At 67.8% G+C, this 57,265-nt stretch carries 52 protein-coding genes and 2 pseudogenes; 34 read left to right on the forward strand and 20 right to left on the reverse strand.

Annotated features, from left to right (window positions below; genetic code table 11):
- Together BN976_RS26275 and BN976_RS26280 are read left to right on the forward strand one after the other, a co-directional pair.
- Positions 1-352, forward strand: a pseudogene (locus BN976_RS26275) (hypothetical protein); the annotation flags it as partial.
- A gap of 108 nt (positions 353-460) precedes the next feature.
- Entirely contained in the window at positions 461-946 is a 486-nt protein-coding gene (locus BN976_RS26280; RefSeq protein WP_036375423.1) for a hypothetical protein, read from the forward strand.
- 6 nt (positions 947-952) lie between these two features.
- Here BN976_RS26280 and BN976_RS26285 read toward each other — a convergent pair whose 3' ends face one another.
- On the reverse strand, positions 953-1,813 hold the full coding sequence (locus tag BN976_RS26285) for an enoyl-CoA hydratase ChsH3 (protein WP_011782379.1): 861 nt from the start codon (positions 1,811-1,813) through the stop codon (positions 953-955).
- 5 nt (positions 1,814-1,818) lie between these two features.
- Entirely contained in the window at positions 1,819-3,501 is a 1,683-nt protein-coding gene (kstD, locus tag BN976_RS26290) for a 3-oxosteroid 1-dehydrogenase (protein ID WP_036375596.1), read from the reverse strand.
- A gap of 72 nt (positions 3,502-3,573) precedes the next feature.
- Between kstD and BN976_RS26295 the strand changes: the two genes are divergently transcribed.
- From BN976_RS26295 to BN976_RS26320, 6 genes are all read left to right on the forward strand, one after another.
- The gene (locus BN976_RS26295) at positions 3,574-4,359 is read left to right on the forward strand and encodes a 2-keto-4-pentenoate hydratase (protein WP_011782377.1); all 786 of its coding nucleotides are present in this window, start codon (positions 3,574-3,576) and stop codon (positions 4,357-4,359) included.
- Positions 4,360-4,368: 9 nt separating this feature from the next.
- Positions 4,369-5,289 (forward strand): acetaldehyde dehydrogenase (acetylating), encoded by a 921-nt coding sequence (locus BN976_RS26300; protein WP_011782376.1) that lies wholly within the window; start codon positions 4,369-4,371, stop codon positions 5,287-5,289.
- On the forward strand, positions 5,286-6,338 hold the full coding sequence (dmpG, locus tag BN976_RS26305) for a 4-hydroxy-2-oxovalerate aldolase (RefSeq protein WP_011782375.1): 1,053 nt from the start codon (positions 5,286-5,288) through the stop codon (positions 6,336-6,338). The genes BN976_RS26300 and dmpG overlap by 4 nt, the downstream gene beginning before the upstream one ends.
- 30 nt (positions 6,339-6,368) lie before the next feature.
- Positions 6,369-8,483 carry a RecQ family ATP-dependent DNA helicase gene (locus BN976_RS26310; protein WP_011782374.1) on the forward strand — a complete coding sequence of 705 codons (2,115 nt, stop codon included), beginning with the start codon at positions 6,369-6,371 and terminating at the stop codon, positions 8,481-8,483.
- Positions 8,484-8,654: 171 nt separating this feature from the next.
- Complete coding sequence (locus tag BN976_RS26315; protein WP_011782373.1) at positions 8,655-9,047, forward strand: heme-binding protein; 393 nt, start codon at positions 8,655-8,657, stop codon at positions 9,045-9,047.
- A 347-nt stretch (positions 9,048-9,394) separates the two neighbouring features.
- Entirely contained in the window at positions 9,395-10,216 is an 822-nt protein-coding gene (locus BN976_RS26320) for a hypothetical protein (protein WP_158498043.1), read from the forward strand.
- On the opposite strand, the gene BN976_RS26325 is transcribed toward BN976_RS26320, so the two are convergent.
- Positions 10,213-11,163, reverse strand: a complete 951-nt coding sequence (locus BN976_RS26325; protein ID WP_011782371.1) for an IclR family transcriptional regulator — start codon at positions 11,161-11,163, stop codon at positions 10,213-10,215. The two genes, BN976_RS26320 and BN976_RS26325, sit on opposite strands and share 4 nt — an antisense overlap.
- Before the next feature lie 85 nt (positions 11,164-11,248).
- On the opposite strand from BN976_RS26325, the gene BN976_RS26330 reads away from it, so the two are divergent.
- From BN976_RS26330 to BN976_RS26340, 3 genes are read left to right on the forward strand one after another with little or no spacing between them, the layout of a single operon-like run.
- Positions 11,249-12,376, forward strand: coding sequence for a hypothetical protein (locus BN976_RS26330; RefSeq protein WP_036375430.1), 1,128 nt, complete (start codon positions 11,249-11,251; stop codon positions 12,374-12,376).
- Between the two features lies 1 nt (position 12,377).
- A complete protein-coding gene (locus tag BN976_RS26335) occupies positions 12,378-13,163 on the forward strand; it encodes an SDR family oxidoreductase (protein ID WP_011782369.1) in 786 nt (261 codons plus the stop codon).
- The gene (locus BN976_RS26340) at positions 13,160-14,305 is read left to right on the forward strand and encodes a sulfotransferase family protein (protein WP_036375433.1); all 1,146 of its coding nucleotides are present in this window, start codon (positions 13,160-13,162) and stop codon (positions 14,303-14,305) included. The genes BN976_RS26335 and BN976_RS26340 overlap by 4 nt, the downstream gene beginning before the upstream one ends.
- 69 nt (positions 14,306-14,374) lie before the next feature.
- Here the strand turns inward: BN976_RS26340 and BN976_RS26345 are convergent, their stop codons facing one another.
- Both BN976_RS26345 and BN976_RS26350 read right to left on the reverse strand, forming a co-directional pair.
- Positions 14,375-14,833 carry a hypothetical protein gene (locus BN976_RS26345; protein WP_036375436.1) on the reverse strand — a complete coding sequence of 153 codons (459 nt, stop codon included), beginning with the start codon at positions 14,831-14,833 and terminating at the stop codon, positions 14,375-14,377.
- A gap of 31 nt (positions 14,834-14,864) precedes the next feature.
- On the reverse strand, positions 14,865-16,019 hold the full coding sequence (locus BN976_RS26350) for a 3-ketosteroid-9-alpha-monooxygenase, oxygenase component (RefSeq protein ID WP_011782366.1): 1,155 nt from the start codon (positions 16,017-16,019) through the stop codon (positions 14,865-14,867).
- Positions 16,020-16,197: 178 nt separating this feature from the next.
- On the opposite strand from BN976_RS26350, the gene BN976_RS26355 reads away from it, so the two are divergent.
- Together BN976_RS26355 and BN976_RS26360 are read left to right on the forward strand one after the other, a co-directional pair.
- On the forward strand, positions 16,198-17,424 hold the full coding sequence (locus tag BN976_RS26355) for an MFS transporter (RefSeq protein ID WP_036375440.1): 1,227 nt from the start codon (positions 16,198-16,200) through the stop codon (positions 17,422-17,424).
- A gap of 4 nt (positions 17,425-17,428) precedes the next feature.
- Complete coding sequence (locus BN976_RS26360; RefSeq protein ID WP_036375444.1) at positions 17,429-18,022, forward strand: TetR/AcrR family transcriptional regulator; 594 nt, start codon at positions 17,429-17,431, stop codon at positions 18,020-18,022.
- Between the two features lie 11 nt (positions 18,023-18,033).
- Here the strand turns inward: BN976_RS26360 and BN976_RS26365 are convergent, their stop codons facing one another.
- Genes BN976_RS26365 through BN976_RS26375 form a run of 3 tightly spaced genes read right to left on the reverse strand, consistent with a single transcriptional unit; the run spans position 18,034 to position 21,272 of the window.
- Positions 18,034-19,209 carry a thiolase family protein gene (locus tag BN976_RS26365; protein ID WP_011782363.1) on the reverse strand — a complete coding sequence of 392 codons (1,176 nt, stop codon included), beginning with the start codon at positions 19,207-19,209 and terminating at the stop codon, positions 18,034-18,036.
- The gene (locus tag BN976_RS26370) at positions 19,209-20,267 is read right to left on the reverse strand and encodes a thiolase family protein (RefSeq protein WP_036375447.1); all 1,059 of its coding nucleotides are present in this window, start codon (positions 20,265-20,267) and stop codon (positions 19,209-19,211) included. The genes BN976_RS26365 and BN976_RS26370 overlap by 1 nt, the downstream gene beginning before the upstream one ends.
- A 12-nt stretch (positions 20,268-20,279) precedes the next feature.
- Positions 20,280-21,272, reverse strand: coding sequence for a Zn-ribbon domain-containing OB-fold protein (locus BN976_RS26375; RefSeq protein WP_011782361.1), 993 nt, complete (start codon positions 21,270-21,272; stop codon positions 20,280-20,282).
- 96 nt (positions 21,273-21,368) lie between these two features.
- On the opposite strand from BN976_RS26375, the gene BN976_RS26380 reads away from it, so the two are divergent.
- The 3 genes from BN976_RS26380 (at position 21,369) to BN976_RS26390 (ending at position 24,402) form a co-directional block, all read left to right on the forward strand.
- Positions 21,369-22,400 (forward strand): LLM class F420-dependent oxidoreductase, encoded by a 1,032-nt coding sequence (locus BN976_RS26380; RefSeq protein WP_011782360.1) that lies wholly within the window; start codon positions 21,369-21,371, stop codon positions 22,398-22,400.
- A gap of 104 nt (positions 22,401-22,504) precedes the next feature.
- A complete protein-coding gene (locus BN976_RS26385) occupies positions 22,505-23,197 on the forward strand; it encodes an acetoacetate decarboxylase family protein (protein WP_049778271.1) in 693 nt (230 codons plus the stop codon).
- Positions 23,194-24,402 (forward strand): cytochrome P450, encoded by a 1,209-nt coding sequence (locus tag BN976_RS26390; RefSeq protein ID WP_011782358.1) that lies wholly within the window; start codon positions 23,194-23,196, stop codon positions 24,400-24,402. Before BN976_RS26385 ends, BN976_RS26390 begins: the two co-directional genes overlap by 4 nt.
- A 69-nt stretch (positions 24,403-24,471) precedes the next feature.
- Here the strand turns inward: BN976_RS26390 and BN976_RS26395 are convergent, their stop codons facing one another.
- Positions 24,472-25,272: a crotonase/enoyl-CoA hydratase family protein gene (locus BN976_RS26395; RefSeq protein ID WP_011782357.1), complete on the reverse strand. Its 801-nt coding sequence runs from the start codon at positions 25,270-25,272 to the stop codon at positions 24,472-24,474.
- A gap of 68 nt (positions 25,273-25,340) precedes the next feature.
- Here BN976_RS26395 and BN976_RS26400 point away from each other — a divergent pair, with 68 nt between their 5' ends.
- From BN976_RS26400 to BN976_RS26410, 3 genes are read left to right on the forward strand one after another with little or no spacing between them, the layout of a single operon-like run.
- Entirely contained in the window at positions 25,341-26,990 is a 1,650-nt protein-coding gene (locus BN976_RS26400; protein ID WP_011782356.1) for a medium/long-chain-fatty-acid--CoA/3-oxocholest-4-en-26-oate--CoA ligase, read from the forward strand.
- Positions 26,991-28,112 (forward strand): NAD(P)H-dependent flavin oxidoreductase, encoded by a 1,122-nt coding sequence (locus BN976_RS26405; RefSeq protein ID WP_011782355.1) that lies wholly within the window; start codon positions 26,991-26,993, stop codon positions 28,110-28,112. It begins immediately after the preceding gene.
- A gap of 37 nt (positions 28,113-28,149) precedes the next feature.
- Entirely contained in the window at positions 28,150-29,709 is a 1,560-nt protein-coding gene (locus tag BN976_RS26410) for an acetolactate synthase large subunit (RefSeq protein ID WP_036375450.1), read from the forward strand.
- Between the two features lie 56 nt (positions 29,710-29,765).
- Here the strand turns inward: BN976_RS26410 and lpqN are convergent, their stop codons facing one another.
- The 7 genes from lpqN to BN976_RS26445 all read right to left on the reverse strand — a co-directional run bounded on the left by lpqN (position 29,766) and on the right by BN976_RS26445 (position 38,740).
- Positions 29,766-30,503: an envelope biogenesis lipoprotein LpqN gene (lpqN, locus tag BN976_RS26415; protein WP_011782353.1), complete on the reverse strand. Its 738-nt coding sequence runs from the start codon at positions 30,501-30,503 to the stop codon at positions 29,766-29,768.
- An 84-nt stretch (positions 30,504-30,587) separates the two neighbouring features.
- Complete coding sequence (locus BN976_RS26420; protein ID WP_036375454.1) at positions 30,588-31,718, reverse strand: 3-ketosteroid-9-alpha-monooxygenase, oxygenase component; 1,131 nt, start codon at positions 31,716-31,718, stop codon at positions 30,588-30,590.
- The gene (locus BN976_RS26425) at positions 31,715-33,268 is read right to left on the reverse strand and encodes an FAD-binding protein (protein WP_199559014.1); all 1,554 of its coding nucleotides are present in this window, start codon (positions 33,266-33,268) and stop codon (positions 31,715-31,717) included. Before BN976_RS26425 ends, BN976_RS26420 begins: the two co-directional genes overlap by 4 nt.
- Positions 33,255-34,919 carry a steroid-22-oyl-CoA synthetase gene (locus tag BN976_RS26430; RefSeq protein WP_036375461.1) on the reverse strand — a complete coding sequence of 555 codons (1,665 nt, stop codon included), beginning with the start codon at positions 34,917-34,919 and terminating at the stop codon, positions 33,255-33,257. The genes BN976_RS26425 and BN976_RS26430 overlap by 14 nt, the downstream gene beginning before the upstream one ends.
- A complete protein-coding gene (gene fadD17 / locus BN976_RS26435; protein WP_011782349.1) occupies positions 34,916-36,427 on the reverse strand; it encodes a long-chain-fatty-acid--CoA ligase FadD17 in 1,512 nt (503 codons plus the stop codon). The genes BN976_RS26430 and fadD17 overlap by 4 nt, the downstream gene beginning before the upstream one ends.
- Positions 36,428-36,440: 13 nt before the next feature.
- Positions 36,441-37,550 carry an acyl-CoA dehydrogenase family protein gene (locus tag BN976_RS26440; RefSeq protein ID WP_036375464.1) on the reverse strand — a complete coding sequence of 370 codons (1,110 nt, stop codon included), beginning with the start codon at positions 37,548-37,550 and terminating at the stop codon, positions 36,441-36,443.
- Positions 37,551-37,558: 8 nt separating this feature from the next.
- Complete coding sequence (locus tag BN976_RS26445) at positions 37,559-38,740, reverse strand: acyl-CoA dehydrogenase family protein (RefSeq protein ID WP_011782347.1); 1,182 nt, start codon at positions 38,738-38,740, stop codon at positions 37,559-37,561.
- A 135-nt stretch (positions 38,741-38,875) separates the two neighbouring features.
- Here BN976_RS26445 and BN976_RS26450 point away from each other — a divergent pair, with 135 nt between their 5' ends.
- The 12 genes and pseudogenes from BN976_RS26450 to BN976_RS26505 all read left to right on the forward strand — a co-directional run bounded on the left by BN976_RS26450 (position 38,876) and on the right by BN976_RS26505 (position 49,310).
- On the forward strand, positions 38,876-39,067 hold the full coding sequence (locus BN976_RS26450) for a ferredoxin (RefSeq protein ID WP_036375467.1): 192 nt from the start codon (positions 38,876-38,878) through the stop codon (positions 39,065-39,067).
- Between the two features lie 13 nt (positions 39,068-39,080).
- A complete protein-coding gene (locus BN976_RS26455; RefSeq protein WP_011782346.1) occupies positions 39,081-40,004 on the forward strand; it encodes a 3-oxoacyl-ACP reductase in 924 nt (307 codons plus the stop codon).
- A gap of 270 nt (positions 40,005-40,274) precedes the next feature.
- Entirely contained in the window at positions 40,275-41,039 is a 765-nt protein-coding gene (locus BN976_RS26460) for an MlaE family ABC transporter permease (protein WP_036375472.1), read from the forward strand.
- The gene (locus tag BN976_RS26465; RefSeq protein ID WP_011782344.1) at positions 41,036-41,878 is read left to right on the forward strand and encodes an MlaE family ABC transporter permease; all 843 of its coding nucleotides are present in this window, start codon (positions 41,036-41,038) and stop codon (positions 41,876-41,878) included. The genes BN976_RS26460 and BN976_RS26465 overlap by 4 nt, the downstream gene beginning before the upstream one ends.
- A gap of 12 nt (positions 41,879-41,890) precedes the next feature.
- Positions 41,891-43,093 (forward strand): MCE family protein, encoded by a 1,203-nt coding sequence (locus tag BN976_RS26470; protein WP_011782343.1) that lies wholly within the window; start codon positions 41,891-41,893, stop codon positions 43,091-43,093.
- Positions 43,093-44,118, forward strand: a complete 1,026-nt coding sequence (locus tag BN976_RS26475) for an MCE family protein (protein ID WP_372923729.1) — start codon at positions 43,093-43,095, stop codon at positions 44,116-44,118. The genes BN976_RS26470 and BN976_RS26475 overlap by 1 nt, the downstream gene beginning before the upstream one ends.
- A complete protein-coding gene (locus tag BN976_RS26480; RefSeq protein WP_036375602.1) occupies positions 44,111-45,169 on the forward strand; it encodes a virulence factor Mce family protein in 1,059 nt (352 codons plus the stop codon). The genes BN976_RS26475 and BN976_RS26480 overlap by 8 nt, the downstream gene beginning before the upstream one ends.
- Positions 45,166-46,323, forward strand: a complete 1,158-nt coding sequence (locus BN976_RS26485; protein WP_235622131.1) for an MCE family protein — start codon at positions 45,166-45,168, stop codon at positions 46,321-46,323. The genes BN976_RS26480 and BN976_RS26485 overlap by 4 nt, the downstream gene beginning before the upstream one ends.
- Positions 46,281-47,120: pseudogene (locus tag BN976_RS26490) on the forward strand (mammalian cell entry protein); the annotation flags it as partial. The gene BN976_RS26485 and the pseudogene BN976_RS26490, both read left to right, overlap by 43 nt.
- A 3-nt stretch (positions 47,121-47,123) precedes the next feature.
- Positions 47,124-47,801: an Rv1363c family protein gene (locus tag BN976_RS26495; RefSeq protein ID WP_011782337.1), complete on the forward strand. Its 678-nt coding sequence runs from the start codon at positions 47,124-47,126 to the stop codon at positions 47,799-47,801.
- A complete protein-coding gene (locus BN976_RS26500) occupies positions 47,801-48,295 on the forward strand; it encodes a nuclear transport factor 2 family protein (protein WP_011782336.1) in 495 nt (164 codons plus the stop codon). The genes BN976_RS26495 and BN976_RS26500 overlap by 1 nt, the downstream gene beginning before the upstream one ends.
- 16 nt (positions 48,296-48,311) lie before the next feature.
- Positions 48,312-49,310, forward strand: a complete 999-nt coding sequence (locus BN976_RS26505; protein WP_036375481.1) for an NAD-dependent epimerase/dehydratase family protein — start codon at positions 48,312-48,314, stop codon at positions 49,308-49,310.
- Positions 49,311-49,314: 4 nt separating this feature from the next.
- Here the strand turns inward: BN976_RS26505 and BN976_RS26510 are convergent, their stop codons facing one another.
- The 3 genes from BN976_RS26510 to BN976_RS34080 all read right to left on the reverse strand — a co-directional run bounded on the left by BN976_RS26510 (position 49,315) and on the right by BN976_RS34080 (position 51,870).
- Positions 49,315-50,160 carry an SDR family oxidoreductase gene (locus BN976_RS26510; RefSeq protein ID WP_011782334.1) on the reverse strand — a complete coding sequence of 282 codons (846 nt, stop codon included), beginning with the start codon at positions 50,158-50,160 and terminating at the stop codon, positions 49,315-49,317.
- A 70-nt stretch (positions 50,161-50,230) separates the two neighbouring features.
- Positions 50,231-51,706: an alpha,alpha-trehalose-phosphate synthase (UDP-forming) gene (locus tag BN976_RS26515; RefSeq protein WP_036375485.1), complete on the reverse strand. Its 1,476-nt coding sequence runs from the start codon at positions 51,704-51,706 to the stop codon at positions 50,231-50,233.
- Positions 51,706-51,870: a hypothetical protein gene (locus tag BN976_RS34080; protein WP_011782332.1), complete on the reverse strand. Its 165-nt coding sequence runs from the start codon at positions 51,868-51,870 to the stop codon at positions 51,706-51,708. Before BN976_RS34080 ends, BN976_RS26515 begins: the two co-directional genes overlap by 1 nt.
- Before the next feature lie 67 nt (positions 51,871-51,937).
- Here BN976_RS34080 and BN976_RS26520 point away from each other — a divergent pair, with 67 nt between their 5' ends.
- Together BN976_RS26520 and BN976_RS26525 are read left to right on the forward strand one after the other, a co-directional pair.
- Positions 51,938-52,834, forward strand: coding sequence for an enoyl-CoA hydratase (locus BN976_RS26520; RefSeq protein ID WP_199559015.1), 897 nt, complete (start codon positions 51,938-51,940; stop codon positions 52,832-52,834).
- A gap of 54 nt (positions 52,835-52,888) precedes the next feature.
- Positions 52,889-53,731, forward strand: a complete 843-nt coding sequence (locus tag BN976_RS26525) for an SDR family oxidoreductase (protein ID WP_011782330.1) — start codon at positions 52,889-52,891, stop codon at positions 53,729-53,731.
- An 11-nt stretch (positions 53,732-53,742) separates the two neighbouring features.
- On the opposite strand, the gene BN976_RS26530 is transcribed toward BN976_RS26525, so the two are convergent.
- The gene (locus BN976_RS26530; protein ID WP_036375488.1) at positions 53,743-55,503 is read right to left on the reverse strand and encodes an HNH endonuclease signature motif containing protein; all 1,761 of its coding nucleotides are present in this window, start codon (positions 55,501-55,503) and stop codon (positions 53,743-53,745) included.
- 313 nt (positions 55,504-55,816) lie between these two features.
- Here BN976_RS26530 and BN976_RS26535 point away from each other — a divergent pair, with 313 nt between their 5' ends.
- Positions 55,817-57,223 carry an IS1380 family transposase gene (locus BN976_RS26535; protein ID WP_036367445.1) on the forward strand — a complete coding sequence of 469 codons (1,407 nt, stop codon included), beginning with the start codon at positions 55,817-55,819 and terminating at the stop codon, positions 57,221-57,223.
- Positions 57,224-57,265: the final 42 nt, after the last annotated feature.

Below are 57,265 nucleotides of genomic sequence, written 5' to 3' on the forward strand. Positions count from 1 at the left end.
GGGCACCGGTGGCGACGGCGGTGACGGCGGTGACGCGGTCAGCGAGGACGGCAACGCGACCGGCGGAAAGGGCGGCGACGGCGGTTCGGTCGATCTGACCGGCGGCGGCGGCGGTGCCGGTGGCGAGGGCGGTGACGCCGACGGTGACGAGAAGGCCACCGGCGGCAGCGGTGGCTCGGGCGGCACCGGAGGCCTCGGCGGTGACGGGGGAGCCGGCGGTGACGGTGGCGACGCCGTGGCCGACGACGAGGGCGGCGCGACCGCGGGCAGCGGTGGTGACGGCGGCTTCGGCGGCACTGACGGTGACGACGGATCGGCCAGCGACGGCGCCGACGCGCCGGCAACCGACTGATAAACACACTTCTGCGGGCGCCGAATCCTCTTGTGGGGGCGGCGCCCGCAGTCGTGTCGTCAAAGTTCTTGCCGAAGAATGGCTTTGATGTGGCGTTATGATCGCCCAATGCCGGATTTCGGAAACGCGTCCACTCGCACGAACCAACTCGTCATCGCAGCCCTGGTTGTCGCCGTCGCGGCACTGGGCGTGGCGGTCTGGGCGTTGATCAGCTCGCCCTCGTCGAGCGAGACCTCCTCGGCGACCGCAGACCAGTCCACCGATCCCAAGACGCGCGTGTGCAGCGCGTTCGAATTGGTGCGCGGAGCGGTGTCGCTGCAGACCAACGCCAATCTCGGGGAGGACCCGGTCGCCGTGCAGGCGGTGGCGGCCAATGCCCGGCTGGCCACGCTCGGCGGCGGGCAGTTTCTGCTGTCCCGGCTCGACGGCGACGTGCCCGACGATCTCGCCGGCGCGGTGCGGACCTTCGCCAACAACCTCGAGTACATCGGGATGAGCCAGCTCGCCGGCGCACCCGGAGACGACCCGACTCAGGCGAATCGGATGAACGACGCGCAGGCGGCGTCCACGAAAATCACCGAGCTCTGCAAGTAGGTCGGATCAGGCCGGGACGAACTCGACGCCTGCCAGTGCGACCGCGTTGTCGCGTTCCGGTGTGGTGACCGTGGCGGAGTAGCCGCCGTCTTCCTTCCAGACGTTCACCCGCAGCGTCTCGCCGGGGAAAACCACGCCCGCCATCCGGGCGCCGTAGGACTTCAGCCCCGAGACGTCGCCGTCGAGCAGGTTGTCCACCAACGCCTTGCAGGTCATGCCGTAGGTGCACAGCCCGTGCAGGATCGGGCGCGGAAAGCCGGCGGCGGCAGCGAAATCCGGATCGGAGTGCAACGGGTTTCGGTCCCCGCACATCCGGTAGAGCAGCGCCTGCTGCGGCGACGTCGGGACGGTGATCTCGAGATCGGGCGCACGGTCGGGAGCCGCAGAAGATCCGGACGGGCCACGATCACCGCCGAAACCGCCCTCCCCACGGGCGAAGATGGACCGCTTCTGCGTCCACAGCAGCGTGCCGTCGGGATCCTTGACCGTCGTCTCCGACCAGATGACCGCGGCCTTGCCCTTGTCCCAGATCTCGGTGAACCGGGTGACCGCGATGCCGGTGCCCGACGCCGGGATGGGGCCCGGCACCGTGACGGCCTCGCTGGCGTGCAGAACCTTGCTCAGCTCGATGTCGATCCCCGGGAACTTCACCGCCGGCGGCGCGGTCATGTGGAAACTCTGCGCGACGTTGCCGAACGTCGGTAGCACCTGCGGGGTGTCGTCGACGAGATAGCGCAGCTCCGCCCTGTCCATCGGGTCCATGCCTGCACCCAGGCCAAGGTGGTAGAGCTGGATGTCGCTACTGGTCCAGGCGAATTCGACAGGATCCAGCTCGGCGCCGATGGCCTCGTCGAGATTGATGGGCACGCCTTCTAATCCTTCCGTGCAATGTCCAGTGCAGCCAGGTAGCCGAACGTCATCGCCGGCCCGATGGTGCCGCCGGGTCCGGGGTAGGTGTGACCCATCACCGGGGCGCTGGCATTACCCGCAGCATAGAGGCCCTCGATGATGGAACCGTCGTCGCGCAACGCCCGGCCCTGCACGTCGGTGACGATGCCGCCCTTCGTGCCGAGATCGCCCGGCACCATCTTGGCGGCGTAGAACGGTCCCTGGCTGATCTCGCCGAGGTTCGGGTTCGGCTTGTTGGTCGGGTCGCCGTAGTACCGGTCGTAGGCGCTCTCGCCGCGCTTGAAATCCTCGTCGACGCCGGAGCGCGCGAAACCGTTGAAGCGCTGCACCGTCGTCTTGAACGCGTCGACGGGCAGACCCGTCTTGGCCGCCAACTCCTCCAGGGTGTCGGCCTTGACGATGACGCCGGACTCCAGCCACTTCTTCGGAATGCGTTGTCCCGGCTGCAGTCCCGCGAAGATGTAGCGGTCGCGGTAGCGCTGGTCGAACACCAGCCAGGCCGGGATGTTCTCACCGGGGCCCGGGCCCTGGCCGTACTGCCCGCCGTACATGTGATGGCACGCCTCGACGTACGGCATCGACTCGTTCATGAACCGCTTGCCCGCCATGTTGACGATGATCGAGCCCGGGGAGTTGCGCTCCGACAGCGCGAACCACGGGGCGTCCACCAGAGGCACGGTCGGCCCCCACCACGCGTCCTCCATCACATCGAGTGCGGCACCCAGCTTCTCGGCGGCCAGGATCCCGTCACCGGTGTTGGCCTTGGCCCCGACGGTCCACTCGGTGGTGATCGGTGCGCGCTGGTACTTCACCCGCATCTGCTCGTTGTGTTCGAAGCCGCCGCTGCCCAGGATCACCCCTCGACGAGCCCGGATCAATTGCGGCTCAGCACTTTCCGAAGCCGTGGTGTCACGTACATAGATGCCGCGGACCACGCCGTCCTCGACGTAGAGGTCCGTCATCGCGGTGTTGAGGCGCACCGGGACGCCGGCCTCGCGCAGGCCGATGCGCAGCGGGGCGATCAGTGCGCGGCCCATGCCCACCAGGTTCTTGCCCGTGGTGTTCGCCCACACCGACCGGATACCGACCCTGAGGCTGCGCAACACCCCGCGGGGATGGCGCTTGAGCTGATTGAGTCGCACGTAGTCCTGCTGCATGACGACCATGTTCATGGGCACCTTGCCGTACGGCGGTTCCAGGCCGGGCAGATCCTCGCCGAGCTTCTTGGCGTCGAACGGCTTCGGTTCCACGGAGCGGCCGGTGGCCTTGCCGCCCGGGGTCTCGGGGTAGTAGTCGGAGTAGCCGGGCACCCAGCACAGCTTCAGCGGCGAGTGCTTGAGCACGAATGACAGCATCTCCGGACCGCGCTGCAGATAGGTGTCGATCTTCTCTGCGGGCACCACGTCGCCGATGATCGCGTGCAGGTAGGTGCGGGCCGCGTCGGCCGTATCTTTGACGCCGTCGCGCTTGAGAACTTCGTTGTTCGGAATCCAGACACCGCCACCTGACCGCGCAGTGGAACCACCGTAGTGCGGGGCCTTCTCAACGACTATCGTCGAGAGGCCCTGGTGGGCGGCGGTGAGGGCGGCGACCATACCGGCGGCGCCGCTACCGACCACGACGACGTCATACTCCTGCTCCGTCATGTAGAACACGTTATAGAATTGCCCGGCCGACTAACAACTGTGCCGGTCGAAGAAACGAGGGGACTTCACTTTATGTTGTCCGTTGAGGTGCGCGAGAAGCTCGCCGCAGACCTGGCCGAGGCCGAGCGCAGTCGGGTGCCGATCTCGCCGTTGACCGATGGTCAACCCGGGATCGACGTGGTGGACGCCTACGAGATCCAGCTGATCAACATCCGTCAGCGGGTGGCGGAGGGCGCCCGGGTGATCGGGCACAAGGTGGGCCTGTCGTCGGAGGCTATGCAGAAGATGATGAACGTCGACGAGCCCGACTACGGGCATCTGCTCGACGAGATGCAGGTCTTCGAGAACGTCGCGGTCAAATCGGCGAACTACCTGTATCCGCGGGTGGAGGTCGAGGTGGGCTTCATCCTGTCCGACGATCTGCCCGGCGCCGGCTGCACCGAGGACGATGTGCTGGCCGCGACGGCGGCGTTCGCGCCTGCCATCGAGCTGATCGACACCCGGATCACCAACTGGCAGATCAAGTTGTGCGACACCATCGCCGACAACGCGAGCTCGGCCGGCTGGGTGCTCGGAGAGGCGCGGGTGTCGCCCAAGGACGTGGATATCAAGAACATCGACGCGGTACTGACCAACAACGGAGAGGTCGTCGCCGAGGGGCGCAGTGATGCGGTGCTGGGAAATCCGGTGACCGCGGTGGCGTGGCTGGCGCGCAAGGTGGAGAGTTTCGGTGTCCGGCTCAAGGCCGGCGACATCGTGTTGCCGGGCTCGTGCACGCGTGCGATAGATGCACCTGCGGGCAGCCATTTCGTGGCCGACTTCACCGGGTTAGGTTCAGTACGACTGGATTTCGAATAGGAGCCGGGTATGGCTGACAAAAAGTCTGTGGCGATCGTGGGGTCGGGCAACATCAGCACCGACCTGCTGTACAAACTGTTGCGTTCGGAGTGGCTGGAGCCGCGCTGGATGATCGGCATCGATCCCGAGAGCGAGGGGTTGGCGCGGGCGCGCAAGCTCGGTCTGGAGACCTCGCACGAGGGCGTGGACTGGCTGTTGGCCCAGAGCGAGTTGCCTGACATGGTGTTCGAGGCCACCAGCGCCTATGTGCACAAGGCCGCCGCTCCGCGCTACGCCGAGGCGGGCATCCGGGCGATCGACCTCACCCCGGCCGCGGTCGGGCCCGGCGTGATCCCGCCGGCCAATCTGCGTGCGCACCTGGACGCACCCAACGTCAACATGGTGACCTGTGGCGGCCAGGCCACGATCCCGATGGTGTACGCGGTGTCGCGCGTCGTGGAGGTGCCCTACGCCGAGATCGTGGCGTCGGTGTCGTCGGCGTCGGCCGGCCCGGGGACGCGGGCCAACATCGACGAGTTCACCAAGACCACCAGCGCCGGGGTGCAGAACATCGGTGGCGCCCAGCGGGGCAAGGCGATCATCATCCTGAACCCGGCCGAGCCGCCGATGATCATGCGCGACACCATCTTCTGCGCGATCCCCGAGCACGCGGACCATGCCGCGATCACCCAGTCGATCAAGGACGTGGTGGCCGAGGTGCAGACCTATGTTCCGGGTTACCGGCTGCTCAACGAGCCGCAGTTCGACGAGCCGTCGGTGGTCAACGGCGGCAACCATGTCGTGACGGTCTTCGTCGAAGTGGAGGGTGCGGGCGACTATCTGCCGCCGTACGCTGGAAACCTGGACATCATGACCGCGGCAGCGACGAAGGTCGGCGAAGAGATCGCGAAGGAATCTCTCGCCGCTACCGCTGGAGGAGCACAGGCATGAGCACCGACGAGATCTACTTCAATCCCATCTGGGACGTCCGGATGACCGACACCTCGCTGCGCGACGGGTCGCACCACAAACGCCACCAGTTCACCAAGGACGAGGTACAGGCGATCGTCGCCGCGCTGGACGCGGCGGGGGTGCCGGTCATCGAGGTGACCCACGGCGACGGACTGGGCGGATCGAGCTTCAACTACGGGTTCTCCAAGACCCCCGAGCAGGAGCTGATCAAGCTGGCCGCCGAGACGGCCAAGGAATCCAAGATCGCCTTTCTGATGCTGCCCGGGGTGGGCACCAAGGAAGACATCAAGGAAGCTCAGAGCAACGGCGGGTCGATCTGCCGGATCGCCACCCACTGCACCGAGGCCGATGTCTCCATCCAGCACTTCGGCCTGGCCCGTGAACTCGGCCTGGAGACCGTGGGCTTCCTGATGATGAGCCACACCATCCCGCCGGAGAAGCTGGCCAAGCAGGCCCGCATCATGGCCGACGCCGGCTGCCAGTGCGTCTACGTCGTCGACTCCGCCGGCGCGCTGGTCCTGGAGGGCGTAGCCGACCGGGTGGCGGCGCTGGTCGCCGAGTTGGGGTCGGATGCTCAAGTTGGGTTCCATGGCCACGAGAACCTGGGTCTGGGGGTGGCGAACTCGATCGAGGCCGTCCGCGCCGGGGCCAAGCAGATCGACGGCTCGTGCCGCCGCTTCGGCGCCGGTGCAGGCAACGCGCCGGTGGAGGCGCTCATCGGGGTGTTCGACAAGATCGGCGTCAAGACCGGCATCGATTTCTTCGACATCGCCGACGCCGCCGAGGAGGTCGTGGCGCCTGCGATGCCGGCCGAATGCCTGCTCGACCGCAATGCGCTGATCATGGGCTACTCCGGGGTGTACTCCAGCTTCCTCAAGCACGCCATCCGCCAGTCCGAGCGCTACGGGGTGCCCGCGCACCAACTGCTGCACCGCGCCGGGCAGCGCAAGCTCATCGGCGGCCAGGAAGACCAGCTCATCGACATCGCGCTGGAGATCAAGCGCGAACAGGAGACTGCGAAGTCCTGACGCGTCGGACCCGCCGGGCACGATGGCCGCATGACGACGAGAGCTGACGCGCAGGCGATCCTCGAGCAACTGGCGGGCCCCGGGGCCGTCTTGCGCGATGACCAGTGGACGGCGATCGAAGCTCTGGTCGTGCACCGGCGCCGCGCCCTCGTCGTGCAACGCACCGGGTGGGGCAAGTCGGCGGTGTACTTCATCTCCGCCAAGCTGCTGCGCGCGGCCGGCCACGGACCGACGGTCATCGTGTCGCCGCTGCTGGCGTTGATGCGCAACCAGGTCGCTGCCGCCGACCGGGCCGGTGTGCACGCCGCCACCATCAACTCCAGCAACGTGACCGACTGGGCCGAGATCCATGACCGGGTCCGCTCCGGCGACCTCGACGTGCTGCTGGTGAGCCCGGAGCGGCTGAACAATCCTGACTTTCGCGATCAGGTGCTGCCGTCGCTCGCCCACGACGCGGGTCTGGTGGTGGTGGACGAGGCGCACTGTGTGTCGGACTGGGGGCACGATTTCCGGCCCGACTACCGGCGCATCCGCACGCTGCTGGCAGACCTGGGCGCCGACGTCCCGGTGCTGGCCACCACCGCCACCGCCAACGACCGGGTGGTCGCCGACGTCGCCGCGCAGTTGGGCGTGGGCGACTTCGGACGCGAGGATCAGGACGGCGGAAGCGACACGCTGGTGCTGCGGGGCGGCCTGGACCGCGAGTCGCTGCGGCTGTCGGTGGTCAACGCCGGGAACCCGGCGCAACGTGCGGCGTGGCTTGTCGCCCAACTGGATTCGCTGCCGGGCAGCGGCATCGTCTACACCCTGACAGTGGCGCAGGCGCACGACGTGGCGTCCCTGCTCGCCGAGCAGGGACACAAGGTCGCCGCCTACACCGGGGCCACCGAGGCTTCCGAACGTGAACAACTCGAGTCCGACCTGCTGGACAACCGGGTCAAGGCGCTCATCGCCACGTCCGCGCTCGGCATGGGCTTCGACAAGCCCGATCTGGGTTTCGTGGTACACCTGGGCGCACCTTCATCGCCGATCGCCTACTACCAGCAGGTCGGTCGTGCGGGACGCTCCACGGCCAGCGCGGAGGTGATCCTGCTGCCCGGGCGGGAGGATCAGGAGGTGTGGCGGTACTTCGCGTCCGTCGCATTTCCGTCGGAATCCATGGTGCGCAACGTGATTGGAGCACTCGAAACCGACCGCCCGCAGTCTACGGCCGCGCTGGAGCCGCTCGTCGACCTCAACCGGTCACGGCTGGAGATGGTGCTCAAGGTGCTCGACGTTGACGGCGCGGTGCGGCGCGTCAAGGGCGGCTGGGTCGCCACCGGCCGGCCCTGGGCATACGACGAACAGCGCTACCGCACGCTCGACGAGGCCCGCAGGCGCGAACAGCAGGCCATGCTCGACTACCAGTCCACCGACGGCTGCCGGATGGCCTTCCTGCGCCGTCAGCTCGACGATCCCGAACTCGGCGCCGACGAGCGGTGCGGCCGCTGCGACAACTGCGCGGGATCGAGTTATTCCGCCGACGTCGACGCGGCGGTCGCCGAGGACTCCCGACAGCGGCTCATGCGGCCGGGGGTGGAGATCTCGCCGCGTAAACAGTGGCCGTCGGGGCTCGCCAAGCTGGGTGTCGATCTCAGCGGCCGCATCACCGACGGACCGGCACCCGGACGTGTCATCGGCCGGCTCACCGACCTGGGCTGGGGCGCCCGGCTGCGCACACTGCTCGAGCAGGACGACGCGGAGGTGCCCGACGACGTGGTCCAGGCCGCGGTCAAGGTGCTGGCGGCGTGGGACTGGCAGGTACGGCCGACCGCGGTCATGGCGCTGGACTCGGACACCCACCCGCTGCTGACCTCTTCGCTGGCCCGCAGGCTGGCCGAACTGGGGCGCCTCACCGACCTCGGTGTTCTGCGCTACACGCCGGAGCGGCGGCCGGTAACCGCGGCGAACTCCGCCTACCGCGTCGCCGCGTTGCGCGGCGCCTGGGAGTCGCCCGATCCCGATGCGATCAGCGCGGCCGGGGGCCCGGTGCTGCTGGTTGACGCCATGACCGACACCGGATGGACGCTGACGATGGCCGCGCGGGTGGTGCGCTCCGCGGGTGCGCCCGCGGTGCTGCCGTTCGCGTTGGCGGCCACCTCGTAGAGAAAAATCCGGATCGGAGTTCATCGGGGCCGACCTGCGATGATCCGGCCGCCGAGGACCCGCCCGAACCGGGCCGGTGTTTGGCCCCGGCGCCCTCTGGATAGGCCTGTGGTGCGACCGAATGGTCGTAGATCCCGAAGATGATCCCCGAATACTGAGGAGTGATCTCTTATGAACGCGTCCGTCACGACTGTGCGCCGCGGCCTGTTCGGCATGTTCGCCGGTGGCCTGCTTGCCTTCGGTTCGGCGGCGATCGTCGCGCCGGTGGCCAATTCACAGCCCGCCCCGGACTGCTCGGCCAGCAATGTGGCCGGAACCGTGAGCTCCGTCGCGGCATCCGAGGGTGCCTACCTGGCGGCCAATCCGCAGACCGACCAGGCGCTGTCGGCGATTGCGACCCAGCCGGAGCCTGAGTCCCAGGCCGCCTACGGGGCGTTCTTCGCGCAGAACCCACAGGTGGAAGACCAGCTGCAGGCGATCCACCAGCCGGTGTCGGCGCTGAAGAACCAGTGTGGCGTAGAGGTGACACCGACACCGATCTCGGCTGCCCTGACTGACGCCTGAATCAGTTGACAACCATCATCGGTATCAGAGCTCACCGCGTCGGCTCCGGCCGGCGCGGTGAGTGCTTCTCGGGCCCGGTAGTCGCAGAGTCCACAGCTCTGAGATTTTTGCAGTAGCGGTCTACTGCATTCATGGGTCGGCGTTCGATCAATGATTCCTTGAATGACCATGCAGGAGAGGAATCCGCCATGTTGAACGCAGGCCCGCTCAACCGAGAATCACTGACAACCGCCTGCGCGTTCGCGACCGCGGGCGTCCTGGTGTGCGGTTGCGTGGCCCCATCGATGGAGTCACGAAGCGTGCGGTCGGAAGTTCGTGTCGTCCAGTTGGCGTCGCGTTCGGCGACCGTGGCGGATCCGCTGGGCGGGCTCGTCGAATCCCTTCCCGACGCTGTCGGTGTGGACGCCGACGTTGTCGCCGCGGCCCTACGGCTGCCTACCGTCGATCCAGCGGACGTCTCCGCCGCCGTCCCGCCGGTCCTGGCTTCGTTGTCAACCGATGAGATCACGGAAGTGACCGAAGCAAGCGTCGGTGGCCCGATGATTGCGACGCGCTTGATAAGTCTGTTGTTGCAGCCCCTTGTCTGGTTGGTGCAGGTGCTTCCGGACCCCCTCAAGCCGATCGCCGGCGGCTTCCTCTTCATGGCGACGTTTGTCGGTGGCGTTGTCGGGGCCGCGATCGACGCGGTGGTGGATCCGATCCTGAGGCTCTTCGGATTCGGAGCCTTGGCGGCTGCTCCGCTCGCTGCCGTGGAAGCGGTCGCGGGCGATCCTGCGGCCGACGATTCTGTGGTCGTGGCGGCGGAACCCGAAAACGCCACCTCCCAAACGATTACGGTGGTCGATGCAGAGTCGACGGAAGTCGCTGAAGGCGTGGAGGTCGCCGGCCTCGACGAGGCCGAGACCGAGGACGCGTCAACGCAATCGGAGTCTCCGCTGCAGGAGGAGGTCCCGTCGGATGCGGTGCACTCGGCTGATGATCTGACCGAGTCTGGTCTGACAGATCTGGATTCGACCGAGATCGACATCTCGGACGACCAGGCTGACGCCCAAGCGGCGCAACAGGAGTCCGAGGTGACCGCCGGCGACGACGGATCATCAGAAGCTGGGCGGGCGGCCGAAGACTCAACACCGTCGCCGGAGCCTTCCGGCGACGTCGCTGATTCCTAGTGGTCCCGGTCTGGCCCTTTCCCGACTGTGTGCGGCCAGCTTGTCGGTCGAGCGCCACCCAGTTGTGCCGTCACCGCATCTGCGGTGCCGATCAAGGCCTTGGCGCGCTCACGGATCTCGTTGTCCGTCAACGCCTTACCGATGTGCATCGAGGCCACCATCACCTGGCGGCCATAGTGATCGAAGACGGGTGCGGAGATCACGCTGATGTCATGCCGCTTGCGGCCGGGCTTCTCGTCGGGCAGGTACACCCGTTCGCCGATGTCGGAGACCAACTCGCCGAGCAGCGCCCGCAGCTCGTCGGGCAGGGTGCTCGACATCCCTGCCATGAGCGAATACAGCCGGCGGCCCCCGGGGGTGAGCCGCTCGACGAGGTAGCCGTCGGCGCGACATCGTCGGATCACCCGGTGCAGCCGGTCGGGATCGGTGCGTGAAGGGTGCAACGGCACCGTCGGCTCCATGGCCAGCCAATCGCGCACGGCTTCGTCGTCCCACAGCACGAACATCAGTCCGACCGGTGGGGCGAACGGGTAGCTCTGACCCACCTCGACGCCGGGTCGGGCGCCGACGGGAGCCACCAGGTCCAGCAGCGTGATGCGGTCGTCGACCACGGCAGACAGCGCGGCGGTGGCGCCGAACCGGGTCGACAGGCGGCGCAACTGTTCGCGCGCAGCCGGGCTGACCCGCATCGACTCCTGGGCCTTGTGTCCCAGAGTGATCAACGAGGGGCCCAGCCGGTAGGTCTTGTCTGCGGGGTCGCGCACCAGGTATCCCGCGTCGCGCAGTGACGTGACGATGCCCAGACAGGTCGGCTTGGTCAGATCGACCCGGCGGGCCAGCTCGGACACCCCGAAGCGCTCCTGCGGGTGGCGGGCCAGGAAGTCGAGGACCCGCACCACCCGGTCAGTCGGTGGTGAGGCGCGTCCCGGTGCCGGCGGTTCGGACATGGCAGCAGACTACCAACCGTTCCATATATGGAACGGTGTGGTCGATATATTGACTCCGGATAGAACGCGTTCTAGTTTTGGGGCTGTGTTCACGCAGCCGCTGGCCGAGGCCATCGCCGAGGCCGAGAAACTCGTCGCCGCCGCCCCGTTCATCGAATCCGAGGCGGACCTGCTCGAGGGGCTGCAGTATCTGGCCGGCTGCGTCGCGGCGTGCACGCACGTCGCGTTCGACTACGACCGCGACCACCCCTTCCTGCACAGCGGCACCGGCCCGTTTACCAAGATGGGTCTCGACAACCCCGACACCATGTACTTCGGCACCCGTGTGCAGCCCGGCCACGAGTACGTGGTCACCGGCAGGCGCGGCACCACCACCGACGTCAGCTTCCAGCTTCTCGGCGGCGAATACACCGACGAGGTGGTCCCGGACAGCGAGACGGCGTTCGACGACCGCAAGCTCGACATCGCCGCCGACGGCACCTTCGAATGGCGGTTCACCCCCAAGGTGCCGTCCCAGCTCGTCATCCGCGAGGTCTACAACGACTGGTCCGCCCAGCGCGGCACCTTCGCGATCGCGCGCACCGACACCGCGGGCACCGCACCGCCGCCGCTGACGCGCGAGCTCATCGAGAAGCGCTACGCCGTCGCCGGGAAGCAGCTGGTGCAGCGCGTCAAGACGTGGTTGCAGTTTCCTCAGTGGTTCTACAACGACACCCAGCCGAACTCGATGGTGGCGCCCCGGCTCACCCCCGGCGGGCTGGCCACCCAGTACTCGTCGGCGGGACAGTTCGATCTCGCCGAGGATCAGGCGCTGATCATCACGCTTCCGGTCACCGACGCGCCCTACCTCGGGTTCCAGCTGGGCAGCCTCTGGTACATCTCGCTGGACTACATCAACCACCAGACGTCGTTGAACGGCACTCAGGCGCAGGCGGACCCGGACGGCATGATCCGTATCGTCGTCGCCGACCGCAATCCCGGCGTGACGAACTGGGTGGAGACACTCGGGCACCGCAAGGGCTTCCTGCAGTTCCGCTGGCAGCGGGTGTCGCGTGAGCTGACGCCCGCCGACGGGCCGACCGTGGAGCTGGTCGACATCGACAAGGTCGCCGCGGCACTGCCGTACTACGAATTCAACACGATCTCGGAACAGGACTGGCGGGCGCGGATAGCGCTGCGCCAGAAGCAGATCGGCGAAAGAATGGTGGGTTGAGATGGCCTTCGGGCTTCTGCGGGACAAAGTTGTCGTCATCAGCGGTGTCGGGCCGGCGCTCGGCACCACACTGGCACGGCGCTGCGCCGAGGAAGGCGCCGACCTGGTGCTCGCCGCGCGAACCGTCGAGCGACTCGACGACGTCGCCCGGCAGATCACCGACCTCGGTCGGCGGGCGGTGTCGGTGGGCACGGACATCACCGACGAGGCGCAGGTGAACAACCTGGTCGACGAGTCGCTCAAGGCGTACGGCAAGGTCGACGTGTTGATCAACAACGCCTTCCGGGTGCCGTCGATGAAGCCGTTCGCCGACACCACGTTCGAGCACATGCGCGACGCGATCGAGCTGACGGTGTTCGGCGCGCTGCGCATGGTGCAGGCCTTCAGCCCGGCGCTGGCCGAGGCCAACGGCGCGGTCGTGAACGTCAACTCGATGGTGGTCCGGCACTCCCAGGCCAAGTACGGCGCCTACAAGATGGCCAAGTCGGCGCTGCTGGCGATGTCGCAGACGCTTGCCACCGAGTTGGGGGAGCAGGGTATCCGGGTGAATTCGGTGCTGCCCGGCTATATCTGGGGCGGAACACTGGAGTCCTACTTCACCCACCAGGCCGGTAAGTACGGCACCACCGTCGAGGAGATCTACAAGGCCACCGCGGCGGCGTCGGACCTCAAGCGGCTGCCCACCGAGGACGAGGTGGCCTCGGCCATCCTGTTCATGGCCAGCGATCTGTCAAGCGGAATCACCGGCCAGGCCCTCGACGTCAACTGCGGGGAGTTCAAGGCGTGACCCCCCGCACCGACGTCGGCACCGTCGAGGACCTGCACGCCTCGGCCGTGAAGGCCTGCGGCCTCGATGATTTCGGCTCTGACGACGACAACTACCGTGAGGCGCTCGGCGTCCTTCTCGAGTCCTACCGGCGTGATGCCGATCTGACCGAGCTCGGCAGCAAGATGCAGAGGTTCTTCGTCCGCAACGCACTGGTCGCCCGGTTGGTCTCCGAGGCGGCGTTCAAGCAGTACCCCGAACACGCCGACGTGGCGATCGAGCGGCCGATCTTCGTCACCGGGCTGCCACGCACCGGGACGACGGCCGTACACCGCCTGCTGGCCGCCGACCCCCGCCATCAGGGTCTTGAGCTGTGGTTGGCGGAGTTCCCGCAGCCCCGCCCGCCACGCGAAACCTGGTCGCAGAACCCGGTTTTCCAGGCACTCGACGCGCAGTTCACCAAGGCCCACGAGGAGAACCCGGATTACACCGGTCTGCATTTCATGACGGCAGACGAGGTGGAGGAGTGCTGGCAGCTGCTGCGGCAGTCGCTGCACTCGGTGTCCTACGAGACGCTGGCCCATGTGCCCACGTACTCGCAATGGCTGGCGCGCCAGGACTGGACGAAGTCGTATCAGCGGCACCGGCGCAACCTGCAGCTGATCGGGCTCAACGACCGCGAGAAGCGTTGGGTGCTCAAGAATCCCAGCCACCTGTTCGCGCTGGACGCGCTGATGGCGACCTACCCGGACGCCCTGGTGGTGCAGTGCCACCGGCCGGCCGAGACCATCATGGCCTCGATGTGCTCACTGGCCCAGCACACCACCGAGGGCTGGTCGAACACGTTCGTCGGCGACGTCATCGGCGCCGACTCGATGGAGACCTGGTCGCGTGGGCTCGAACTGTTCAATGCCGAACGCGCCAAACATGATCCGGCCCAGTTCTACGACCTGGACTACTTCGCGCTGATCAAGGATCCGATCGGTGCGGTCGGGGACATCTACCGCTCTTTCGGTATCGACTTCCCTGATGCCGCGCGCGCGGCGATGACCGCGACCCACGAGGAGAGCAAGAAGGGTCCCCGTGCCCCGAAGCACACCTATTCGCTGAGCGATTACGGCCTGACCGACGAACAGGTCAAGGAGCGCTTCAAGGGACTCTAGACGGCTCGCCGTCGTGGACTCTAGACGGCTCGCCGTCGTGGCCTCTAGACGGCTCGGCCGTCGTGGTCTCTAACCGTCGCCCGGCGACGGCGCGCTGGAGTACTCCTCCAGGCAACCCTCGGCGACCGCATGTCTGATGCTGTCGGTCAGGCGCGGGCACGAGCGTTCGCGGGCGGGGTCGCCGCCGACTTCCCGGATCTCGGCGAAGTGGGCGCACCGTTGGGTCGCGTCGCTGGTCCACTGCACCGATGTGTGCGCCGGTCCGAGCTTCTTGACCTGCACCGACACGTGGCAGAAGCGGCAATCCACCGATGCCAGCCCGGCCGTCAGATAGCGCTCGCGGTCCCGCCGCGTGCCCTCCCGCACGGCCGCCGCCCGATCCGGGTCGGACGCGAAATCCGGGGCCTTGCGCCATGATCCGGGCCCGTCGCCCGCCGGAGTGTGGCCGTGTTCGTGCTCCTCGTCGTCGTGCCCGTGCAGTAGCAGCATCGACTTGGCGAGGCGGTCCACATCCGGTGCGTCGCTCATGCGCGATCCGCTCCGCTTCTCGCTGGCCGGCTCATGTCGACTGCGTCTCGGTTTCCCTGGCCTTCAGGTTCTCCTCGACCTCGACGTTCCACTTCTGCACCGCAGCCGTGGTGTCGACTTCCATCTCGAACCGGTCGGTCATCTCGGGCGTCACGTCGGCGACATCGACGTAGAACTGCTGATACCAGCGCCGCATCTGGTAGACCGCGCCGTCTTCCTCCACCAGCAGCGGATTGTCGATGCGGGTCTTGTGCTTCCAGATCTCGACGTCCTGCATGAAGCCTTTGCTCACGCCGTCGGTGAACGCGTCGGCCAGCTTCTGGGTGGTGCCGTCGTCGAGGCCCTTGGGCTTCTCCACGATGACGCCCCACTGCAGCACGAAGGAATCCTGGGTCACCGGGTAGTGGCAGTTGATCAGGATCGATTCGGCCTTGAAGTCGCCGTACTTGTTGTGCAGCCAGTTGATCATGAACGACGGCCCGAAGTAGCTGGCCTCGGAGTCCAGGGAGGCTTCCCCGTAGGCGGTGCCCATGTCGTTGACGTCGGGCCGGCCCACGTTGTGCAGGTACTGGCTGGCGATGTGACCTTCGAAGACGTTCTTGAAGTAGGTCGGCAGCCCGAAGTGGATGTAGAAGAAGTGCGCCATGTCGGTGACGTTGTCGATGATCTCGCGGCAGTTGGAGCCCTCGATGAGCAGCGTGTTCCACTTCCAGTCGGTCCACTCACCGCTGGACCACTCCGGGATCTCCGGGATGCGGACCTCCGGCTGGGGTGGATTGCCCTCGTGGTCGTGCCACACGAACAGCAGGCCGCCGCGCACGTCGGTGTGCCAGGCCCGTGTGCGGGCCAGGCGCGGAGTGCGCTTTGCGTAGGGGACCAGCTTGCACTTGCCGTCGCCGCCCCAGCGCCAGTCGTGGAACGGGCAGGCGACCTCGTCGCCCTTGATCTCGCCCTGGGCCAGGTTGCCGCCCATGTGCCTGCAGTAGCCGTCGAGAACGTTGAGCTCACCCTGCGAGTCGGCGAAGACCACCAGCATGGTGCCGAAGATCTCGATGCCGTGCGGTTTCCCGTCCAGGAAGTTCTTCACCGGACCCAGGCAGTGCCAACCCCTGGCGTACCGGTCGGGCAGCGCTCCGGTGTCGATCTCGCGAATATGTGCGGTTCCCGCAGATGCCTCGGTGCTCACCTCTGGGCCTCCCCAATCTCGGCTTCTAACTAGAACACGTTACAGTTTTGCCTCCCGCCGGGCAATCCGTCGCCGCTCACCTGCGCGAAATGTTGCCTTCGCCACCTCTGTGGCGGGGATACCCACTTGTTGGCGCCTATATAGTGGACACAATGTCCAGTATTTTGAGGTCGGTCCGGTGACGGTCGTCGCGGTCGCGGCGGCGACCACCCGCCCGAGTGGTCGCAGCGCCCGCCGTTGGCTCGCGGTTGCCGCGGCGACCTTCGCCATCGCGTGGGGCGGAAACGAGTTCACCCCGCTGCTGGTGATGTATCGGACCCAGGACGGCTTCTCCGCGCTGACCGTCGATCTGCTGTTGTTCGCCTACGTGCTCGGCATCGTGCCTGCGCTGCTCATCGGTGGGCCGCTGTCCGACCGCTTCGGTCGCCGGCCGCTGATGTTGCCCGCGCCGGTGCTCGCCGCCGTCGGGTCGGCGATCCTGGCGCTCGGCGCGCAGTCGGCGCCGGCGCTGGGAGTCGGACGGGTGTTCAGCGGCGTCGCCCTCGGCCTCGCGATGGCCGTCGGCGGCAGTTGGATCAAGGAGCTGTCCAGCCCGCCCTGGGAGGACGGTGACGCGGGCGCCCGTCGCGCCGCGATGAGTCTGACCGCCGGGTTCGGGCTGGGCGCCGGCACCGCAGGTGTGCTCGCCGAATGGGGTCCGGCGCCGACGGTTCTTCCCTACGCGGTCAACATCGCGATGGCGCTCGCCGCGGCGGCGCTTATGCGCGCCGCGCCCGAGACACGCACCCGCCACGACTCGGGCCGACCGTGGTGGACGGACCTCGCGGTTCCGGGTGCGTCGCACCGCCGCTTCCTCTTCGTGGTCGTCCCCGTCGCTCCGTGGGTGTTCGGCGCGGGAGCGACGGCCTATGCGGTGCTGCCCGCATTGATGGCCGGGCGGGTGTCGTCGGCGCCCATCGCGTTCTCGGCGCTGATGTGCCTCGTCGCGCTCGGCGTCGGGTTCACCGTCCAGCAGTTGGGCCGCCACCTGGGCGCCGGTGGGCGCCGCGGAGTGGTCACCGCGCTGGGGCTGCTGGTCGTCGGGATGCTGCTGGCCGGCTGGGCGGCGGCGGTGTTGACGGTGTGGGCGGCACTGGTGGCGGCGGCGGTGCTCGGTGCCGGCTACGGGATGGCGCTGTTGGCGGGCCTGCAGGAGATCCAGCGCATCGCCGGCCCCGACGACCTCGCCGGTCTGACCGCGGTGTTCTACAGCCTCAGCTACCTGGGCTTCGCGGTGCCTGCGGTGCTGGCGTTCGCGGTGCGATCGTTCAGCTATCCGGCGATGTTCGGCTTCGGGGCGTTCGCCGCGGCGGTGTGTCTGCTCGTCGCGGTGCTGGGATCCCGGCGGACGGCCGCAATAAGCTGAGCCGGTGGTGGAAGCTGGATCGGCGGCCCGCCGCGGCCGCCCACGCAGCGAGGCCGCCCGCAGCGCCGTGCTGACCGCCGCCGCCGAACTGGCTCTCGAAGGTGGACCCGCCGCCGCGACGGTCGAGGCGATCGCCAAACGCGCGCACGTCAGCCGCACCACGATCTACAAGTGGTGGCCGTCGGCGGCCTCGATCGTGCTGGAAGGTCTGCTCGACGCGGTCCGCGCGTCCATCACGCGTCCGTCGGGCAGTACCTCGGTGCAGGCTCTCGTGCACCATGTCAGCTCGCTGAACGCGATCCTGGCCGATCCCGCGGTGGGGCCACTGCTGCGCAATGTCATCGCCGCGTCGACGTCGGATCCGGCGATCGAGCGGGCCGTCCTCGACCAGTGGATCGCCCCGCGCCGGGCAGCGGTGGCCGTGACATTGCGCGAGGCCGTCGATCGCGGGGAACTACCGGGCGACGTCGACATCGAGGTGGCCGTCGACGCGTTGGTGTCCCCGCCGTACTACCGGTTGGTGCTGGGGATGCCGCCATTGGCCGCCGAGGCGGTGGATCGGCTCGTCGACACGGTGTGGAGCGGCTGCCGGCACTAGCGCCGAACAGGTCACGCGGGCTTGTCTGCGCTGACCACCCACATCGAGAAGTACTGCGCCCCGCCGCCGTACGCGTGGCCCAGAGCCTTTCGAGCCCCGGGGACCTGGTGCTCGCCTGCCTTGCCCATGACCTGGATAGCGGACTCGGCGAAGCGGATCATCCCGGAGGCGCCGATCGGGTTGGACGACAGCACGCCACCCGACGGATTGAAGGGAATGCGGCCGCCGATCGCGGTCTCACCCGCCTCGGTGAGCTTCCAGCCCCCGCCCTCGGGCGCAAACCCGAGGCTTTCCAACCACATCGGCTCGTACCACGAGAACGGCACGTACACCTCGGCCACGTCGATCTCGTCGATGGGGCTGGTGATCCCGGCCGACTTCCACAGCGCCGCCGCGGCGTCGCGGCTGGCCTGCGGGTTGACCTGGTCACGGCCGGCGTAGGCGAGCGGTTCGGTGCGCAGCGCGGTGGCGTGGATCCATGCCACCGGATGTCCTTCGGCGACACGGGCATCCGCGCTGGCCTCGTCGCCGATCACCATCGCCGCGGCGCCGTCCGAGGACGGGCACGTCTCGTCGTAGCGGATGGGGTCCCACAGCATCGGCGACTCCATCACCTTCTCCAGCGTGATGTCGGGCTGGTGCAGGTGGGCGAGCGGGTTCTTGGCGCCGTTGAGGCGGTCCTTGACGGCCACCATCGCGCCGATGTGGGTCGGCGCCCCCGAGCGGCGGATGTAGGCGCGCACGTGCGGGGCGAAGTAGCCGCCCGCGCCCGCCCCGACGGGCTTGGTGAACGGCACCGGAATGCTCAGCGCCCACATGGCATTGGACTCGGACTGCTTCTCCCACGCCATCGTCAGCACGCGCCGGTACTTGCCGGACTGCACCAGGCTGGCGGCCACGATCGCGGTCGACCCGCCTACCGAGCCCGCCGTGTGGACTCGGATCAGCGGCTTGCCGGTGGCGCCGGTCGCGTCGGCCATGAACAGCTCGGGCATCATCACGCCCTCGAAGAAGTCCGGCGCCTTGCCGACGACGACGGCGTCGATGTCGGCGAGCGTGACGCCGGCGTCCTCGAGGGCCCGGTCGATCGCCTCGCGCACGAGGCCGTTCATCGACACGTCCTTGCGCTTGGCGACGTACTTCGTCTGTCCGGTGCCCAGCACTGCGGCCAGCTTCTTGGATGCCATCAGGACTGTCCCTCCAAAACCGCGACCAGATTCTGTTGCAGCGCAGGCCCGCTCGTCGCGTGGGCCAGCACGCGCGAGGCGTTGCCGTCGAAGATGTGCCTGGCCGCGAATCCGATGCGTTCCAGGCCCGCCGAGAACATCGGGTTGGCCGCCAGCGCCCCGCCGGACGGGTTGATCCTCGTGCTGTCGGGCAGCCCGATGGCCTCCTTGAGGATCAGCTGCTGATGGCTGAACGGTGCATACAGCTCGGCGATCTCGATCGAGGCGGTGTCCCCGCCGGTGGCCGCCTGCGCGGACGCCGCCGTGGACGGCGACGTCGTCAGATCGCGGGCCCCCAGCACCGGGGTCTCGATGCGGTGCTCGAACCCGGTGATCCAGGCCGGGCGCTCCCGCATCTCGCGGGCGCGGTCGCCGGATGCCAGCACGATCGCCGACGCGCCGTCGGTGATCGGCGCGATGTCGTGGCGGCGCAGCGGATCTGCGAAGTACGGGCGCTCCAGCAGTTCCTCGATGCTGTTGCCCGGCTCCAGGGAATCCACTCGCGGTGCGGCGGCCTGCGCGTCGAGCGCGACCTGAGCCATCTGCTCGGCGGTCCACTTGCCGGTGTCCAGCCCGAACCGGGCCTGCAGGCCGGCCATGCTCACCGAATCCGGCCACAGCGGCGCCACGGTGTACGGATCGGTCTGCAGTGCCAGGACCCGGCGCAGGGTGCCGGCCGAGGACTTGCCGAATCCGTACACCAGCGCGGTCTCCACCTCGCCGGTGAGGATCTTGATGTAGGCCTCGTACAGCGCCCACGCCGCGTCCATCTCGACGTGCGACTCGTTGATCGGCGGCACCGCGCCGATCGAGTCGATCGCGGAGATGAACGAGAACGCCCGGCCGGCAAGGTAATCGGAGGAACCGGAGCACCAGAACCCGATGTCGGACATGGTGATGCCGAGGTCGGCGTAGATGGAGGCGAAGCACGGCATCAACATTTCGACGCCGTTGGTGGTGCCGTCGGTGCGGCGCACGTGCGGTGCGTGCGCGAACCCGACTACTGCAACATCATTCATTGAAATCCCTTGTCAGAGGTGATGCTTGTAGGTGTCGTAGTCGGCGTCGGGTTCGCCCGTCGGCCGGAAGTACTCGATGTTGTCGATGCCCAGACCCCACTGGTCCTCGGGCTTCCACACCGCCTGCACACGCATGCCCATCCGGACCTTGTCGGCGTCGATGTCGGACACCAGGTGCAGCACCGGGATGTCGGCGCCGTCGAGCAGCACGTACGCCGCGACGTAGGGCGGCTTGATGCGCTGCCCGGCGAACGGGATGTTGATGATCGCGAAGGTTGTGACGGTGCCCTTGTCGGACAGCTCGACGTACTCGTCGAGCTGCACACCCGTGGCCGGATCCGCCTCGCGGGCAGGGAAGTACACCTTTCCGTCGGCGCCCGTGCGGTTGCCGAGCAGCTTGCCCTGCTCCAGTGCGCGCAGGAACGCGCTCTCCGGACGTGATGCGGTGTGCTGGATCTCGATCGACGTGGGCACCACGATCATCGTCACCGGATCGAGGCCTTCGGGCGCCGGAGGGACATCCTCGGGCTGGTCGCCGAGGGCGAAATAGGCGATGTCGGTGACCGCGCCGACGGGTTCGTCCACCCAGTGCGCGTGCACCCTCGTGCCGGTGCTGATGGCGTCCGACGAGCCGGCGTCGACCGCGTGCAGCAGCGGGGTGTCTGCGCCGTCGAGCTTGATCAGCGCCCAGGCGAACGGACGGTCCAGCGGCTGTCCCTCGAGCGGTTCGGGTTGCCACGTCCACGACTGCACGGTGCCGACACTGGCCACCGGTACGATCTCGCTCAGTTGCTCCCAGGTGACGGGGTCGTACTCGGCGGGCGGGACATGTACCTTGCCGTCCGATCCACGAACTCCGACGATGCGCCGCTCCCTCAGGGCGGTGAAGAACTCACCGAGGAGCGGTCCTACTGAACGGGTGTAGTCGAATGCGAGCTTCAGCGGCGCGGAAAGCGGCGGCTCATGGGGATCGATCTGCACCGGGCTGCTTTGGCTGGTGGTCACGGCATCGAGTAGAACAGGTTCTAGGAATGGTTTCAAGGAGCGGGCCTGGCGGCCCGGAAGGACGGGTGCCGTGAAGCAGCGGGAGGGGTGGCGGGAATGAAGCTAGGTCTGCAACTCGGTTATTGGGGGGCGCAGGCGCCGACCAACCACGCCGAGCTCGTCGCCACCGCCGAGGAGGTGGGCTTCGACACGGTGTTCACCGCGGAGGCGTGGGGCTCGGACGCCTACACCCCGTTGGCGTGGTGGGGACGCGAGACCACGCGGATGCGGCTGGGCACGTCGGTGATCCAGCTGTCGGCACGTACCCCGACCGCGTGCGCGATGGCGGCGCTGACGCTGGACCATCTGTCGGGCGGACGGCACATCCTGGGTCTCGGCGTCTCCGGCCCGCAGGTGGTCGAGGGCTGGTACGGCGCGAAGTTCCCCAAGCCTCTGGCCCGCACCCGCGAGTACATCGACATCCTGCGCCAGGTGTGGGCCCGCGAGGCCCCGGTGCACAGCGACGGGCCGCACTATCCGTTGCCGTTGACCGGTGAGGGCACCACCGGCCTCGGCAAGAACCTCAAGCCGATCACGCATCCGCTGCGGGCGGACATCCCGGTGATGCTCGGCGCCGAGGGTCCCAAGAACGTCGCGTTGGCTGCCGAGATCTGCGACGGATGGCTGCCGATCTTCTACTCGCCGCGCATCGCGGCGATGTACAACGAGTGGCTCGACGAGGGATTCGCCCGTCCCGGCGCCCGGCACACCCGGGAGACGTTCGAGATCTGCGCGACGGCGCAGGTCGTCGTCACCGACGACCGTGCCGAGATGATGGAGCTGATGAAGCCGCACCTGGCGCTCTACATGGGCGGCATGGGTGCCGAGGACACCAACTTCCACGCCGACGTGTACCGCCGGATGGGCTACGCCGAGGTGGTCGACGACGTGACGAAATTGTTCCGCAGTGGCCGCAAGGACGAGGCGGCCAAGGTCATCCCCGACGAGTTGGTGGACGACTCCGCGATCGTGGGCGACCTCGGTTATGTGCAGGAGCAGATCAAGGCCTGGGAGGCCGCCGGTGTCACGATGATGGTGGTCGGCGCACGGTCGCCCGAGCAGATCCGGGATCTGGCGGCCCTGGTCTGAACCTGCGACTAGACACTTCCTTGCTGAGTGTCTAGTACGCGTTCTAGATTGGCGGTGTGACCCAAGTAACGTCTCAGCACACCATCGCCGGCACCGTCCTGACGATGCCGGTGCGGGTGCGCACCGCCCACCAGCACACCGCGATGTTCGTCGTCGACGCCGACGCGGCCCAGCGCATGATCGACTACAGCGGCCTCCGGGTGTGCCGGTTCGGCCGGGGCCACCGCAAGGCGATGGTGGTGCTGATGCTGATGCGCTACGAGGACACCGATCTCGGCCAGTACTACGAGTACGGCACCAACGTGATGGTGAACCCGCCCGGATCGAACGCCACCGGCATGAAGGCTCTGCAGTCGGCGGGGGCGTTCGTCCATCACCTGCCGGTCGATCAGTCGTTCACGCTCGAAGCCGGCCGCACCATCTGGGGTTACCCGAAGGTGATGGCCGACTTCACCATCCGCAACGGACGCCATTTCGGCTTCGACGTCAGCATCGACGGTCTGCACGCGGTGAGCATGGACTTCGCGCCCGGCATCCCGGTCCCCGCGGCCTTCGCGTCCAAACCGCAGGTGCATTCGACGTACTCGCACCTCGACGGCGTCACCCGCGAGACCGAGGGCCGGATGGTGCTGTCGGGCGTGCGCTACCGGCCGGGGGGTGTGTCACTCCGACTTGGCGAACATCCCTATGCCGCAGAACTTTCCGCTCTAGGCTTGCCCAAACGTGCACTGGTGTCGAGTTCGGCCGCCAACGTCGACATGACGTTCGCCGACTCCCGAACAGTAGGAGAGGCATGACATCCACGCTTCCGGCCCTCGACGTCGATCTGGCCGACGGCAACTTCTACGCCGACGGCCGCGCCGCCCGCGAGGCGTACAAGTGGATGCGGGCCAACCAGCCGGTGTTCCGCGATCGCAACGGGCTGGCCGCGGCCACCACCTATCAGGCCGTGCTGGACGCCGAACGCAATCCGGAACTGTTCTCCAGCACCGGCGGAATCCGGCCTGATCAGCCCGGCATGCCGTACATGATCGACATGGACGATCCCGCGCACCTGCTCCGTCGCAAGCTGGTCAACTCGGGTTTCACCCGCAAGCGCGTGATGGACAAGGTGCCCTCGATCGAGAACCTGTGCGACACGCTGATCGACGCGGTGTGCGAGCGCGGCGAGTGTGACTTCGTCCGCGACATCGCCGCCCCGCTGCCGATGGCGGTCATCGGTGACATGCTCGGTGTGCTGCCCGACGAGCGAGACATGCTGCTCAAATGGTCCGACGACCTGGTGTGTGGGCTGTCCTCGACGGTCGACGAGCAGACCATCCAGAAGTTGATGGACACCTTCGCCGCCTACACCGCGTTCACCACGGAGGTGATCGCCGACCGTCGGGCCAACCCCCGCGACGATCTGTTCTCGGTCCTGGTCAACGCCGAGGTCGAGGGACAGCGGATGTCCGACGACGAGATCGTCTTCGAGACACTGCTGATCCTGATCGGCGGCGACGAGACCACCCGGCACACGCTGTCGGGCGGGACCGAACAGCTGCTGCGACACCAGGATCAGTGGCGGCAAGCGGTGGCGGACCCCGAACTGCTCCCCGGCGCCATCGAGGAGATGCTGCGCTGGACCTCTCCGGTGAAGAACATGTGCCGCACGTTGACCGCGGACACCGAATTCCACGGCACGTCGCTGAAAGCCGGCGAGAAGATCATGTTGATGTTCGAGTCCGCGAACTTCGACGAAGCGGTCTTCGAGAACCCCGACGAGTTCGACATCCACCGAAACCCCAACAGTCACATGGCCTTCGGGTTCGGCACGCACTTCTGCCTGGGTAACCAGCTGGCCCGCCTCGAGCTGCGGCTGATGCTCACCAAGATTCTGCAGCGCCTGCCCGATCTGCGGCTTGCCGACGAGAGCATGCTGCCGCTGCGGCCTGCGAACTTCGTCAGCGGCCTGGAATCCATGCCGGTGGTCTTCACCCCAACCGCGCCGGTGGGGGCCTAACGCCGAAATTGCATTCCAGCAGGCCCGCACTCGCAAAAGTCCTGCTGGAATGCAATTTCGGCGAAGTGACTACTTCATCTGGAAGTTGGGGGCGCGCTTCTCCTTGAACGCCCGCGGTCCCTCCTTGGCGTCCTCGCTCAAGAACACCGGGATGCCGTTGGCGGTGTCGGGCTTGAACGCCTCTTCCTCGTGCATGCCCTCGGTCTCGCGGATGGTCTTCAGGATCGCCTGCACCGCCAGCGGGCCGTTGTTGTTGATCACCTCGGCGATCTCCAGCGCCTTGTCCAGCGCGGTGCCGTCGGGAACCACATGGCCGATCAGCCCGTACTGCAGCGCCTCGGCAGCGGTGATGTGCCGGCCGGTCAGCAGCAGATCGCACGCGATCGTGTACGGGATCTGGCGCGGCAGCCGCACGGCGGAGCCGCCCATCGGGTACAGGCTCCACTTCGCCTCGGAGATGCCGAACTTCGCGCTCTCGCCGGCGACCCGGATGTCGGTGCCCTGCAGGATCTCGGTGCCGCCCGCGATGGCGGGGCCCTCGACCGCGGCGATCAGCGGCTTCTTCAGCCGGCGGCCCTTGAGAAGACCCTCGATCTTTGACGGGTCGTAGCTGCCGTCGGCGAACGAATCGCCCGGGGGCTTCTTCGAGGCGGCCTTGAGGTCCATGCCCGCGCAGAAGTAACCGCCGGCCCCGGTCAGGATGCATGTCCGGATCTCGGGGTCCTCGTCGACACGGTTCCAGGCGTCGACCATGATCGAGAGCATCTCAGTGGAAAGCGCGTTGCGCGCCTCCGGTCGGTTCAGCGTCACGATCAAGGTGTGTCCGCGCTGCTCAACGAGGGCGTCGGGGCCTTTTTGAGGGTCGCTCACGGATGTCCGCCTTCCAGCGTCGTTGCCACAGACTTGTCTCGAAATGTAACACGTTCTAGTTTAGAGCCGTGGCTCTGAACATTGCCGATCTTGCCGAGCACGCCATCGACGCTGTGCCTGACCGTGTAGCGCTGATCTCGGGCGACGAACAACTGACTTACGCCGAGTTGGAGGAGAAGTCCAACCGGCTGGCGCACTACCTGATCGACCAGGGCGTCAAGAAGGACGACAAGGTCGGCCTGTACTGCCGCAACCGCATCGAGATCGTCATCGCGATGCTCGGCATCGTCAAGGCGGGCGCGATCCTGGTCAACGTCAACTTCCGCTACGTCGAGGGCGAGCTGAAGTACCTGTTCGAGAACTCGGACATGGTCGCGCTGGTACACGAGCGCCGCTACGCCGACCGGGTGGCCAACGTGCTGCCCGAGACCCCGAACGTGAAGACCATCCTGGTCGTTGAGGACGGCACGGATGAGGACTACCAGCGCTACGGTGGCGTCGAGTTCTACTCCGCGCTGGCGCAGGGCTCCCCGGAACGGGACTTCGGCCCGCGCAGCGAAGACGACATCTACCTGCTCTACACCGGCGGCACCACCGGTTTCCCGAAGGGCGTGATGTGGCGCCACGAGGACATCTACCGGGTTCTGTTCGGCGGCACGGACTTTGCGACCGGCGAGCCGATCGCCGACGAGTACGGCCTGGCCAAGCAGGCCGTCGAGAGCGGGCCGATGGTGCGCTACCCGATCCCGCCGATGATCCACGGCGCCACCCAGTCGGCCACCTGGATGGCCCTGTTCTCGGGCCAGACCACGGTGCTGACACCGGAATTCGACGCCGAGGCGGTGTGGCGCACCATCCACGAGCACAAGGTGAACCTGCTGTTCTTCACCGGTGACGCGATGGCGCGACCGCTGCTGGACGCGCTGCTGGCCGCCCAGGACGCCGGCGACCAATACGACCTGAGCTCGCTGTTCCTGCTCGCCAGCACTGCCGCGCTGTTCTCGACCAGCCTCAAGGAGAAGTTCCTCGAGCTGCTGCCCAACCGGATCATCACCGACTCGATCGGGTCCTCGGAGACCGGCTTCGGCGGCACCAGCATCGTGGCGAAGGGGGAGTCGCACACCGGCGGCCCGCGGGTCACCATCGACAAGAACACCGTCGTGCTCGACGAGGACGGCAACCCGGTGACGCCGGGTTCGGGGGTGCGCGGCATCATCGCCAAGCGCGGCCACATCCCGGTCGGCTATTTCAAGGACGAGAAGAAGACCGCCGAGACCTTCAAGACGATCAACGGTGTGCGGTACGCGATTCCGGGCGATTACGCCACGGTCGAGGCCGACGGTTCCGTGACGATGCTGGGCCGCGGCTCGGTGTCGATCAACAGCGGCGGCGAGAAGATCTACCCCGAAGAGGTGGAGGCCGCACTCAAGGGGCATCCGGACGTGTTCGACGCGCTGGTGGTCGGTGTGCCCGACCCGCGCTTCGGCCAGCACGTCGCCGCCGTGGTGCAGCCCCGGGAAGGCACCCGCCCCGCGCTGGCCGACCTGGACGCGTTCGTGCGTACCCAGATCGCGGGATACAAAGTGCCGCGCAGCCTTTGGCTCGTCGACGAGGTGAAGCGCTCGCCGGCGGGCAAGCCCGACTACCGGTGGGCCAAGGACGTCACCGAGGAACGCCCGGCTGACGACGTGCACGCCAACCATGTGGGAGCCAAATAGATGAAGACCGAACTCTGCGATCGCTTCGGGATCGAGTATCCGCTGTTCGTCTTCACCCCGTCGGAGAAGGTCGCCGCGGCGGTGAGCAAGGCCGGCGGTCTCGGCGTGCTGGGGTGCGTGCGGTTCAACGACGCCGACGACCTGGAGAACGTCCTGCAGTGGATGGACGCCAATACCGACGGCAAACCGTACGGCGTCGACATCGTGATGCCGGCCAAGGTCCCGACCGAGGGCACCTCGGTCGACATCAACAAACTCATCCCGGCCGAGCATCGCGAGTTCGTCGACAAGACGCTCGCCGACCTCGGGGTGCCGCCGCTGCCCGCCGATGAAGAGCGCTCCGAAGGCGTTCTGGGATGGCTGCATTCGGTGGCGCGCAGCCACGTCGAGGTGGCGCTCAAGCACCCGATCAAGCTGATCGCCAATGCGCTGGGCTCACCGCCCAAGGACGTCATCGACCAGGCGCACCAGGCCGGTGTCCCGGTGGCGGCGCTGGCCGGATCCGCCAAACACGCGCTGCGCCATGTGGACAACGGTGTAGACATCGTCGTTGCGCAGGGGCACGAGGCCGGTGGGCACACCGGTGAGATCGGCTCGATGGTGCTGTGGCCCGAGATCGTCGATGCCATCGAGGGCAGGGCCCCGGTGCTCGCCGCCGGCGGTATCGGCACCGGACGGCAGGTGGCCGCCGCGCTCGCCCTTGGCGCGCAAGGCGTGTGGATGGGTTCGGCATTCCTGACCTCGGCCGAGTACGACCTGGGTGTGCGCCTGCCGTCAGGCCGGTCGGTGGTCCAGGAGGCCATGCTCAACGCCACGTCCGCGGACACGGTGCGCCGCCGCATCTACACCGGCAAGCCGGCGCGGCTGCTCAAGAGCCGCTGGACCGACGCGTGGGACGCCGACGGCGCTCCCGAGCCGCTGCCGATGCCGCTGCAGAACATCCTGGTCAGCGAGGCCCATCAGCGGATGAGCGAGAACAGCGATCCGACTGCCGTCGCGATGCCGGTGGGTCAGATCGTGGGCCGGATGAACGAGATCCGCCCGGTTGCCGACATCATCGCCGAGCTGGTGAGCGGATTCGAGGAAGCCACCAGGCGGTTGGACGCTATTCGCGACAACTGAGCGGGCGTTTGACAACAGCGGGCGTATAACAACAGGTGTGAATGGCGCCCGCTCCCTGCTCACCACGCTCGTCGACCAGGGGGTCGACGTGTGCTTCGCCAACCCCGGCACCTCCGAGATGCACTTCGTGGCCGCACTGGACACGGTGCCCGGGATGCGCGGTGTGCTGACCCTGTTCGAAGGCGTGGCCACCGGCGCCGCGGACGGATACGCGCGCATGTCCGGCAAGCCCGCGGCGGTGCTCCTGCACCTCGGGCCCGGCCTGGGGAACGGGCTGGCCAACCTGCACAACGCGCGCCGGGCGCATGTGCCGATGGTCGTGGTCGTCGGCGATCACGCGACCTACCACAAGAAGTACGACGCCCCACTGGAATCCGACATCGACGCGCTGGCGCACACCGTGTCGGGTTGGGTGCGCCGCACCCTGGACGTCGGTGACATCGCCGCCGATGCGGTCGATGCGGTGGCGGCCAGTCGCGCCGGGGTGGTGTCGACGATGATCGTGCCCGCCGACGTGTCGTGGAACGACGGCGAGCCCACCGAGCCGCTACCGGCCGGATATCCCGCGCCCGGCATCGACGACGACGCGGTGCGCGAAGCGGCGGACGCGCTGAACTCCGGGGTGCCCACCGTGCTGCTGGTCGGCGGGGACGCGACCCTGGCTCCCGGGCTGTCCGCCGCGGTCCGGATCGCCGAGCGCACCGGCGCGAAGGTGCTGTGCGAGACGTTTCCGGCGCGGCTGCAGCGCGGGGCCGGGGTGCCCGCGGTCGAACGGCTCGCGTACTTCGCGGAAGGCGCCGAAGCCCAACTCGTCGGCGCCGAGCATCTGATCCTGGCCGGTGCGGCGTCTCCGGTGTCGTTCTTCGCCTACCCGGGACGGCCCAGTGATCTGGTGCCGCAGGGCTGCGAAGTGCATGTGCTGGCGGGACATTCGGGGGCTGCAGCGGCACTGGAACAACTGGCCGACGACGTCGCGCCCGGAACCACCGCGTCGGTCGCGCCGCTGATGCGGCCCGACCTGCCGACGGGAGAGCTCACCGCTTTCTCGGCTGCCGCGGTGATCGGTGCGCTGCTGCCCGAGGGTGCCGTCGTCGTCGACGAATCCAACACCGCCGGGGTGGGGGTGGCCGCCGCGACGGCGGGCGCACCCGGCCACGACGTGCTGACGCTGACCGGCGGCGCGATCGGCTACGGCATGCCGGCCGCGATCGGTGCCGCAATGGCCGCGCCCGACCGCCCGGTGCTGTCCCTGCAGGCGGACGGTTCGGCGATGTACACGGTGTCGGCCCTGTGGACGCAGGCGCGGGAGAACCTGGACGTCACCACCGTGATCTTCGGCAACGGGGCCTACGACATCCTGCGGATCGAACTGCAGCGGGTCGGCGCGGAAAACGCCGCAACACCGGGTCCCAGCGCGCTACGGCTCCTCGACCTCGGCAGCCCCACCCTCGATTTCGTGAAGATCGCCGAGGGGATGGGGGTGCCCGCCCGTCGGGTGAGTACCGCCGAGGATCTCGCGGCGGCGCTGACCGCGGCGTTCGCAGCGCCGGGCCCGCACCTGATCGAAGCCGTGGTGCCGTCGCTCGTGAACACGTGATTCGGGTGTAGTTGGTCAACGCCAGATTGACCAACTACACCGAAATCGCGATGGAGCTATTGCGGGGTGATCGTGGTCTCGTCGTCGATGGCTATGGTCGCCGGGCCGATGATGTCGATCTGATTCTCCAGACCGTCGGCGTTGAGCTGCAGCACGTACCAGGAGCCGTCGCTGCCGGGAAACACCACCGTCTTCTGGGCGGCGATCTTGGTGACCCCGTCCTGGACCCAGGTGCCGCCGAGCTGGAACGCGGGGAACTCACCGAGGGTGGTGAACTTGCCGTCGCTCATGGGTGTCCACCCCGGCAGGTTCGTGGCCTCACCCGCGGCGGCGTCGAGCAGTGCCTCGGGGTCGACATCCCCGACCAGCTTCGACACCAGCGCGACGATGTTCGGTGAGTACTCGCCGGCTCCCGGGCCGTTGTAGATGATCGCGCCGTACGCCCATTCCGGGGTGTCCCCGCCGGCGTCCTCCCAGCCCTCGGGTATCGGCAGGTCGATGATCGGTGCGCCGGGATCGCCACGCTTGACCGGGGATTCCTCGATACCGTTCTCGGCGATGTAGTCGGCGATGGTCGGGGCCGGGCCTTCGGGGGCTTCCTGGCGCGGGGTGATCCGGCCCGTCGGCGGCGCAGCCGTGGCGCGCGTCGACGTCGTCTCGGACGACGTCGTGGCCCCGGTGGACTCCGAACTGGCGATTTCGCCGGTACCGGTGGTCGAAGTCGTGCAACCCGTAGCGATGACGGCCAGCGCTGCGGCTGTCACGGCAGAACGGATGACGCCCGTGAGCTTCATAGCTGGACTCCTGTCATGTGACGCTTTCGGATGTACAGCGAAGCGTAAATCAAGATCTGCTCTTTGCTCGGTGAGTAGATGTACTCAAACCGAACCCAGCTTCCGGGCCGCCATGTTGCGCTCGACCTCCTGCTGCCACAGGTCGTTCGCGTGGGTGGTGTCGACTTCCTGCTCGTACCGGCCGGTCATGTCGGCCGTCACGTCGGCTGCGTCGACGTAGAACTGCTGGTACCACCGGCGGTGCTGGTAGACCGGTCCGTCCTCCTCGGTCAGCAGCGGATTCTCGATAGGGGACTTGTTCTTCCAGATCTCGACGTCCTCGAGGAAGCCCTCGCCGAAGGACCGGTTCATCGCCGCGGCCAGCTTGGCCGCCTTGTCGGCGGGCAGGCCCGGCATCTCCTGCACCGCCACGCCCCATTGCAGCATGAACGAGTTGTGGCTGACGGGGTAGTGGCAGTTGATCAGCGCCACCTCGACGGTGAAGTCCGGTGCGAGGTCGTTGTGCAGCCAGTTGATCATGTACGCCGGCCCGAAGTACGTCGCCTCGGATCGCAGATACGTTCCGTCCCAGAGCTTCTCGGGGTTCGCGGTGAAATCGGGACGCGGCTTGGACTCCATGAACTGGCTGGCCGTGTGTCCCTCGATGACGTTCTTGAAGTACGTCGGGTACGCGTGGTGGATATAGAAGAAGTGCGCCATGTCGACGTTGTTGTCGACGATCTCGCGGCAGTGGGCGCCCTCGATGAGGATCGAACTCCACTGCCAGGGCGACCAGCGGCCCTCGTCGTAACCCGCGATGGTCGGCGGGATCAGTTCGGTCGGCGGGCTGGACCGTTCAGGGTCGTGCCAGACCAGCAGCTGTCCGTTGACCTCGGTGGTGGGCCAGGCCCTGGTTCGGGCCATGCGTGGGGTGCGTTTGGCGTAGGGGACCAGCTTGCATCTGCCGTCGCCGCCCCAGCGCCAGTCGTGGAACGGGCAGGCGACCTCGTCGCCCTTGATCTCGCCCTGGGCCAGGTTGCCGCCCATGTGCCTGCAGTAGCCGTCGAGGACTCGCAGCGACCCGCCCGTGTCGGCGAACACCACCAGCATGGTGCCGAACGCGTCGACGCCGTGCGGCCGCCCGTCCCGGAAGGCGTCCGCCAGCCCGAGGCAGTGCCACCCGCGGGCGAACCGCGTCATCACGCTTCCGGTGTCGATCTCGCGGACGTCGGTCATGAATGGCCTCCTGCCATGTCCAGCACCGCCAGGTGACTGAACACCATGCTGGTGCCGATCGGGTTGCCGCCGCCCGGATAGACGGTGCCGCTGGGAGCGGCCATCGTGTTGCCCGCCGCATACAGCCCGGGAATCACATTGTCCGCCCGATCGAGCACCCGCGCAGCGGTATCGGTGCGCAATCCGCCCTTGGTGCCCAGATCCGAGACGCCGAACGCGGCCGCGTGGAAAGGGCCCTTCGCGATCGGGTAGAGCGGGGCGGCACCGCCGGAGAATGCGCGGTCGTAAGGTTCGTCCCCGCGGCCGAAATCCTCGTCGACGCCGGTGCGCGTGAACCCGTTGAACCGCGCCACCGTCTCGACCAGGTTCTGCGGCGGCACACCGATCGCCACCGCGAGCTCTTCGAGTGTGTCGGCGGTCCGCCACAGTCCTGCCGAGACGTACCGCTCGGGCTCCACCGTTGACACGTTGGTGGCCTTCACCGGCGGCACCAGCCCCTCGCTGTCGTCGTAGATCATCCAGAACGGCAGCGTGACCGTGGCGTCGGCGATCGCCGCCAGCACGGCACGTCCCAGCCGGTCGTACGGGGCGGACTCGTTGACGAAGCGTCTGCCGTGATCATCGACGAAGATCCCGCCGGTGAACCACAGCGCGAACGCCGACGTGCCGTCGGGATGGGTCAGCCCGGGCGACCACCACGCCTGGTCCATCAGGTCCGTGTCGGCGCCCACGGCCATGCCGGCGAGGTGGGCCAATCCTTGATTCCCCTCGGGTCCCATGGTGTCCCGCGAGGCGCCGGGCACACCGTAGCGGGCCCGCATGGCGTCGTTGTGCTCGAAACCGCCTGCGGCCAACAGGACTCCGCGACGTGCGCGGATCGCGCTGCGCCCGCCGCCGGTGTCGACGATCGCGCCGACGACCCTGCCGTCCTCGACCACGAGCTCGGTGAGCGCGGTGTTCAGCCGGGCCGACGAATTCGGGTAGCGTCGCGCGGCGGCGAGGAAGCGGGCGATCAGGGCGCGCCCGCCGACGAAGTAGTCGTCGGGTCGGGGGCGGCCGAGCCGGTCGGAGTCCAAGGGCCCGCGGACGAGCTCGCGCAGCTCGGGAGCGGCGGACACCTTCAACGGCTTCGCCGCGATGTGGCGCATCCCGTCGGCGCGGGCCTTCGGTGCCTTGCCGAAGTAGTCGGGCCACGGCAGCAGCGAGAACTTCAGCAGTTCATCGCTTTCCAGATACTCGATCAGCGGTGCGCCACTGCGGACATAAGTCTCCTGCAGCGCTCGCGGGGTCCGGTCCCCGACCACCGCGGTGTAGTACTCCAGGGCGTCGTCGAGGGTGTCGTCGGCCCCTGCCCGCGTCAGCACAGGATTGCACGGGAACCACATTCCGCCGCCGCCGGAGTATGCGGTGGTGCCGCCGAACTTGTCGGTGGCCTCGACCAGAATCACTTCGAGGCCCTCCCGCGCTGCGGTGTAGGCGCCGGTGACCCCGCCCGCGCCCGACCCGGCGACCAGGACATCGGTGACCTCGTCCCACTCATTCGGCGACATGGTGCTCCCTTCCATGGACGGTGAACTCCGCGTCGAGGGCGTCGCGGTCGGCGTCGGTCATCAGCCGGTACCGCGGATGCCCGCGACCCGCCCAGCGGTGGACCGCGTCGTCGGTGTGCCAGCGCTGCGCCTGCAGGTCACGTTTGAGCACCTTGTTCGACCCCGTCGCCGGCAGCTTGGCCGAGATTCGCAGCAGCCGGGGAAATCCCTTGCGGCCCAGATCATCCTGGGCGACCAGAAACGAGGCGAACGCGTCGACGTCGAAGGAGCCCGGGTCGGCGACCTCGACGGCGGCCATCATCTGGTCACCCGAGCGTGGATCGGGAACGCCGTACACGGCCGCGGCGATGACGCCGGCGTGGCGGCGCAGCACCCGTTCGATGGTCAGCGTCGAGATGTTTTCGCCGTCGACGCGCAGCCAGTCACCGCGGCGGCCGGCGAAGTAGAGGAATCCGGCGCCGTCGAGGTAGCCCAGGTCGCCGGACCAGTACCAGCCGTTGCGCACCCGTTCGGCATCGGCGGCGTCGTTGCGGTAGTACCCCTCGAAGTCGGCCGCACCGCGCCGGTCGACGATCTCCCCGACGGCTTCGTCCGGGTTGAGCACCCGGCCGCTCGCGTCGAGAACCGCTGTCGGACAGAGACACAACGTCTCCGGATGCACGACCACGACGTCGTCGTGGGCGGGCCGGCCCAGCGCGGCGGGAGGTGCCGCAGGGTCGGGGGTCGCGACCGCGCCACCTTCACTGGAGCCGTACCCCTCGAACAGCTCGGCGGCGAACCGGCGCCGGAACTCCTTCTGGTCTTCCGGCGAGGCCTCGGTGCCGAAGCCGCGTTGCAGCGTGTTGTCGGCGTCATCGGGCGCCTCGGGGGTGGCCATCAGATAGCCGAGCGCCTTGCCGACGTAGGTGAAGAACGTCGCGCCGAAATACCGGACGTCGGGCAGGAATCGGGACGCCGAGAACGTCGGCGTCAGGCACACCGTGGCCCCGTTGGCCAGCGCGGGCGCCCACAACGCCATGATCGCGTTGCCGTGGAACAACGGCATGCAGCAGTAGTCGACGTCGTCGCGGTGGTGACCGAACTTGTCGGTGGCGGCGTATGCGATACGAGCCAGCCGGCCCTGACTGCATCTGACGGCTTTCGACGTCCCGGTCGTTCCCGAGGTGAACAACAGCAGGAACAGCGACTTCGCGCCGACACCCGGCGCGGCGACCGGCTCCACCCGGTGCGCATCCAGCAGCTGCGCGTGGTCGGGGGAGTCGACCCGCAACAGGTGATCGGGCGGCACCCCGTGGTCGAGCCCGCGCAGTCGGTCCGCGCCCGCGGCGTCGGTGACGATCAGCCGACAGTCCGCGTGCCGGATGTCGGCGGCCAGGTCCGCCGCACCGCGGGTGGGGTTCAGCCCGACGATGGTGGCGCCGGCCAGCGCGGCACCGCCGAGCCAGAACACGAAGTCGGGCACATTGTCCAGCAGCACGCCGATGTGCGGCGGGTCCAGGTCGGACAGCGTCGACGCGATGGACGCCCGGACCGCCGACTCGTGCACCACTTCGTCCCAGGTCCAGTCCCGTTCGCGGGTGCGCAGCCCGGGTCGACGGTCCCCGGTGCGGTCCAGCAGCATCGCGGCGACGTCGTCCCGGCGGGCCGTCATGGTCGCCGGATCGGGTGGACGGGGTCGGGGCAGTCGGTGCCCTCGGCGGACAGCTCGCGCTTGAGGATCTTGAACGTCTCGGTGCGCGGCAGCGCGGTGGCCGTGCGCACGAACCGCGGCCACTGTTTGGGTCCCAGATCGCTTTGCTCACACAAGAACTGAGTGAAGGAGTCCGGGTCGAACGCGGCGATGTCGGGCAGCACCAGCGCCGCCATCACCTGGTCGCCGACGGCCGGGTCGGGGATCGGGTACACCGCGGCCTCGGTGACGCCGGGGAACCGCATCAGGATCCGCTCGATCGGCGCGGTGCCGAGGTTCTCACCGTCGACGCGCATCCAATCGCCGAGCCTGCCCGCGAAGTACGCGAAGCCACGCTCGTCGCGGTAGGCCAGGTCACCGCTGTGGTAGACGCCGCCGCGCATGCGCTCGGCCTCGGCGTCGGGGTCCCGGTAATACCCGCGGAACTGGCCGGGCCCTTCGGTGTTCACCAGTTCGCCGACGACGCCGGGCGGACATTCTGCGCCGGTGTCGACGTCGACGATCGTCACCCCGCCGACGAGCGGACCGAGTGCGCCCTCGGGGGTGTCGGGGGTGCGGGCGATCGACACCCCGCCCTCGCTGGAGCCGAACCCGTCGACCACGGTCACCCCGAAGCGCTCGGCGAAGCGGCGCAGATCGCGGGGCGCGCCCTCGTTGCCGTACGCCACCCGGAGCGGGTTGTCGGCGTCGTCGGGCTTCTCGGGGGTGGCCAGGATGTAGGACAGCGGTTTGCCGACGTAGTTGGCGTAGGTGGCGCCGAAGCGGCGCACGTCCGGGATGAACTGTGACGCGGAGAACTTGCGGCGCAACGCGATCGACGCACCGGCCGCCACCCCGGGTGCCCAGCCCGCCATGATCGCGTTGGAATGGAACAGCGGCATCGACAGATAGCAGGTGTCCGCGGCGCCGAGCCCGAACCGCTGCGCGAGCATCACCCCGGGGAACGCCACCTTCTCATGCGTGCACCGCACCGCCTTGGGGTGACCGCTGGTGCCCGAGGTGAAGATCAGCATGAAAAGGTCGTCAGGGTCGGGGTCCGGAAAGTCGACGGCCGCACCACGGTGGGTGGCGAGTTCGTCTGCGAACAACGAGGATTCGACGTCGACAGCCGCGATTCCGTCGTGCGGAGCGGACCGGTCGGCCAGCACCAACTGACAGTCGGCGTGGTCGACGTCGCGCTGCAGTGCCGCGCCGCGGCGGGTGGGATTCAACCCGACCGGCACGATGCCCGACAACGCCGCCGCGACCAGCACGGTGCCGAAGAACGGGGTGTTGCCCAGCAGCACCCCGACGTGCGCGGGGCGGTCCGGGTCGAGCCGGTCACGCAGCGCCGCGGCCAGCGCGGCACCGTCGCGAATGTGGTTGCGCCAGCTGACGAACGACACCGAACCGGTCTCCGGGTCGACCCAGCGCACACCCCGGTCGTCGACCTCGGTGAGTTCCGCCAGCAGGGACGAGACAGTAGCCACCGCAGAGGTGGTTTCAGGCCGGGGTGTCGGCCAGCTCGCGGCCGATGCGCAACAACTGCCCGGTGGCTCCGCCGACCGCGAACTCGGTCTGCTTGGCGGCCAGGAAGTAGCGGTGCACCGGATGGTCGATGTCGATTCCGACACCGCCGTGGACGTGCACCGTCGTGTGCGCGACGCGGTGGCCTGCCTCGGCCGCCCAGAACGCCGCGCTGGCGACATCGAGGTCGGCAGGAAGATCCTCGGACAGCCGCCACGCCGCCTGGGTCAACGTCAGGCGCAGGCCCTTGATGTCGATGTAACCGTCGGCCAGCCGTGACGAGACGGCCTGGAAGCTGCCGATCGGACGGTCGAACTGTTCACGTTTGCGGGCGTAGGACGCCGTCAGCTCCAGCGCGCGCTCCAGCACCCCGAGCTGATAGGCGCTGCGGCCCAACGCATGCCGGGTCACCAGCCAATCCAGCACCTCGGGACCCCCGACACGTCGGTCGCTGCCGATCGCGACGCCCTGCAGCTGCAATCCGGCCACACTGCCGTGCCCGGTGGTGTCCAGTGCGGTGACCGCAACCCCGTCGTCGGCCGAGCCGACCAGGAAAACAGCTGTCCCGGAGTCGGTTTCGGCGGGAACCAGGAAGGCGTCGGCATTCACTCCGAACGCCACCTGGGTCCTGCTGCCGGTCAGCGTGTAGCCGTCCCCGGAACCCTGGGCCAGCACCGGGCCCTCGCCCATCTCGCCGTCGAATGCCACGGCGAGCACCTTCTCACCCTTGATCGCCTGCGCCGCCCAGTCCTGCTGCAGCGACGCGGAACCGAACTTGGCCAGCGCCCCGGCGGCGAGCACCACCGATTCCAGGTAGGGAACCGCGGCCAACTGGCGCCCCAGCGCCACCAGCACCGCGACCTCCTCCAGCACCCCGAAACCGCCGCCACCCAACGACTCCGGCGACGTGGTGGACAGGATGTCGGCGTCGATCAGCTTGCCCCACAGATCGCGGTCGAACCGTCCCCCTGCTTCGGGTCGCAGCCCGTCGAGCTCGCGTTGATGCTCCGGTGTGCACACGGACTCGGTGATGGTGCGCACCAGACCGCCGAGGTCCTCACTGGCTTCCGTCGTCTTGAAATCCATCTCAGGTCCTATCGGTTCACTCGGGGCAGGCCGAGCGCGACCATGCCGATGATGTCACGCTGGATCTCGTTGGTGCCGCCGCCGAAGGTCAGGATCAGGCAGGACCGGTGCATGCGTTCGATGCGGCCGCGCAGCAGCGCACCCGGTGAGTTGGTCCGCAACGTCGCCGCGGTGCCCAGCACCTCCATCAGCAGCCGGTAGGCCTCGGTGGCCAGCTCGGTTCCGTACACCTTGGCCGCCGACGCGTCGGCGGGGGACGGGGCGGCATCGGTGGCCGAGGCCAGCTCCCAGTTGATCAGCTTGAGCACCTCGGCCTTGGCGTGCACCCGCGCCAGGTTCAGCTGCACCCACTCCGAGTCGATCAACCGCTTGCCGTGCACATCCTTCGTGTTCTGCGCCCACTCGCGAACCCCGTTGAGCGCCACGAAGATCGGTTGTGCCGAGACCAGGGCGACCCGCTCGTGGTTGAGCTGGTTGGTCACCAGCTTCCAGCCGGCGTTCTCCTCGCCGACCAGGCTGGACACCGGCACCCGCACGTCCTGGTAGTAGGTGGCGCTGGTGTCCACCCCCGACATGGTGTGCACCGGCGTCCACGAGAAACCCTCGGCCGTGGTCGGCACGATCAGCATCGAGATACCGCGGTGCTTCTTGGCCTCGGGATTGGTGCGCACCGCCAGCCACACGTAGTCGGCGTAGGCGATCAGGCTGGTCCACATCTTCTGGCCGTTGATCACGTAGTCGTCGCCGTCACGCACCGCCGTCGTACGCAGCGCGGCGAGATCGGTGCCTGCGCCCGGCTCGGAGTAACCGATCGAGAAGTGAAGATCGCCCGCGGCGATCTTGGGCAGGAAGAACTTCTTCTGCTCCTCGGTGCCGAACGCCATGATCGTCGGCGCGACGCTGTTGATCGTCAGGAACGGCACCGGGACGTTGGCGATGGCGGCCTCGTCGTTGAAGATCAGCCCGTCCATGGGTGGGCGGGCCTGACCGCCGAACTCCTTGGGCCACGACAGCGTGAGCCAGCCGTCCTTGCCCATCTGGGCGACGGTCTCGCGGTACACGTTGCCGCGGCCCATCTCGCCGTCGCTCGCCGCCAGCGCCTCGGCCCGCTCGGGCGTCATGAGCTTGGTGAAGTACGCCCGCAGTTCGCGGCGCAACTCCTCCTGTTCGGGGGTGTAGCCGATACGCATCGCGTCGTCCTCACTTGTCTGCGAGCCTTGTGTCCGGGTGCCATCCTGGAGGCCCGGGGATACCTCGGGTGTTCCCCGGTTGTAACACGTTCTAGTCTTGGGGTCCAGGGTGGTCGGGACCGACAGGAGGATCTGATGCGAGTGGAAGTGGATCGTGACCGTTGCGAGGGCAACGCGGTGTGTGTCGGAATAGCCCCCGACCTGTTCGAGCTCGACGATGACGACTACGCCGTCGTCAAGGCCGACCCCGTTCCGGCGCAGGAGGAGGCGGTGGCCGAGCAGGCCATCAACGAGTGCCCGCGCGCAGCCCTGATCCGTCACGACTAGAGGTAGTAATAAGTTGACCCACACTGATCTGTCCGGCCACGTCGCCGTCGTCACCGGTGCCGCCGCAGGCCTCGGCCGTGCCGAGGCCATCGGACTCGCCAAGGCGGGCGCCACCGTCGTCGTCAACGACATCGCGCCCGCGCTCGACAAGTCCGACGTCCTCGACGAGATCGCGGCGGCCGGCTCCAAGGGTGTCGCCGTGGCCGGTGACATCAGCCAGCGCTCCACCGCCGATGAGCTCGTCGAGACCGCCGACGGCCTGGGCGGTCTGGCGATCGTCGTCAACAACGCCGGCATCACCCGCGACCGGATCCTGTTCAACATGACCGACGAGGAGTGGGACGCGGTCATCGCGGTGCACCTGCGCGGGCATTTCCTGCTGACGCGAAATGCCGCGACCTATTGGCGGTCGAAGGCCAAGCAGGGCGGTCCTGGCGTCGAGAACGGGCAAATCTACGGGCGGATCATCAACACGTCGTCGGAGGCCGGGCTGTCCGGGCCGGTGGGGCAGCCCAACTACGGCGCGGCCAAGGCGGGCATCACGGCGCTGACGTTGTCGGCGGCCCGGGCGCTGGGACGTTTCGGCGTGCGCGCCAACGCGATCGCGCCACGGGCGCGTACCGCGATGACGGCCGGGGTGTTCGGCGACGCACCGGAGCTTCCCGAAGGCGCCGTCGACCCGCTGTCGCCGGACCACGTGGTCAACCTGGTCCGGTTCCTGGCTTCTCCGGCCGCGGAAGGCGTCAACGGACAACTCTTCATCGTTTATGGTCCGACGGTGACCCTGATGGCGGCTCCGACGGCTGAGCGGCAGTTCAGCGCCGACGGCGCCGAGTGGGACCCGGCCGACCTTTCGGATACGCTGCGGAACTACTTTGCTGACCGGGACCCCGAGCGGAGTTTCTCGGCGGCGATGGGACTCGGCGACCCCCACTGACAGTCCCTGTTGTCAGTAGCCAGCGTCAATTAGAACACGTTCTAGAATGAACTGCGTCACAGTGGCTTTGAGCTGCGCATATGTCACGATGCAGATGCGTTTTGGCGTTCTTTGACACTGCGAACACGTTCTAGTTAGTATGATCCGGCCAGCTAAGAGCAGCGCTTATCCGATGGGTGGGTGAACGGCGTCGGTGGTCAGTGTCGAAATCTTCGCCACAGCCCCCTGTCTGCACGTCCTCTCCAGCGCGTCCCGAGAACGGAGCCGAGGTTGATCGAACAGCTTGCGGCGCCTGCGCGGGCCGTGGGCGGGTTCGTCGAAATGTCCTTGGACACGTTCGTCAAAACCTTCCGTCGGCCGTTCCAGTTCCGGGAGTTCCTCGAGCAGACCTGGATGATCGCGCGGGTCTCGCTGGTACCGACGCTGCTGGTCGCCATCCCGTTCACGGTGCTGGTGGCGTTCACGCTGAACATCCTGCTGCGGGAGATCGGCGCCGCGGACCTGTCGGGCGCCGGAACAGCGTTCGGCACCATCACCCAGTTGGGCCCGGTGGTGACGGTGCTCGTCGTCGCCGGCGCCGGCGCGACCGCGATCTGCGCCGACCTCGGCGCCCGCACCATCCGCGAGGAGATCGACGCGATGCGGGTGCTGGGCATCGACCCGATCCAGCGCCTCGTCGTGCCCCGTGTGCTGGCCTCGACGTTCGTCGCACTGCTGCTCAACGGGCTGGTCTGCCTGATCGGCCTGTCCGGCGGCTATGTGTTCTCAGTGTTCCTCCAGGGCGTCAACCCCGGGGCGTTCATCAACGGGCTCACCGTGCTGACCGGCCTCGGCGAGCTCGTCCTCGCCGAGATCAAGGCCCTGCTGTTCGGTGTGGTCGCCGGACTGGTCGGCTGTTACCGCGGCCTGACCGTCAAGGGTGGCCCCAAGGGCGTCGGCAACGCAGTCAACGAGACCGTCGTCTACGCGTTCATCTGTCTGTTCGTGATCAACGTGATCATGACGGCGGTCGGGGTCCGGGTGCTGGATTCATGAGCTACGACGCCACCATCCGGTTCCGCCGGCTGCTCCGATTCTTCCCCAGGGCCGTCGACACCGTGGGGGAGCAGGCGCTGTTCTACGGCGAGACGTTCCGTTACGTCCCGAACGCGCTGACCCGGTACCGCAAGGAGACCATCCGGCTCATCGCCGAGATGTCCATGGGGACCGGTGCACTCGTGATGATCGGCGGCACCGTCGGTGTCGCGGCGTTCATGACGCTGGCCTCGGGCGGTGTGATCGCGGTGCAGGGTTACTCGTCGCTGGGCAACATCGGCATCGAGGCACTCACCGGCTTCCTGTCGGCGTTCCTCAACGTACGCATCGTGGCGCCGGTGATCGCCGGTATCGCGCTGGCGGCGACCATCGGCGCGGGTGCCACGGCACAGCTGGGCGCGATGCGGGTCGCCGAGGAGATCGACGCGGTGGAATCGATGGCGGTGCACGCGGTCTCGTATCTGGTGTCGACACGGCTGATCGCCGGGCTGATCGCGATCGTCCCGCTGTACGCGCTGTCGGTGCTGGCGGCGTTCTTCGCCGCGAGATTCACGACGGTCTACATCAACGGACAGTCCGCGGGCCTCTACGACCACTACTTCAACACATTCCTGATCCCCAGCGATCTGCTGTGGTCGTTCCTGCAGGCGATCGTGATGTCGATCGCGGTGATGCTGGTCCACACCTACTACGGCTACAACGCCTCGGGTGGTCCCGTCGGCGTGGGCATCGCCGTGGGTCAGGCGGTGCGGACCTCGTTGATCGTCGTGGTGACGATCGTGCTGTTCATCTCTCTCGCCGTATACGGCGCGTCCGGCAACTTCAACCTCTCCGGGTAAGGCGGGAACGCGATGGCCGACGGTAATGCGAAGCGCAGTCATGTGAGGATCGCTGCGGCGATCCTCGCTGCGCTGGTGCTCGCCGCAGCCGTGTTCACGTATCTGTCCTACACCGCGGCGTTCACCCCGACGGACAAGGTGACGGTGCTCTCGCCGCGGGCCGGCCTCGTCATGGACGTCGACGCGAAGGTCAAGTACCGGGGGATCCAGGTCGGCAAGGTCGAATCGATCGAGTACGCCGGTGACGCCGCCAAGCTCACGCTGGCGATCAACCGCGGCGACCTGCGGTACATCCCGGCCGACGCCCCGGTGCGCATCGGTGGCACCACGATCTTCGGCGCGAAGTCGGTCGAGTTCCTGCCACCGGAGTACCCGAACGGCCAGGCGTTGAGCCCCGGCGCCGAGGTGAAGGCCGACTCCGTTCAGCTCGAGGTCAACACGCTGTTCCAGACCCTGACCGACCTGCTGGACAAGATCGACCCGATCGAACTCAACGCCACCCTGTCCGCGCTGGGCGAGGGTTTGCGCGGCAACGGCGACGACGTCGGCGCGCTGCTGTCCGGACTGAACTACTACGTGGGTCAGCTCAATCCGAAACTGCCCGCGCTGCAGGAGGACCTGCGCCGCACCGCGGTCGTCGCCGACATCTACGGCGACGCCGGACCGGACCTGGTCCGCGTCCTCGACAACGCCCCCGCCATCAGCAAGACCATCGTCGACGAACAGGACAACCTGAACGCGGCTCTGTTGGCGGCGACCGGGCTGGCCAACAACGGGACGGCGACTTTCGAGCCCGCCGCCGACGACTACATCGCCGCGGTGCAACGTCTGCGCGCTCCGCTCAAGGTCGCCGGGGAATACTCGCCGGTGATCGGTTGCACGCTGAAAGGCACGGCGAACGCGATCGACCGGTTCGCGCCGATCATCGGTGGGATCAGGCCCGGCCTGTTCGTCTCGTCGAACTTCCTGCCCGGTTCGCCCGCGTACACCTACCCGGAGAGCCTGCCGATCGTCAACGCCTCGGGCGGCCCGAATTGCCGTGGCCTGCCTGATGTTCCGAGCAAGCAGTACGGCGGGTCCTGGTATCACACACCGTTCCTGGTCACCGACAACGCCTATGTTCCGTACCAGCCGAACACCGAGTTGCAGTTCGACGCGCCGTCGACGCTGCAGTTCCTGTTCAACGGCGCTTACGCGGAAAGGGACGACTTCTGATGCGGGACAAGACCCTGATCAACGTCGGCGTCTTCACCGTGGCGATGCTCCTGGTCGCGGCGATGCTCGTCGTCGTCTTCGGCGAGTTCAGGTTCGCGTCGGAGGACAAGTACCACGCGACGTTCACCGACGCGTCGCGGTTGAAGGCCGGACAGGACGTGCGTATCGCCGGTGTCCCGGTCGGAACCGTCGAGGGCCTGACGCTCAACCCCGACAACACCGTCGACGTGGCGTTCACCGTCAACGACCGCTACCAGCTCTACACCTCCACCAAGGCCGTGGTCCGCTACGAGAACCTGGTCGGCGACCGCTACCTGGAGATCACCTCCGGCCCCGGCGATCTCGTCAAGCTTCCCAAGGGCGGCACCATCACCCACACCGAGCCGGCGCTGGATCTCGACGCGCTGCTCGGAGGGCTGAAGCCGGTGGTCAAGGGGCTCGACGGTGCCAAGATCAACGAGATCAGCAACGCCGTCATCGAGTTACTCCAGGGCGAGGGCGGCGCGCTGTCGGCGATGCTGTCGAACACCAGCGCGTTCACCCAGAACCTCGCCGCGCGCGATCAGCTCATCGGTGACGTGATCAACAACCTCAACACCGTACTGGGCACCGTCGACGAGAAGGGCGCCGAGTTCAACGCCAGCGTCGACCAGTTGCAGAAACTGATCACCGGGCTGGCCGAAGGCCGTGATCCGATCGCGGGCGCGATCGGTCCGCTGGCCACCGCGGAGAACGATCTGACAGCCATGTTGGAGGCGTCGCGGCGGCCGGTGCAGGGCGTCATCGAGAACGTGCGCCCGTTCGCCCAGCGGATGGACGAGCGCAAGGCCGACGTCAACAAGGTCATCGAGCCGCTGGCCGAGAACTACCTGCGGCTCAACGCGCTCGGCGCCTACGGCTCGTTCTTCAACATCTTCTACTGCTCGACGCGGCTGAAGATCAACGGCCCCGCGGGCAGCGACATCCTGGTCCCGTTCGGCGGCCCGCCGGATCCGAGCAAGGGGAGGTGTGCCGAAGTTGAGTAGCTCGGAGGATTCGAACCCGTTGCGCACCGGGATCTTCGGTATCGCGCTGGTGACGTGCCTGGTGCTGGTGTCCTTCGGGTACACCAGCCTGCCGTTCTGGCCGCAGGGCAAGTCCTACGAGGCGTACTTCGCCGACGCAGGCGGCATCACGCCCGGCAACAGCGTCAACGTTTCCGGGATCTCCGTCGGCAAGGTCTCGGCGGTCGAACTGGCCGGGGACGCCGCGAAGATCACCTTCACCGTCGACCGTGAAGTCAAGGTCGGCGACCAGTCGCTGGTCGCGATCAAGACCGACACCGTCCTCGGCGAGAAGTCGCTGGCCATCACCCCGAAGGGCAGCGGCGAATCCACCGTCATCCCGCTGGGCCGCACCACAACGCCCTACACCCTGAACACCGCGCTGCAGGATCTCGGCCAGAACGTCAGCGCGCTGGACAAGCCGAGATTCGAGATGGCGTTGCAGACGCTGACCGATTCGCTCAAAGACGCCACGCCCCAACTGCGCAACGCGCTCGACGGTGTCGCCAACCTGTCGCGCAGCCTCAACGCCCGCGACGAGGCACTGGATCAGCTTCTCGCCCGCGCCAAGAACGTGTCGGACACGCTGGCGCAGCGGTCCGGTCAGGTCAATCAGCTGATCACCGACGGCAACCTGCTGTTCGCCGCGCTCGACGAGCGGCGGCAGGCGCTGAGCAACCTGATCGCCGGCATCGACGACGTCGCCACCCAGATCTCCGGTTTCGTCGCCGACAACAAGCGTGAGTTCAAGCCGGCCCTGGAGAAGCTGAACCTGGTGCTGGACAACCTGCTCGAGCGCCGCGAGCACATCAGCGAAGCGCTCAAGCGGCTGCCCGCGTACGCCACCGCGCTGGGTGAGGTCGTCGGCTCGGGCCCCGGCTTCCAGATCAACCTCTACGGCCTGCCGCCCGCGCCCATCGCCGAGGTGCTGCTCGACACCTACTTCCAGCCGGGCAAGCTGCCCGACAGCCTGTCCGACATGCTCCGTGGTTACATCTCGGAGCGGATGATCATCAGGCCGAAGTCGCCATGACGCAGGAGAATTCGGTGAAGCGGAGTCGCTGGCTGCGTACCGCGCTGGTCGGCGTGCTGGTGGCCACGCTGGCCATCGGGGCGTACCTGGTGTGGCCGAACCGCGCCGGCCACAAGGTGACCGCCTACTTCACCTCGGCGGTGGGCCTCTACCCGGGCGACGACGTCCGGGTGGTCGGGGTGCCGGTCGGCACGATCGACTCGATCGAGCCGCGCGCCGGCGACGTGAAGATCACCATGACGATCGACGGTGACGTCAAGGTGCCCGCCGAGGCCAAGGCGCTGGTGATCGCGCCGAACCTGGTCTCCGCCAGATTCATTCAGCTCGCACCCGCCTACACCGGCGGCACAGTGATGGCCGACGGTGCCGAGATCGGGTTGGACCGCACCGCGGTGCCGGTGGAGTGGGACGAGGTCAAGGAGCAGTTGACGCAGCTGAGCACTCAGCTCGGTCCGCACGAGGGGTCGGTGCAGGGGCCGCTGACCGACGTCGTCAACCAGGCCGCCGACACGTTCGACGGCAACGGCGACACCTTCCGGCGCGCAGTGCGGGAGCTGTCGCAGACCGCAGGGCGCCTTGGTGATTCGCGAACCGACCTGTTCGGGACCATCCGCAATCTGCAGATCCTGGTCGATGCGCTGTCCAACAGCAACGAGCAGATCGTGCAGTTCTCCAACCACGTGGCCTCGGTGTCACAGGTGCTTGCCGACGCCACCACCGATCTCGACGTCACGCTGGGCACCCTCAACCAGGCGCTCACCGATGTCAGGGGCTTCCTGGGCGAGAGCAACGAGGCGTTGATCGGACAGGTGAACAAGCTGACCGATTTCACCAACATCCTCACCGCGCAAAGCGACGACATCGAGCAGATCCTGCACATCACGCCCAACGGTCTGAGCAACTTCTACAACATCTACAACCCCGCGCAGGGCACGGTGGGCGGCCTGCTGACGCTGCCGAACTTCGGCAACCCGGTGCAGTTCATCTGCGGCGGCACGTTCGACGCCGCCGCCACCACCGACAACTACAAGCGGGCCGAGATCTGCCGCCAGCGAATGGGTCCGGTCTTCAAGCGCATCGCGATGAACTATCCGCCGCTGCTGTTCCACCCGAGCACGCGCTCGTGGTGTTCCCGGCCTTGCTGGCCGCGCTGAACACGGTGGCGGGCGGGGTGCCGACCGACGAGGGCGGCAAGCTGGACTTCAAGATCCACCTGCAGGATCCGCCGCCGTGCTCGACCGGCTTCGTGCCGGCCACGCAGATCCGGTCGCCTGCGGACACCACCTTGCGCGAACTTCCCACGGACCTGTACTGCAAGGTCCCGCAGAGTGATCCGAGTGTGGTGCGCGGCGCGCGCAACTACCCGTGCCAGGAGTTCCCCGGTAAGCGGGCGCCCACCGTGCAGCTGTGCCGGGATCCCCGCGGCTACGTGCCCGTCGGCAACAACCCGTGGCGCGGTCCACCCGTCCCGGTCGGCACACCGATCCAGGACGGTCGTAACATTCTGCCGCCCAACAAGTTCCCGATGATCCCGCCGCAGGTCGATCCGGATCCGGGTCCGCCTTCGGTGCAGTTGCCACCCGGCGTGGCGCCGGGGCCCGGTCCTGCGCCGCACGCCCCGTTCCCGCTGCCCGTCCCGCCGAACGAGCAGGGTCCTCCGCCACCGCCGTGGCCGTACTTCGCGCCGCCCGACCAGGTGGTCCCGCCGTACGGTCGCCCGCCGCTGGCGCCGCCGCCTGCACCGCCTGCGCCCGCACCGGCGCCGGCTGAAGGCAGCCCGGCGCTGCCCGCCGAGGCCCCCTTGGCAAGCGGAACATCCGTCGCGACCTACGATCAGAACGGCAAGTTCGTCGACCCGGCAGGAGGCGTCGGCGTGTACGCGCCCGGTTCCGACAAGCTGGCGCCTGCGGAGAACTGGGTTGATCTGATGTTGGCGCCGAAGCAGGTGTAGGTAGTGCAAGAGTCTGTTACGCCCCCGCAACGGGTGCGCCGTCGCGCGTCGCGCGCCGCGGGTCCGGTCGGCGATTCGGCCACCCCGGCTCCGGCCAGCGTGAGTGTCGAAGTGACCACACCCGTCCGGCCGGTCCGGCCGGTCGGGCCTCCACCGCGTCGGCGGCCGCACCGGCGGCTGGTGGCGATCCTGTCGATCGCGGTCACGTTCGTCGCGGTGGCCGCGCTCGTGGTGGCGGTTGCGGTGATGGTGAACCAGCAGCGCACCATCGAAGCCCAACAGGAACGTGAGCGCCGATTCGTCGACACCGCCGCGCAATCGGTGGTCAACATGTTCAGCTACACCCAGAACACCATCGACGAAAGTGTGGACAGGTTCGTCAACGGAACCAGCGGCCCGCTGCGCGCCATGATGACGCAGGAGGGCAACGTCGAGAACCTCAAGCTGCTGTTCCGCGACACCAACGCCACCTCGGAAGCGGTGGTAAACGGCGCTGCGCTGGAGAAGATCGATGAGATCGGCAAGAACGCGGCGGTGTTGGTGTCGGTGCGCGTCACGGTGACCGACCTCGACGGCAACAACGCCCCTTCGGAGCCCTACCGGATGCGGGTCATCATCCACGAGGACGACAACGGCCACATGACGGCGTACGACCTCAAATACCCTGACGGGGGCAACTGATGCGCGATTGGCCCGCCAAGCTGATCGCAGCGATCGGGGTTCTGCTGGCGACCGGCTTCGTCGCCCTGTCCGCGGTCGGTGGAGCGTTGTACTGGAATCGGGTGGAGCTCAACGGTGAGGAGCAGGCCCGCGCGGAGCTGCCCTCGCTCGCGGCGCAACAGATTCCACTGGTGTTCGGCTTCGACTACCAGACGGTGGAACGCACGTTCGCCGAGGTGTATCCGTTGTTGACGCCCGAATACCGCAAAGAGTTCCAGGACCGCGTCACCAACGAGATCATTCCTCAGGCGCGGGACCGTCAGCTGATCAGCCAGGCGCATTCCGTCGGGGCCGGAATCCTTGACGCACACCGCACTTCGGCTTCGGTCATGGTCTACATGAACCGCACAGTGACCGACAAGGCGAAAGAGTCCGTCTACGACGGCAGCCGGCTGCGGGTCGACTACAAAAAGGTCGACGGCAAGTGGCTGATCGCCTACATCACCCCGATCTGAGTCACCGGAGGCCACCATTCATATCGCGGTCACCGGGGGCATCGGCTACCTCGGCGCGCACACCGTGCGGGCGCTGCTGGAGGCGCAGCACACGATTCGGCTGCTGGTTCTACCCCAGGAGCAGGACGCCCCGGTGATCCGCCGGTTGCGCTCGCTGGGCGACGTCTCGGTGATCGTCGGGGACGTGCGCGCGGAGTCCACCGTCACCGCGCTGCTCACCGGGGTGGACGCCGTCGTGCATGCGGCGGGGGTGGTCGGGACGGACGAACGTCGCGCGCAACTGATGTGGGACATCAACGCCTATGCGACCGAGCAGGTCCTGACCCGGGCCGTCGAACTCGGCCTCGACCCGGTGGTGTCGGTGAGCAGCTACAGCGCACTGTTCCCGCCGCCGGACGGCATCATCTCGGCGGATTCACCCACCTCATCCGGCCGCAGCAGCTACGCCAAGACGAAGGGCTACGCCGACCGGGTCGCGCGGCGACTGCAGGACGCGGGCGCCCCTGTGGTGGTGACCTATCCGTCGAGCGTCGTCGGGCCGGCGTTCGGAACCGCTGCGGGCGTGACCGAACGCGGATGGGAGCCCATCGTGCGCGCGCGGGTCGCGCCGCGGGTCCGGGCGGGCATGCAGATGATCGACGTGCGTGACGTGGCGGACGTGCACGTGCGCCTGATGCGGCCGGGACGCGGTCCGCGCCGCTACGTGTGCGGGGGCGTGATGCTGACGTTCGACGAGATGATCGACGCGCTGGAGGCCGGACTCGGCCGCCCGGTGCGGCGTGTGCCGCTGTCGCCGAAGGTGCTGCTGGCGGTGGGACGGCTCTCCGACGCCGTGGGTCGCTACGTGCCGCTCGGGGACGGGCTCAGTTACGAGGCCGCCCTGCTTCTCACTTCGGCCACGCCGACCGATGACCGCGCCACCACAGAGGATCTCGGCCTGCATTGGCGCTCACCGCGGCAGGCCATCATCGAATCGTTCGGCGTCGCCGGACGTCTGGGCGATCCGGTCTCCTAGCGCCTCAGCCTCGGCCGCGGAACCGCTGGACGTAACCGATGATCCGGCGCGCCGGGACCGGGCGCGGCCAGTCGTCGCGACGGAACAGCGAGTCCGTGCCTCCGTCGACGAAAATGACACTGCCGCAGAGGAAGTCGGCTGCATCGGAGAGCATGAAGCGCATCCACTCGGCGAGCTGCTCGGGTTGCCCGTAGCCGCCCACCGGCACCGGGAATCGTTCGACGAACCTGGCCTGCCGCTTGTTGTCCAGCTGCTCCTGCAGCAGCGGTGTCATGACGGCGCCCGGTGCCAGCACGTTGAGCCGGATCCCGGCGCCCGCCCACTCGGGTCGCACGGCATGGCGCCGCGCCCAGCGGGTGACGGCGATCTTGGAGGCGGCGTAGACCATCGCGGGCCGCCCGGGTCCGTACAGCCGGGTGGCCCGCAGCGCCTTGTCGACGTCTCCGGCCAGCAGTGCGCGCACCGCGCGGGCCGGCACCGCCGGTGTGGTGGTGGTCGAGTTGCTGCCGATGACAACGACTTTGGCGTTCGCCGCAGCGGCCAGCGCGGGTCGCCACCGTTCCAGCAGCTCGACGACGCCGAGGTAGTTGACCGTGGCGATCATGCGGAGCCGCTCGGCGCCCTGGCTCGGTCCCAGTCCCGCTGCCAGCACGGCGCCGTCGAGGCGCCCGTCACATGCGGTGAGCACCTGCGCGGCGGCGGCCGCCCGGCCGTCGGACGTGGACAGGTCCGCGACGACGTCGGCGTCCTTGATGTCCACCGTGATCACGGTGTGGCCGTCGGCCCGCAGTCGGGCCACTGCGGCTGCGCCCATCCCAGACGCCGATCCGGTGATCGCGTAGGTGCCCATCGGTGTGCCTTTCGCCGAAGCCGCGTTTCGATCCCATTGGCATCGGAACGTAACACCGGCGCCCGGCGGGTCAGCCTTCGACCGGCTCTTTGGAAGCGAGGGCGTCGAGGAAGGACCGGGCCCACCGGTCGACGTCGTGGGCGAGCACCTGCCTGCGCATCGCCCGCATCCGGCGCCTGCCCTCCTCGGGCGCCTGGGTGAGCGCGGCCTCGATCGCGTCCTTGACCCCTTCGATGTGGTGCGGGTTGGTCAGATAGGCCTGGCGCAGTTCTGCTGCGGCGCCGGTGAATTCACTGAGCACCAGCGCGCCGCCGAGGTCGTGGCGGCAGGCGACGTACTCCTTGGCCACCAGGTTCATGCCGTCGCGCAACGGCGTGACGAGCATGACGTCGGCGGCGACGAAGAACGCAACGAGGTCCTCGCGTGGGATGGGCCGGTGCAGGTAGTGCAGAACCGGGTGCCCCACTTCGCCGAACTCGCCGTTGACGTGGCCGACCTGACGCTCGATGTCCTCACGCATGGCGACGTAGCTCTCCACCCGCTCACGGCTGGGGGTGGCCAGCTGGACGAGCACGGTGTCCTCCGGGTCGATCCGGCCCTCTTCCAGCAGCTCGGAGAACGCGCGCAGGCGGACGTCGATGCCTTTGGTGTAGTCCAGCCGGTCGACGCCGAGCAGGATCTTGCGTGGGTTGCCCAGCTCCGCGCGGATCTCCTTGGCGCGCTGCCGGGTCGCCCGGCTGCGGGCATGCTGGTCGAGTTCGGCGGAGTCGATCGAGATCGGGAAGGCGCCCACCTTCACCGTGCGGAAACCGAACTGGACCTCGCCGAACCGCGAGCGCACACCCACGTTGCCGCGCGAGGTGGTCGCGCCGATGAGCCGGCGGGCCAGGATCAGGAAGTTCTGTGCGCCGCCGGGCAGGTGGAAGCCGACGAGGTCTGCGCCGAGCAGGCCCTCGATGATCTCGGTGCGCCAGGGCATCTGCATGAACAGCTCGACCGGGGGAAACGGGATGTGCAGAAAGAACCCGATCGTCAGGTCCGGCCGCAGCATCCGCAGCATCTTGGGTACCAGCTGCAGCTGATAGTCCTGAACCCACACCGTGGCCCCTTCGGCGGCGGTGTTCGCGGTGGCCTCGGCGAAGCGGCGGTTGACGTCGACGTAGCGGTCCCACCACTCCCGGTGGTAGATCGGCTTCACGATGACGTCGTGATAGAGCGGCCACAGCGTGGCGTTGGAGAAGCCTTCGTAGTACTCGGCGACGTCCTCGGAGCTCAGCCGCACGGGAACGAGGGTCATCCCGTCCTGCTCGATGGGCTCGGTGGCCGCATTGGGATCGTCGGCGTCCTCGGGGACGCCCGGCCAGCCGATCCAGGCGCCGTGTCGGCGTCGCAGCAGCGGCTCCAGGGCGGTCACCAGGCCGCCGGGACTGCGCTTGAACTCGGTCGTGCCGTCGGCCCGCCGCACCATGTCGATCGGCAGCCGGTTGGCCACCACGACGAAGTCCGCACCCCCGGAGCGGGCCTCGGGTCCGCTCTGGGGCGCCATTAGTCGCCGGGCTTCGCCGGTCCGATACCGAGCATCGACAGGAACACCCGGCACTCGTCGGCGTCGGTCGCGTACGCGGCCACGACACGGCGGGCCTGGCGTTCGGTGCTGTCGGCGATGGGTTCGACGTCGCCGATCTCGGCGGGGTCAGATTTCGCAGGCATGACACAACTGTAGCCAACTGCGGGGTCCCGTTTCGTGGCGTGACACTTTCACCGTAATGTGCAACGCGTGGCGACCCTGGAGCAGGTGACATACGAGACCCTCGACGAGGGTCGCATAGCGCGGATCTGGCTGAACCGGCCCGACGCACAGAATGCGCAGTCCCGGACGCTGCTGGTGCAGCTGGACGAGGCGTTCGGGCGGGCCGAGGCCGACGACGAGGTGCGGGTGGTCATCCTGGCCGCGCGGGGCAAGAACTTCTCCGCCGGACACGACCTCGGGTCTGAGGAGGCGATCGCCGAGCGGACGCCCGGCCCCGACCAGCACCCGACGTTCACGTTCAACGGCGGCACCAGAGACGCCATCTCCGAGCGGACCTACCTGCAGGAATGGCACTACTTCTTCAACAACACCAGCCGCTGGCGCGACCTGCGCAAGATCACCATCGCCCAGGTGCAGGGCAACGCCATCTCGGCGGGGCTGATGCTGATCTGGGCCTGCGATCTGATCGTGGCGTCCGACGATGCGAGGTTCAGCGACGTCGTCGCGGTGCGGATGGGCATGCCGGGCGTCGAGTACTACGCGCACCCGTGGGAGTTCGGCGCGCGCAAGGCCAAGGAACTTCTGCTGACCGGGGATGCCATCGACGCCGACGAGGCCCACCGTCTCGGCATGGTGTCGAAGGTGTTCCCCCGGGCCGAGCTGGAGGACAAGACCCTTGAGTTCGCCCGCCGGATCGCCGAGCGGCCCACCATGGCCGCGCTGCTGGTCAAGGACTCGGTGAACGCGGCCAGTGATGCGATGGGTTTCACCGAGGCGCTGCGCCACGCGTTCCACATCCACGAGCTGGGGCACGCCCACTGGGCGGCGTACAACGAGAACCGCTATCCGGTCGGACTTCCGCCCAACGTTCCGGACTGGCGCACACTGGGCGCGCCAAAGTTGTCCCGCCGCGACCAGCCGTGACGTATAACTGGAACCTGTTCTAGTTAGACGGGCTTCCAACTCGGAGGGACTCTCATGCTGTTGTCGTTGTCGGAACGCACGTACCTGGTCACCGGCGGTGGCAGCGGGATCGGCAAGGGTGTGGCGGCTGCAGTGGTCGCCTCGGGCGGCAATGCGGTGCTGGCAGGCCGCAACGCCGACAAGCTCGCGGCCGCGGCCGAGGAGATCAAGGCGCAGACCGGCGACGGGGCGGGCGAGGTGATCTACGAGCCGGCCGACGTGACCGACGAGGACCAGGCTGCCCGGTTGGTGGAGGCGGCGACGGCGTGGCACGGGCGCCTCGACGGTGTCGTGCACAGCGCGGGCGGGTCGGAGACCATCGGTCCGATCACCCAGATCGATTCCGCGGCATGGCGCAACACCGTCGACCTCAACGTCAACGGCACCATGTACGTGCTCAAGCACTCCGCGCGGGAGATGGTGCGCGGCGGCGGGGGTTCGTTCATCGGCATTTCGTCGATCGCGTCGAGCAACACCCACCGCTGGTTCGGTGCCTACGGTCCGAGCAAGGCCGCGCTCGACCACCTGATGATGGTCGCGGCCGACGAGCTCGGCCCGTCGTCGGTGCGGGTCAACGGCATCCGCCCGGGGCTCACACGCACCGATATGGTCGCCCCGATCGTCGACACCCCGGCGTTGAGCGAGGACTACGCGGCCTGCACCCCGCTGCCGCGCGTCGGAGAGGTCGAGGATATCGCCAACCTCGCGGTGTTCCTGCTCAGCGACGCCGCGAGCTTCATCACCGGCCAGGTGATCAACGTCGACGGCGGCCACGGCCTGCGCCGCGGCCCGGACCTGTCGGCCATGCTGGAGCCGATCTTCGGCGCCGACGGACTGCGCGGCGTCGTGTCGACGTAGCGCCCTGACGGTCAGAACGGTGGTGGGTCGTTGCCGTAGTCGGGTTGAGGTGAGGCCGGTGGTGGTAGGCCGGCATACCTGACTTGTTCGGCGCGGCGGGCTTGTTCGGGGGTTTTGGCTCTTTCGGTTTCCAGGGCGCGTTGGAGCGCGTTGTGTTCGCGTTCGGCTTTGATGCGGGCGGCTTGGTCGGCGGCGCGGGTGCGTCGTCGTTTCGGCATTTTGGCCAGCCGGTCGGGATCTGGTGGCGGCTGGGCCATCGGCGGGAGTTCGGCGGTGGTGGTGTCCCAGCCGGGGAAGAACAACCAACTACCGGGCACCGTGGTGCAGCGCTGCCCGGCCGGGGTCGTCCACAGCACCGTGCCATCCGGGAGTTGCTGTTCCTGCCAGCCCTCGGCGAAGGTCTTGCCGAGGTGGTGGGTGCGGCATTTGCAGTTCAGGTTCGACGGGTGGGTGGGCCCGTACGGATAGGGCACCACGTGGTCGAGGTCGCAGTGTTCGGCGGGGACGTCACAGCCGGGGTAGCGGCAGAACAGGTCCCGGGCGCGTACGAACGCGGCCAGTTTGGCTGAGGGGCGGTAGTGGGGTTCTGGGTCGGGGCCGGGTAGCCACAGGGTTTTGATCGCCGCGCCGGAGCGGATCGCTTCGGCCAGTGCCACGATCGGCAGGATCTTCACCCCGGGCAGCAACGCCACTCCTGAATCCCGCACACACGCAGCAGGATTCGACGGCGCAACAGGCTTGACGGGGGCGGGCTCAGATTCGATTGCCGTCTCGGCCTCGGCCTCGGGCTCGGGCTCGACCTCGACCTCGGCCTCGGCCTCGGGCTCGGGCTCGGCCTCGGGCTGCGGGATCGGTTCTGTCTGCGGCTGCGATTCTGCTTTGCCCTGCTCCTTCGCTTTCGCTTGTTTATCGGCGAGTTTGTCTTGTTGGTCGCGGTCTTGGTCGGCGATGAGTTGGCGGACGGCGTCGAGGGCGGCGGGGTCGGCGAGCACCGAGATCACCACGTTCGACGATCCCGGCACCACCGCGGCGGCGGTGCAGTCCGGGGATCCGCAGCGGCACCGCAGATGGTCCTGGCCGCGGACGATGGCCCCGACCGCATGCGAGCGCCGCACACAGACGCTGCGGGGGTCGTTGTCGCAGAGCCCTTTGAGCAGTTCGGCGATGCGGGCCGCCAGCACCGCCGCATCGCAGCCCAGGATTTTGCCCCACACCATCACCAGTGCGTCGGGGTCGTCGCTGGCCCCGACCCTAAAGTCCAGTCCGCTGACGTGTTCGCGGGCCCGGATCACCGCATCGGGGTCGTACCGCTCGATCACCGCGTCGAGGGCAGCGGTCAGCTTGTCATCGGACAGGGGTTCCCACCGCGTCGCCTTCTCCGCGATCGCGGTGTCCAACAGCGCCAACAACTGCGGGTCCTGCACCAGCCGGGTGCGCCAGGTGATCTGCCCGATCAACCGGGCACTGAGCCGGCCCTGCGCATGTAGCGCGGCGACCCGGGGCAGCCGGTCGCGCAACGCGAGGGCGATACGCATCTGGGCCGAGGCGCGGCGGTAGCTGGTGTTCAATACCGCGCCGAGTTCGCAGGCGGTCTCGATCCAGGAGTCCCACACCCACTGGTCACGCACGTCGTCAAACGTCACGGACTCGTGCACCAGTGCCGCGATCGCCGCCGATTTACGCGCCCCTGCCCGGGATTCCTCGCAGGCGGCTCGTTCGATGGCAGCGAGCAACGCCGGCTCGTCCAGCCCCGCGAACATCCGATCGAACATACGTTCCCCAGGGTCTTCAGGAATGTGTCGTTGATGTAGCCAATGGGAGCTGTGCCCACCTGTTGGCTACGGCCTCAGGGTGTTATCTCGGGTCAGTCCACGAGGTGCTCGTGGGATTCCGAGCCGTCGGCCTCGACGAGTAATGTCCTCGTCGCCAGGCGGGCCTCATTCGAGGTGCGGCTGGGTTGCCTAACCCGGATTTTTCGTGAAGTGTTGTGATTTTCGGGGTGTAGATACGCGAAAGTGCCTGTCCTGCAAGGAATAATTGGACTTCTCTACGGTTCAATCGTTCCTACGGGAAGGCACCTCGCAGGTGAAGAATATCGTGGCCGCAGCGCGGGTGAAAGTGTCCGCCGATGGGCAGGGCGTGGTGTCGCATGCCGGGATGGGCTTGCTTCGTGAGCTTGCCGATCTGACGGGGTTATCGTCGCAGGTCACCGCCGTGCTGGCTGACACCTACCGGGGCCCGTGGGTGTACGCACCCGGTGAGGTGTTCGCCGATCTGGCCGCAGCGGTCGCCGACGGGGCCGATTGCATCGATGCGGTCGGCCAGTTGTGTGGGGACCGTGAACATGTGTTCGGCGCGAAGGCCTCGACAACCACGATGTGGCGGTTGATCGATGAGCGCATCGACGCCGCCCACCTGCCCGGGGTGCGGGCTGCACGAGCCGGCGCACGGGCCGCAGCATGGGCGGCTGGAGCCGCCCCCACTGGTGAGGGCTGGCTGCACATCGACCTCGATGCCACCCTGGTCATCGATCACTCCGACAACAAGACCGGCGCCACCCCGACCTGGAAGAAAACCTATGGTCACCATCCGTTGCTGGCGTTTCTGGATCGTCCCGAGATCGCCGGTGGGGAAGCGCTGGCCGGGCTGCTGCGCACCGGTAACGCCGGCTCCAACACCGCCAGCGACCACATCATCGTCTTGCACCACGCGCTGGCCTCGCTGCCGCCGCGATGGCGGCCCCGCCCAGGTAGTCCACCAGATTCGGATGCCTGCCGGGTGCTGGTGCGCTGCGATACCGCTGGAGCCACCCACAAGTTCGCCGACGCCTGCCGCACCGCCGGGGTGGGATTTTCCTTCGGATACCCCGTCGATGCGCGGGTCCAGGACGCGGTCGACACCCTCAACCTCGGCCAAGCCTGGTATCCGGCGATCGACACCGACGGCGGCATCCGTGACGGCGCCTGGGTCGCCGAAGCCACCGGCCTGGTCAACCTGAGCAACTGGCCCGCTGGCACCCGGCTGATCCTGCGCAAAGAGAGGCCCCACCCGGGTGCGCAGCTGCGGTTCACCGATGCCGACGGGATGCGGGTCACCGCATTCATCACCGACACCGAACCCGGCGTCATTGCCGGTCAGGTCGCCGGATTGGAGCTGCGGCACCGCCAGCACGCCCGCGTCGAAGACCGCATCCGCGAACTGAAAGCCACCGGGCTACGCAACCTGCCCTGCCAGTCGTTTTGGGCCAACGCCGCCTGGCTGGAAATCGTGCTGGCCGCCGCCGATCTGGTCACCTGGGCCCGGCTGATCGGCTTCGGTGACCACCCCGCACTGGCCCGCGCCGAGATCGCCACCTTCCGCTACCGGATCCTGCACGTCGCTGCCCGTATCACTCGCAGCGCCCGCCAGGTTCGCCTCCGTATCGACGCCACCTGGCGATGGGCATCAGCGATCGCGACCGCCTGGCAACACCTACGCACCGCTTTCGGATAACCAGCAAATCACTCGACCCACCGACCACGAAAGACCAGGCCC

The organism is Mycolicibacterium austroafricanum, from assembly GCF_000612725.1.
GTDB lineage: Bacteria > Actinomycetota > Actinomycetes > Mycobacteriales > Mycobacteriaceae > Mycobacterium > Mycobacterium austroafricanum.

Excerpts from the sequence above, each read along its gene's own strand:
- BN976_RS26280 (WP_036375423.1), top strand. The coding sequence starts at position 461 with ATGCCGGATTTCGGAAACGCGTCCACTCGCACGAACCAACTCGTCATC.
- kstD (WP_036375596.1), bottom strand. The coding sequence starts at position 3,501 with ATGACGGAGCAGGAGTATGACGTCGTCGTGGTCGGTAGCGGCGCCGCC.
- BN976_RS26295 (WP_011782377.1), top strand. The coding sequence starts at position 3,574 with ATGTTGTCCGTTGAGGTGCGCGAGAAGCTCGCCGCAGACCTGGCCGAG.
- BN976_RS26300 (WP_011782376.1), top strand. The coding sequence starts at position 4,369 with ATGGCTGACAAAAAGTCTGTGGCGATCGTGGGGTCGGGCAACATCAGC.
- dmpG (WP_011782375.1), top strand. The coding sequence starts at position 5,286 with ATGAGCACCGACGAGATCTACTTCAATCCCATCTGGGACGTCCGGATG.
- BN976_RS26310 (WP_011782374.1), top strand. The coding sequence starts at position 6,369 with ATGACGACGAGAGCTGACGCGCAGGCGATCCTCGAGCAACTGGCGGGC.
- BN976_RS26315 (WP_011782373.1), top strand. The coding sequence starts at position 8,655 with ATGAACGCGTCCGTCACGACTGTGCGCCGCGGCCTGTTCGGCATGTTC.
- BN976_RS26325 (WP_011782371.1), bottom strand. The coding sequence starts at position 11,163 with ATGTCCGAACCGCCGGCACCGGGACGCGCCTCACCACCGACTGACCGG.
- BN976_RS26335 (WP_011782369.1), top strand. The coding sequence starts at position 12,378 with ATGGCCTTCGGGCTTCTGCGGGACAAAGTTGTCGTCATCAGCGGTGTC.
- BN976_RS26345 (WP_036375436.1), bottom strand. The coding sequence starts at position 14,833 with ATGAGCGACGCACCGGATGTGGACCGCCTCGCCAAGTCGATGCTGCTA.
- BN976_RS26365 (WP_011782363.1), bottom strand. The coding sequence starts at position 19,209 with ATGGCATCCAAGAAGCTGGCCGCAGTGCTGGGCACCGGACAGACGAAG.
- BN976_RS26370 (WP_036375447.1), bottom strand. The coding sequence starts at position 20,267 with ATGAATGATGTTGCAGTAGTCGGGTTCGCGCACGCACCGCACGTGCGC.
- BN976_RS26380 (WP_011782360.1), top strand. The coding sequence starts at position 21,369 with ATGAAGCTAGGTCTGCAACTCGGTTATTGGGGGGCGCAGGCGCCGACC.
- BN976_RS26385 (WP_049778271.1), top strand. The coding sequence starts at position 22,505 with ATGCCGGTGCGGGTGCGCACCGCCCACCAGCACACCGCGATGTTCGTC.
- BN976_RS26390 (WP_011782358.1), top strand. The coding sequence starts at position 23,194 with ATGACATCCACGCTTCCGGCCCTCGACGTCGATCTGGCCGACGGCAAC.
- BN976_RS26405 (WP_011782355.1), top strand. The coding sequence starts at position 26,991 with ATGAAGACCGAACTCTGCGATCGCTTCGGGATCGAGTATCCGCTGTTC.
- lpqN (WP_011782353.1), bottom strand. The coding sequence starts at position 30,503 with ATGAAGCTCACGGGCGTCATCCGTTCTGCCGTGACAGCCGCAGCGCTG.
- BN976_RS26420 (WP_036375454.1), bottom strand. The coding sequence starts at position 31,718 with ATGACCGACGTCCGCGAGATCGACACCGGAAGCGTGATGACGCGGTTC.
- BN976_RS26425 (WP_199559014.1), bottom strand. The coding sequence starts at position 33,268 with ATGTCGCCGAATGAGTGGGACGAGGTCACCGATGTCCTGGTCGCCGGG.
- BN976_RS26430 (WP_036375461.1), bottom strand. The coding sequence starts at position 34,919 with ATGACGGCCCGCCGGGACGACGTCGCCGCGATGCTGCTGGACCGCACC.
- BN976_RS26440 (WP_036375464.1), bottom strand. The coding sequence starts at position 37,550 with ATGGATTTCAAGACGACGGAAGCCAGTGAGGACCTCGGCGGTCTGGTG.
- BN976_RS26445 (WP_011782347.1), bottom strand. The coding sequence starts at position 38,740 with ATGCGTATCGGCTACACCCCCGAACAGGAGGAGTTGCGCCGCGAACTG.
- BN976_RS26450 (WP_036375467.1), top strand. The coding sequence starts at position 38,876 with ATGCGAGTGGAAGTGGATCGTGACCGTTGCGAGGGCAACGCGGTGTGT.
- BN976_RS26465 (WP_011782344.1), top strand. The coding sequence starts at position 41,036 with ATGAGCTACGACGCCACCATCCGGTTCCGCCGGCTGCTCCGATTCTTC.
- BN976_RS26470 (WP_011782343.1), top strand. The coding sequence starts at position 41,891 with ATGGCCGACGGTAATGCGAAGCGCAGTCATGTGAGGATCGCTGCGGCG.
- BN976_RS26475 (WP_372923729.1), top strand. The coding sequence starts at position 43,093 with ATGCGGGACAAGACCCTGATCAACGTCGGCGTCTTCACCGTGGCGATG.
- BN976_RS26485 (WP_235622131.1), top strand. The coding sequence starts at position 45,166 with ATGACGCAGGAGAATTCGGTGAAGCGGAGTCGCTGGCTGCGTACCGCG.
- BN976_RS26500 (WP_011782336.1), top strand. The coding sequence starts at position 47,801 with ATGCGCGATTGGCCCGCCAAGCTGATCGCAGCGATCGGGGTTCTGCTG.
- BN976_RS26510 (WP_011782334.1), bottom strand. The coding sequence starts at position 50,160 with ATGGGCACCTACGCGATCACCGGATCGGCGTCTGGGATGGGCGCAGCC.
- BN976_RS26515 (WP_036375485.1), bottom strand. The coding sequence starts at position 51,706 with ATGGCGCCCCAGAGCGGACCCGAGGCCCGCTCCGGGGGTGCGGACTTC.
- BN976_RS34080 (WP_011782332.1), bottom strand. The coding sequence starts at position 51,870 with ATGCCTGCGAAATCTGACCCCGCCGAGATCGGCGACGTCGAACCCATC.
- BN976_RS26525 (WP_011782330.1), top strand. The coding sequence starts at position 52,889 with ATGCTGTTGTCGTTGTCGGAACGCACGTACCTGGTCACCGGCGGTGGC.
- BN976_RS26530 (WP_036375488.1), bottom strand. The coding sequence starts at position 55,503 with ATGTTCGATCGGATGTTCGCGGGGCTGGACGAGCCGGCGTTGCTCGCT.